Source organism: Pseudomonas nicosulfuronedens (genome assembly GCF_005877905.1).
In the GTDB taxonomy this organism is placed as follows: Bacteria; Pseudomonadota; Gammaproteobacteria; order Pseudomonadales; family Pseudomonadaceae; genus Pseudomonas; species Pseudomonas nicosulfuronedens.
The window spans coordinates 1-54911 of the sequence record NZ_SWDV01000044.1 but is presented as its reverse complement, the minus strand read 5'-3'; the positions used below and the strand labels follow the sequence as shown (position 1 = coordinate 54911).

Below are 54911 nucleotides of genomic sequence, written 5' to 3'. Positions count from 1 at the left end.
GGTGAAGGCCTTGGCCTCGTTGCTGCGGCTGGCGTGGTCGCGGGTCCGCTCGGAGCGCAGCACGCGCAGGGTTTCGGTCTCGCCGGTGACGACACCTTCGTTGCTCAGGCTGGCGACGTTGGCGAAGAGGTTCTGCCCGGCGCTGATGACGCTGCTGGCATTGTTGATCGAGTCGCCCAGCAGGTTGAGGTTGCCGCCGGCGCTGATGGAGGACGCGGCGCTGGCCCGGAGCACTTCGAGCTTGTCACGCTCGGTGACTTCCCAGACCTGGTTTTCCTTGCCGCCGCTGCAGTCGGCGTTGCCGTCGTTGAAGTACTTGTAGCAGCTGACTTCGATGATCTGCGCGGTGTATTTACCGGCGTTGTTGACCACCAGCACCACGCGCTCGTTATTCAGCGCACCGACGTTCAGACGCATGTCGCCCTGGCTCTCCAGGGTGGCGGAAAGGTTGTCCAGGCGAGCGGCGCGACCACCGTTGTCGTCGGCCGCGAAATCGAGGGTGCTGAGGCTATAGATGTTGGCGTAGCGGTTGGTGAGGTTCTGCGCGCGCAGCTGCAGGTTGCCGCCGCTGAAGATCAACGCGCCGTTCTGCTCGCCGTCATTGCGCAGGTTCCAGGCGCTCAGGTGAACGTCGCCGGCGCCGCCCAGGGTGCCGTAGTTGTCGAGGGTGCCGGCGCTGGCGGTGAGGTCGCCGCCTGCCGTGATACGGCCACGGTTGCTCAGGGTATTGGCGTTCAGGGTGACGCCCTGGCCGCCAGCGAGACTGCCAGTCAGGTCAATGACATTGGCGCCGAGGTTGAAGCTGCCGACGCTGGAGGCACGGCCGGCTCCGCTGTAGGTCCCGCCGAGCTGGACGTCGAGGGCGCCGTCGCTGGCGATCAGGCCGCTGTTGGTCCAGTCGCCGCCACGACCGATCAGGCTCTGCGCGGCCAGCAGTTGGCCGTAGAGGCCCTGGTTGAGCTGGCCGATGGTCAGGTTGAGGTTGCGCGCCTGGATGATGGCGTTGTTGGTCCAGTTGTCGGCCTGGTAGGTCAGGCTGCCGTTGGAGGTGAAGTTGCCACCGGCCTGGCCGGCCTGGGCGAGGTCGACGCCAAAGGTGCCAGTGCCGACGTGCAGCACGTTGCCGCCACCGTTCTGCAGGGAACCGGTCTGCAGAAGCAAGTCCTGGGTGGCGCTCTCGATACGGCCCAGGTTGTTGTTGAACAGGCCGCCGCTGGTGATCTTCATCTGCGTCGGGCTGGCCGCGAGCAGCAGGCCGGCGGGTGCCTGGCCGAGTGCGCGGATAGAGCCCAGCACGTTATTGATGCTGGCAGCTCCCAGGGTCAGGTTGCCGCTGCTTTCGATCAGGCCGAACTGGTTGTTCAGCGCGCCAGTGAGACTGGCATCGAGGCTACCGGCGCCAATCTTGCCACCCTGACCGAGAGCCGCGCCGTCGTTGAACAATTGATTGCCGCGCAGGTAGAGCAGACCGCCGGCATACAGGCCGCCGCCCTGGTTGTTCAGGTCGGTGGTGCTGATGCGATTGTCGCCGCTGACCGCCGAGAGGTGGCCGGCGCGGTTGTCGATGCCGCCCGTGGTGGTGATGTCGAGGCCCTTGGCCTGGGTGGTGCCGGTGTTGTTGCTGAAGGTGCCGGTGACCAGCTTGAGGTCGCCGTTGGCGGCGTTGAGGACGCCGCCATTGGCGTTGTCGAGGCTGGCGCTGTGCAGGTCGAGCTGGCCGTTCTGGCTGATGACACGGCCGCCCTGGTTGCCGAGGGCGCCGGTGGCCTTGAGGGTGGTGTCGCCCTGGCCTTGCAGGGTGCCGGCGCTGTTGTCGATGCGGCTGGCGCTGGCGCTGAGCTGGCCGGTCTTGGCGAAGATGAGGCCGTCCTGGCCGTTGAGCAGTTCGCCGGTGAGGGTCAGGGTCAGGTCGGTCTGCGCGGCCACGGTGCCGCCAGCGCTGTTGTCGAAGCTGCCGGCGATGACCTTGAGCAGGCCCTGGCTGGCGAGCTGGCCGCCGTGGTTCTGCAGGCTGCCGAGGGTCAGGTTGAGCGGGCCGCCGCTGGCGATTTTCGAGCCGGCGCCGTTGTTCAGCAGTGCGCCGAGCAGGCCCAGGCGCAGGGCGCCCTGGCTGATCAGGCTACCGCCGCTGTTGTCGAGACTTTTGGCGTCGTAGCCGACGCTGGCGGCGCTGATCTGGCCGCCACCGTTGTTGATGGCCTTGGCGCTGCCGGTCAGGCTGCCCTGGGTGCTGAGCAGGCCGGCGGCGCTGTTGTCCAGATCGCCGGTGAGGGTCAGGCCGAGGTCGCCCTGGGTGGAGACGATGCCGCCAGCATTATCAAGGCTGCCGGCATCGAGGCTGAGCTTGCCCTTGCTGACCAGCGCGCCTTCATCGTGGTTGTCGAGGGCGCCGCTGAGCGTCAGGGTCAGCGCGCCATCGCGGCTCGAAAGCGTGCCGCCGCTGCTGTTGTCCAGGCTGGCGGCGTTGACCACCAGCCCCTGCCAACCGGAGAGCAGCCCCTGGTTGGCGTTGCGCAGGGTGTTGGCGTTCAGGTTGAGCTGGCCGGCGCTGATGAGGCGGCCCTGGTCGCGGTTGTCGAGGGTGCCGCTGGCGGTCAGGGTAAAGCCCTGGCTGGCGGAGATTTCTCCGCCACGGTTGTCGAGGTTGCCCAGGCCGTTGATCGTCAGGGGGCCACCTGCGCTGAGCAGGCCGCCGCGGTTGTCGAAGTCGCCGCGCTGGGCGTTGGTGCCCAGGTCGAGGGTGACCTTGCCTTCGCCGATCAGCGCCGCTTGCTGCTGGATCAGTTGGGCGACGATCAGGTGCAGGTCGCCCTTGGCGGAGATTTCACCGCCGCCGGTGGCTTCGAGCTTTCCGCCACGCAGGGTCAGCGCGCCCTGGCTGGTGATCAGGCCGCCGGGCTTGCCGTTGGCGCTGGTGCCGTTGAATACGTTGCCGCTGCCCAGGTCCAGACCCTGGGCACCGCTGATGACGCCGTCGCGGTTGTCCAGGTCAGCCGTGGTGCCGTCCAGACGCCCCTGGGCAAGCAGGCGGCCGTCGCGGTTGTCGGTGCTGCCGGTGGCCAGCAGCAGGTTGCCGCTGGCGGAAAGCAGGCCACCCTGGTTGTTCAGGCTGGCGCTGCCGACATCGAGCTTGCCGCCGGCGACCAGTGCGCCGTCGCCGTGGTTGTCCAGCGCGCCCTGGCTACGTACGAGCAGGTCGCCCCGGCTGGCGAGGGTGCCGCCCTGGCTGTTGTCGAGGCTGGCGGCGTTGACGCTCAGGCCATTGCTGCCGGAAAGCACGCCAGCATTGCTGTTGTTCAGCGCGGCGGTGGCGAGGGTCAGGCGGTCGCTGGAGAGGATCTTGCCGCCCTGGTTGAGCAGCGTACCGGTGGTGAGGGTGAAAGCGCGGTCGCTGGAGATTTCCCCGCCCCGGTTGTCGAGGCTGGCGACATTGCGCAGCACCAACTGACCCGGGCTGCCGAGCAGGCCGCCAGCGTTGTTGAGGGCACCGCCTTGCAGGTCGAGGTCCACTCCTGCCTGGCCGATCAGCTGGCCGCCGCCGTGCTGGTCGAGGCCGGTCACGCGACCGTCGATGACGCCACGAGCGGACAGGCTGCCACCCTGGCTGTTGTCCAACTGGGCAGTGGCGAGGTGAATGGCGGCGTCGGTGACGATGCGGCCTTTCTGGCTGTTGTCCAGTGTGGCGCCTTGCAGACTGACGTCGCCCGCCGCACTGATGACGCCACCGGCGTTGTTCAGGTCGGCACCGGCGAGGTCGATGGCCGCGTCGCTGAGCAGCTTGCCGCCCTGGTTGTTCAAGGCGCCGGCGAGGCGCGAGAACAGCAGGCCGGCGCTGGAGACGGTACCGGTACGGTTGTCGAGGCTGCCGGCGTTGAGGGTCAGGGGACCCTGGCTGAGCAGCGCGCCGTTGCCGCTGTTGTCGAGCGCGCCAGACAGTTGCAGCCAGAGGTTCTTCTGGCTGCTGAGCAAGCCGCCCTGGCTGTTGTCCAGGCTCTGCCCGGTAACGGTCAGACCGTCGCGGCCGGCCAGGGTGCCGGCGCGGTTGGCGAGGCGCTGGACTTGCAGGTTGAGGCCGGCATCGCCGATGACCTTGCCGGCAGCGTTGTCGAGGCTGGCGGCTTGCACATCGACCTTGGCGCGGCTGGAGATTTCCCCGCCTTGGTTGAGCAGGTCGCCGCCCTTGAGGGTCACGCCGTTATTGGCGGCGACCAGGCCGCCATTACGGTTGTCGAGCTGACCGGCTTCGAGGTTCAGGGCACCCTGGGCCAGCAGTTCGCCGCCCTGCTGGCTGAAGTTGTCTGCCTTGGCGAGCAGGTCGCCCTTGGCGCTGACACTGCCTTTATTGTTGTTCACCTGGCCGGCGGTCAGGTTCAAAGCCGCGCCGCTGTCCAGGCTGCCGCCCTGGCTGTTGTCCAGTTGGCCGACGTCGAGTTTCAGCTCGCCCAAGCTGCTGATCACGCCCAGTGCGCTGTTGTTCAGGCTGGCGCCGGAGACGGTCACGCCGGCATCGCCGACCACCAGTCCGCCGCGGTTATCCAGATTGCCGGCCTGCACGCCGAGCGCGCCCTTGGCCGAGAGCAGGCCGTCGGCCTGGTTGTCGAGTTTCTGTTGGACGCGAGCCTGCAGGGTGCCGTTGCTGACCAGGTTGCCCTTGCCGCTGTTGTCCAGGCTGTCGAGGGTGAAGTTCAGCGATTGCTCGGCAGAGAAAAGACCGAGGCGGTTGTCCAGCGCACCGCCGCTGACTTGTAGGTGATTGGCGACGGCCTTGCCGCTGCGGTTGTCCAGGCGCGCGGCGCTGAGGGTCAGTTGATTGTTGGCCAGCAGGCGGCCCTGGCGGTTGTCCAGGTTAGCCGCAGTCACGCGGGTATCAGCGCCCTTGAGCGCGCCGCCCTGGTTGTCCAGGGTGCCGCTGGCATTGACCTCGAGATTGCGGCTGGCAATCGCGCTGCCACTGTTGCGCAGGTTCTGCGCGGTGATGGTCACGTCCCCCTGAGCGTTGCGGCTGTTGTCCGCGTTGACCCCTGCTTCGACGATGCCGCTGTTGCTGACCTGCGCAGCGCTCAATGCCACGCGCTGGCCGGCGGCCAGGCTCTGGCTGTTGTTCAGTTGGCCGTTGGCGTTCAGATCGACTGTGTTGCCGGCGTAGGTCGGCCCGCTCAGGGCGATGTCCTGCGCCTTGGCGCGCAAGCTGCCGGCGGCGCTGGTCTGCGCCAGGCTCAACTGGCCGTTGGCGTCGATCTGGATATCGCCGGCACTGGCGGCCATGTTGCCCGCCAGCTTCACGCCCACGCCCTGCTCGGTGCCCACCAGGCGAATCGCCCCGGCGTACATGCCGCCCAGCGCGGAGCTGTCGATGGCCAGTTGCGGCTTGGCGCTGCCGTCGTCGGCCTTGGCGGTGGCGGCCAGGGTCTCGGCGTCGACCTGGTTGCGCCCGGTCACCATGGCGAGCTGCTTGGCGTAGAGGTCGGCGTTGAGCTTGGCGCTGCGGGTGATCAGTTCGAACTGGTCGAGGTTGCTGGCGTTGAGGCCGGCGCCTTCGACGGTGATCTCGCCGCCGTCGACGTCATAACCACGCAGGCGCTCGCCATCCATCAATGGCTTGCCGGTGGTCAGCGTGGCGCGCGGGGTGTTAACGAAACCGCACCCGGCGCAAGTGATGCCGTGTGGATTGGCGACGATGACGTGGGCGGCCTGCCCGGCCACTTCGGTGTAGCCGCGCAGTTGCGACGGGTTGCCGCCCGTGACTTCGTTGAGGATCTTGCTGGCCGCGCCGCCCTTGAGGTTGGGGTTGCCGACGATGATCCCGCCCAGTTGGGTGGACTGGGTCTTGCCGGTGGCGTTGTTGAGGATGAGGCCGTTCTGCCCGACGTTGTAGTCGGTGAACTTGTTGTGGGAGAGCCCCGCGCCGTTAGGCGTGGCGATGTTCACCACGGGCACGCCATTGCCCGCCGCGCCCAGGTGGGTATTGCCACCCGCTGCCGCATCCACCGCCAACTCGGCCGCTGCCGCGACGATGGGGTTGAGGAACAGGATGCCGGTCAGAACACTGGCAATGGCCTGGTACAACGGGTGGCGTACGTCCATGTGGGAATCTCCCAGGTACTAGCTGGTAGCAATCAGCTAAAGAGCGAAGCGGTTCAGAAGAAGACGTCGACCCGGAAATAAACCGGATGCTCACGTCGTTCGATGATGTCGGGGCGCTCCAGCGAGCGCGCCAGGGTTACGGAGGCGGCGGCGTACTGCCCGCGCGCGCTGAACTCCACGCCATGGCCACTCATGCGCCCGGAAAGGCCGGTGTTGTATCGACCGTGCTCGATGGCGCCGAAGTCGTAGGCGTAGGCCACGCCGTACTCCTGCACCCAGGGCAGCAGCGGCTCCCAGGTCACGGCGCGGCGCCAGCGCAGCTGGTTGCGCCAGTAGTAGCCGGAGTCACCGGATAGCGTCTGGTCCTTGAACCCTCGGATCGAGCTCAAGCCCCCCAGGCTGATGCGCTGCGGGCTGTAGAGCAGGTCTTCGCTGTGCTGACCGGTGGCGAGGCTTTCGAAGCTGAACGCTTCGTCCCACAGTTTGAACGGCTGCAGGTAGCTCAGGGTCAGGCTGTATTTGTTGTAGCGGGCAGTGGGGGTGCCGTGGGGCGCACCGTGTTCGTCGTCCTGCGCGCCGAAGGCGCTGATGCCGCGCTGCCAGCCGATGTCGGCGTTGACGAAAGCGCTACCGACGCGCCGGCCGTGGTTGAAACCCAGGCGGAATTCGCTGAGATGGGTGCTGGAAACGTCGAGCAGGGTGTCGTCGATGTAGTTGCGCGTGCGCTGGTGGCTGAGGCCGAAGTTCACGCCGGTCTTGCTCACATCGTCCCGGTGCAGCACGCGCTCCGCGCCCAATTGGTGGGTCTCGTTGTCGCCGTCGTACTTGAAGGCGAAGCCGGCGTCTTCGTTGCGGGTACGGTAGTAGTTGCGGCTGTAGCTGTAGTTGAAGGTCCACCAGCCGTAGGGAACGCTGTACCACAGGCTCTGGTTGTCGGAGTGCTTCCAGTGGTCGCTGACCACGTCCTCGCCATAGCGCAGGCCGAACTGGTCGGCCAGGCCCAGCGGGCTGTCCCAGTCCAGGCCGACGCCGGCCTGCTGCTCTCCGGAGGTCGCATCGCCGTTGTTGTCGCGGCTGGCGGAGACGCGCCAGGGCTTGCTGCGCTCGCCCTTGAGCTGCACGCGGCTGCCGCCCACTTCCTGGCCCGGCACCAGCTCCATCTGCGCCTGGCGCGAGGGAAGCCGGTTGATCTGATCGACCAGTTGCTCCAGGTCGCGCAGGTTCAGCACTTCGCCGGTGGCGCCGGGAAAGGTCATCGCCAGCTCGCGCTCGCTGGCCAGTTCCGATTGGTTGAAGCCCTCGAAGCGCCCCTCGACCACGATGATCTTCAGCTCGCCGCTGGAGAGGTCCTGCTGCGGCAGGTAGGCGCGGGTGGTGACGAAGCCGCGCGAGAGGTAGTGGTCGGTGATGCCCTTGAGCAACTCGTTGAGCTGGTTTACCCCCAGGCATTTATCGCGATAGGGCGCCAGCAGCGCCTCGCGCGAGCGCGCATCGAGGTGCTCTGCACCTTCGAGGCTGATGCTGCGGATGGTGAAGCAACGGGTGTCCGGCGCGGTGGTCGGACGCTCCTCGCCGGGCGCCTTGCCAGGGAGCTGCTGAAGCTCTTCCAGGCGCTTCTGCTGCTCACGCAGCAGCTGCTCCTGGCGCTGGCGCTGGAGGTCGTTGTCACCCGGCGTGGGCAATGGTGCGGCAAAGCTTGCCGAGGCAAAGCAGAATGCCAGGACGGGCATCCAGCCACGGTAGAGAACATGCATCCTTACGATCCCTGTCATCTGGCCAAGCGGCCAGTCCATCCCAAAAGACGGATTGGATCATATTTGATACATGATGCCCTTAGGCCATTATCCCGACGAACTGTAGGCTATTTCCCGATTTCCGAGAGATGCAGCGCACAAACGATGCTTGCCTGTGCGCCTGATTGTCACACTCCAGACACCAGCGCCGGCCGACGACCGGGAACCGAGTTGCGCCGGGGGGGGGGCGGCAGCGGAGCAAGACTCAGTAATGTGGCGGCGGAGCATCATCTTCTGCGACGCCGACCTGACCCTGCAGGTCTTCCAGACGCTTGAGCAGCGCCTGCATCTGCAAACGCAGGCGCTCGATCACGCGCTCCTGCTCGTAGACCACATCGCTCAGGGTTTGCAGCGCATCATCCTGGAAGGCCAGCCGGCTCTCCAGATCGGTGACCCGGTTTTCCAGATCCATCATTTACTCCTGACTGAAGCGAAAGCCATCGCCCAGCGCCATGCGCAGTTTCTCACGCACCCGCGCCAGCTCTTCCTTTATATAAGGAACGGCCGGGTGCTTGCCCCAAACCGGCCCCGGCCAGGCCGCGTCATCCTGCTTGCGCACGATAACGTGCATATGCAACTGGCTGACGACGTTGCCGAGATTGGCCACATTCATCTTGTCCGCATCGAAGGTGTCCTTGAGCACTTCGGCCAACTGTGTGGCCTCGCGCCACAACTGTTGCTGGTCTGCTGCGTCCAGCTGGAAGATTTCACTGACGTCTTCGCGACGCGGGACCAGGATGAACCACGGATACTGCGAGTCGTTCATCAGCAGCAGACTGCTCAGGGGGAAATCACCCACCACGATAGTGTCCTGCTGGAGACGGGAATCCAGGGCGAACATAAGACCTCTCCTGTTCGACGAACCTTGTTTTGAGCCTAGCTCCCGGAGGGAGCCGAAGGGCGCGAAGGATACTAGAGAGCCCCGTGGGCGAACACGCCCGATCGACGCCCCGCGCTGAAGCAGCACATTCCAGCCCCCGCACCAGCATGGGGCGTGACGCGAATGGGCATATCCCGACAGCAGGTGCGTGCAGGAATTCGCACGTGATTCCACGCAAATGGCGGCGAAAAATCGATTCAACCGCCACAACTACGGCATGCCCGAAAACGACATCACCGCTCGCCCTTGTTGCAAATCCTCAACAGAAGCCGTGAAATGCGTCAACACGTCGCAAGACGAGCACTGTGAAGGCAGCTCCGGGCGTTTGTGCACGGTTGTTGCTAGAGGCAAGGACAGCGCACCGACGGCCACCCCATTTGGAGAAGTGGACGCGGAGGCGGGAGAACTAAAGAAGTGGTCAATGGAATAGAGAGCCACAAGGACTGAAGCATCATTGAAGCAATCAGGGGGCAATCTCTTTTTGCAACATGAGAACTGCTTGAATGCGACATGCGTCATGCAGCTTTGCGACAGTCCCGTAAAGATTTTGTGTGTTCATTTGGGCAACTATCGCCAACTGAACACGCGTGCTATAAGTTAGCGCCGACAAAAAAGAAAGAGCCGTCACCGCGGCATTAGTGATGGCAAATAATTTCAAAACCAAAGGAGCAATCACAATGAAAGTGATGAAGTGGAGCGCCATCGCCCTGGCGGTATCTGCAGGCAGCACACAACTGGCAATGGCCGAACCCTTCGTAGGCAATCAGGCTGACGCCAAGGGCTTTGTCGAAGACAGCAGCCTGAACTTCCTGGTTCGCAACTACTACTTCAATCGCAACAAGAAAGACGGCGCCACCGACGCCCGTGACTGGACCCAGGGTTTCTGGGCCAATTACAACTCCGGCTTCACCCAAGGCACCGTGGGTTTCGGCGTTGACGCCTTCGGCTACCTGGGTCTGAAACTCGACGGTGGCAGCGGCTACGGCAGCACTGGCAACCTGCCGGTTCACGATGACGGCGACAAGGCTGACGACTTCGGCAAAGCCGGCGCAGCTGTCAAGATCCGCATCTCCAAGACCGAGCTGAAATTCGGCGACATGCAGCCCACCGCTCCGGTGTTCGCTGTAGGCGGTACCCGCCTGCTGCCGCAAACCGCCAGCGGCTTCAGCCTGATGAGCAGCGAAATCGACGGCCTGGACCTGGAAGGCGGTCACTTCTACTCCGGTACCGGTCAGGACACCACCAACCGTGACGGTGAGATCTGGTCCCAGTACGGTGGCGTTACCGCCAACAGCGCTGACTTCGTGGGCGGCAAGTACGCCATCAGCGACCAACTCTCCGCTTCGCTGTACGGCGCCAAGGTCGAAGACCTGTGGGACCAGTACTACGTCAACCTGAACTACACCCTGCCGATCGCTGACAATCAGTCCCTCGGCCTGGACTTCAACTACTACAACACCCGCGACGAAGGTTCCGCCAAACTCGGCGACATCAGCAACAACACCTTCTCGCTGGCCGCTGCTTACACCATCAGCGCGCACACCCTGACCCTCGCCTTCCAGAAAGTGAACGGCAACACTCCGTTCGACTACATCGGTATCGGCGACAACAACGCTGGCGGCGACTCGATCTTCCTCGCCAACTCCGTTCAGTACTCCGACTTCAACGGCCCGGGTGAAAAATCCATCCAAGGCCGTTACGACCTGAACATGGCCGAGTACGGTGTTCCGGGCCTGACCTTCATGGGCCGTTACATCTACGGTAAGGACATCGACGGCGACAAGATCGATCCGAACAGCCCCTACGCCAACTACGGCTATGGTCCGGACGGCAAACACCGTGAGACCAACCTGGAAGCCAAATACGTCATCCAGAGCGGCCCGGCAAAAGACCTGTCCTTCCGTGCTCGTCAGGCTTGGCACCGCGCCAACGCCGACCAGGCTGAAGGCAACGTCGATGAGTTCCGCCTGATCATCGACTACCCGCTGTCCGTTCTGTAATCCAGAACGAACTGCAGGTAACTAAAAAGCCCGGCTTCTGCCGGGCTTTTTATTGCAACTTACCTACAACTTCGAACGTATCTGTTACATCGGCAATACATAGGTGCCCGTTACATGGGCAACCAACTCTTGCGGATTGCTGACCGAGTAGACAGCTACTTCGCAAACCACCTGCCGACGCCCCAGCTTCAATATCTTCGCTTCCGCCAACAGGTCTTCCGGCTTCGGCTTGCTGAGAAAGTTGATATTGAGATTGGAAGTAACGGCCATCTCGACGTTATCCAGCTGCGCCAGGATCACCGCGTACATCGCCGCGTCTGCCAGCGACATGATGGTGGGGCCGGATACCGTTCCGCCTGGGCGAACCATCCGGTCGTGGAAAGGAACTCGCACGAAGGCACTGCGCCCTTCCAGTGCATCGATGCGTAAATCCATGTCGTCCGCCATGGGTAATCCCGCGCGGATGAACGCCTGTACCTGGGCTGCATTCAAACGACTCACGCCACTCCTCCGTCTCCGCCCGCCGCGCCCTGTACGCAGCCAGACCTGCACCGTACAATGCCCAGCCTATATCTCCCTTCGCAACCGACAAAACGGCCAAAGATGCGTACCAGTCAGTACCTGCTGTCCACCCTGAAAGAAACCCCTTCCGATGCGGTCGTCATCAGCCATCAGCTGATGCTGCGCGCCGGCATGATCCGCAAGCTGGCGTCCGGTCTCTACACCTGGCTGCCAATGGGTCTGCGGGTACTGCGCAAGGTGGAGACCATCGTTCGCGAAGAGATGAACGCCGCCGGCGCCCTGGAAGTGCTGATGCCCGCCATCCAGCCCGCCGAACTGTGGCAGGAATCCGGCCGCTGGCAGCAGTACGGCCCCGAGCTGCTGCGCCTGAAGGATCGCCATGACCGCGACTTCTGCGTCGGCCCGACCCACGAGGAAGTGATCACCGACCTCGCGCGCAACGAACTGAACAGCTACAAGCAGCTGCCGATCAACATGTACCAGATCCAGACCAAGTTCCGTGACGAGATCCGTCCGCGCTTCGGCCTGATGCGCGGTCGCGAGTTCATCATGAAGGACTCCTACTCCTTCCATGCCAGCCAGGACTCGCTGCAGGCAACCTACGACGTGATGTACCAGGCCTACAGCAAGATTTTCACTCGCCTGGGCCTGGACTTCCGCGCCGTACAGGCCGACAACGGCTCCATCGGCGGCAGCGGCTCCCACGAATTCCATGTGCTGGCCGGCTCCGGTGAGGATGACATCGTCTTCGGCGAATCCACCGACTACGCCGCCAACATCGAGAAGGCCGAGGCCCTGCCCCGCGAAAGCACTCGTGGCGCCGCCAGCGAAGAACTGCGCCTGGTCGACACCCCCGAGACCAAGACCATCGCCGCCCTGGTGGAGAAGTTCGGCCTGCCGATCGAGAAGACCATCAAGACCCTGGTGGTACACGCCGCCGAGGAAGGCAAGCTGATCGCCCTGATCGTCCGTGGCGACCACGAACTCAACGAGATCAAGGCCGGCAACCACCCGCTAGTAGCCGCCCCTCTGCAGATGGCCAGCGAAGCGGACATCAAGGCCGCCATCGGCGCCGCTCCCGGCTCCCTCGGCCCGCTGAACCTGCCGCTGCCGTGCATCATCGACCGCTCCGTGGCGCTGATGAGCGACTTCGCCGCCGGCGCCAACGTCGACGATAAGCACTACTTCGGCGTGAACTGGGAGCGCGACCTGCCGGTACCGGAAGTCGCCGACCTGCGTAACGTCGTCGAAGGCGACCCGAGCCCGGACGGCAAGGGCACCCTGATCATCCGTCGCGGCATCGAGGTCGGTCACATCTTCCAGCTCGGCACCAAGTACAGCGAAGCCATGAAGCTCTCCGTACTGGGCGAGAGCGGCAAGCCGGTCACCCTGATCATGGGTTGCTACGGCATCGGCGTGTCCCGCGTGGTCGCCGCCGCCATCGAGCAGAACTACGACGACCGCGGCATTCTCTGGCCGGCCGCCCTGGCGCCCTTCCAGATCGCCATCGTGCCGATGAAGTACGAGAACGAAGCCGTGCGCGCCGCCACCGACAAGCTCTACGCGGACCTCACCGCCGCCGGCTTCGAAGTGCTGCTGGACGACCGCGACAAGAAGACCAGCCCCGGCGTTAAGTTCGCCGACATGGAGCTGATCGGCATCCCGCACCGCATCGTCGTCAGCGAGCGCGGCCTGGACGAAGGCACCCTGGAGTACAAGGGCCGCCGTGACGCCGAGTCGCAGCCTGTCGCCCTGTCCGACCTGCAAGCCTTCATCACGGCCAAGATCCGCAACTGAGCAGAGCGATGTCCACCGGAAGTACCACAAGCCTCGCGGCTGCCGCCCTGTGCGGCAGCCTCCTGCTGAGCGGCTGCGCCAACCAACTGCCGCAACGCAGCGAGCATGAAGAGCGTGTCGAGCGCAAACTGCTCGACCACAGCCTGCAGATCGACGTGGGCACGCCGGGCACCCTGGAACTGCCGCAGCGCCGCATCCGCGTGCAGGAACAGAAGACCTTCGAAGTCACCGAGTTCGAGGTCACCCGGCGCTACGACCGCTACACGCCCTACCAGGGCTGGCGCAAGGTGTACGAAATGCCGCTGGGCGTCGTGGCCTTCGTCGGCGGTATCGGCGCCAATGTGGTCAACGTGTTCGCCCTGGGCAATCTGCCCGAAAGCATTACCCGCGGCTGGATCCGCTACGGCATCGACGGCATGAACCCGTTCATGAACGTCGAGTCCAACGGCCGCGCCGAGCAGAACCTGGCCTCGATCGACGAGAAGCAGCGCGACAAGCGCACCGAGTACTCCAGCCTGCCTTGGTCGGAGCGCCCGGTGACCGTCACTGCCGGCAAGAACTCCCAGGAGCTGCTCACTGACCGCCACGGTGTACTGCGCCTGAACCTGCTTGAAGGTCCCTTCAGCGACGATGAAGTCAGCCGCATTGGCCGCCTGCAGTTCAGCGTCCAGGACCCTTCGGACGACACCCGTGCCGACGCCAGCCTCCTGGTCAGCCGTTCCCTGCGCGGCAAGCTGCAGGAAGCCCACGCGCTGATCTACGACGACCTGGAAGGTGACGACGTGCACCACTGGGTACACCGGGTCAAACGCCTTTCCGACCTTGGTCTGGAAGAGGAAGCGAGCGAACTGGAACAGAGCCTGATCGAGCTGACCCGCAACGATCCGGAGCTGCAGAAGGAGTTCCTCCACAGCCTGATGACCGACGCCGGTCGCCTGGCAGCGGACCCCGGCGTCAGCAACTGACGCCTAGCGACGAACGATGAAGCCGGTGATGCCCTGGGGTGTCATCGGCTTCAGCTCCACCGCCGCTACCTTGGCCTTCACCGGGCCGCGCGCCAGCCACTTCTCCAGCTCGCGCACCGCGTCTTCCTCACCTTCGATCAACAGTTCGACGCGCTCGTCCTCGAGGTTGCGAATCCAGCCATCGATGTCCAGGCGTTCGGCCTGCTCCTGGGTGCTCTGGCGGTAATAGACGCCCTGTACCTTGCCGCTGATGTAACCGTGCAGACAGATCCTCGCCATCACTGCTTCTCCTCGCGCAATGCGCTCAGGCGCGCTTGCAGGCCGGTGGCGGTCTGCTCACCGAGCAACTGCTCGCGCAGCTTGCCCTCAGGGTCGACGATATAAGTGACAGGCAACGCTTCGCTGCGCGGCAGGCTGTAGCGCGGAGCCGGGTCGTCGGCCAGTACGGTGTATTGCACACCGAGAGCCTGAGATGCCTTCGCCAGGTCTGCGTCGCGCAGTCCATCGAAGTTTACCCCCAGCACCCGGAAGCCCTTCGACTTGCCCTCCTCCGCCAGGTGATTCAGCTCGGGAATTTCCTTGCGGCAGGGTGCACACCACTCCGCCCAGTAATTAATGACTAGCCACTGGCCATCTAAACTCGCAGCGGGTACTTTCTGTCCATGCTGATCGGTGCCATAGTCCGCCGAGCAGCCGGCCAGGATCAGGCCGGCCATCAAGCCCATCACAATACGGAGCCGCACTCCCATGCCTTCAATCCTCGTGTATGCGGGGTGGTCATGATGCTCGATGCCCTGCGCCTGGAGGTGCCGGACATCCTCGAAGAAGATGCCGAGGCAATGAGCAATCTGGCGGTCAGGCTCCAGGAATCGCGACAGCAGCCCCTGCAGGAAGGTTTGCAGAAGGCCCTGGGCACGCTGTTCCGCCTCAACCGATGCGCGCTGACCTTACTGGAAAGACAACGCGCCCTGCAAAGCCTCAGCGAAGAATACCGGCATTACGAACGGCTGATCCGCCAGGAAAAGACCCCGCCGGCGCTCTTCGTGCACTTCTGCAGCGAACTGGCCGCCGGCTTCAAGCGTCTGCTGCTGCAGATCCTGCACGGTCGCAAGCCGTCGCGGCCCCACATGGCCTGGTGCCTGTACATGGCCCAGCACTTCCTCGCCCAGGCCCTGCTACGTCACTATCAGCAGTACCAGCAGCCACCAGGCAGCCTGTGGCGCGATAGCCACCTGCTGTACTGGATCGGCGAACACCAGGAGTGCCTGGACGAGCCGGTGGCGGCGGCTTTCGACCCTATTCCGGCCGGCACCTTGCGTGGCCTGTACCAGCAGATACTGCTGCTGGCCCTGAGCAACCCGTTCCACCTGACCGAGGGCGAAGCGCCTCAGCTGTTTACCGCCCTGGCGCCGCTGGCCACCCTGGGACGCCTGCTGCCCTGGGACGACGAGGAACAGGAAGGCTTTGTCGTGGACCTGGGTTCGGACGAGCCCTGCCTTGCCGCCGAGCGAGCGACGGATGCTCCGGCCGAACAATTGCGCCGACTGGAACTGGGCGCCCTGCTGATTGCCCTGCACGACCCGGCGCCGCTGCGCCGTCTGGACCAGGGCGCGCTGCTGGAGCGTGTCCGTCACCATTGGCTCGGGCACCAGGCGCGCCGCCACGAGCGAGCCGAACAGAGCGGCACTTGCCGCCTGGTGGTCGGCCTGGCAGCCATTCAGCAGCACCTGCTCGACAGCTCCGCCAGCCCCTGCCGGGAAGCGATGCTGATGGACGCCAGCGCCGGCGGCGCGCGCATTCTGTGTCCGGGCCAGCAGGCCGGGCAATTCCCCGTCGGTCAGTTGCTGCTGATCCCTGGCAACGCTGGCACCCCCACCCTCGCCGTGGTGCGCTGGCGGCACCTCAACGGCGATGGGCTACATCTTGGCCTGCGCTATCTCAAAGGGCTTCCCCGGCCAGTCTGGCTGCGTCGCGCACCTGACGCCCAGCGTCACCCTGGCGTCCTGCAAAGCACTCCGGAACCCGGCAACGGCTGGTACCACGGACTCTGGGTACCCCAGGGCAACTTCGTCGAAGGCGAGAACCTCTGGTTGCAACTGGCCAGCTTCGACAACCAGACCATCCTGCCGTTGCCCGCAGCCAACCTCAGCACGTCATTGGTAGCTCGCCACCCACTGCGCCTGGCCTGATTGTCGATTTTGGGAGGGATGTCACAGGCAAGATCGGCAGTAGGCCCGGAATGCCTGGGAACCCTGTCCCTATAATTCGAACGTTCGTTCTGACTCTCGGGACGACTCTCGCTCGCCGATTACTCAGCGGCCTTCAGAATGCGACTGGCGCCATGTACGCCAGCCTCCATCGACAGGACAGCCCGATGCAGCCTACAGACCAGCTTGTCAGCAAGGTTCCCTGCCATATTGTCGCCAGCGCACGGCCGGCCAATGCGGCCAACGGGGGGCGACTGGCCGACTTCAATGTCGCGGTCTGGCTGCATTTGCCCGGGGTGGCAGAACTGCCGGTGACGCTGCTGCTCAGCTACCGCGATGGCGAGCGCAGCCGGGAAGTGGTGATTGACCATGGCACGGTCAACAAGCAGAGCCGCATCCTGCTGTCAGGCGTGGCGCGCCTGGCGTTTTCCCAGCGGATCGAGGATGCGCAGATCAAGCTGCGCACGGCCATACCCCTGTCGCGGGTCATAGCCGAAGAGGTCTTCATGCAGGCGGTGGAACAGCAGGCCGGCGCAACGCGCCCGGTAGCCACCAGCCTCTGACGATTCAGCCCAGCTGGCGCACCAGGGTATCGTCGTCCGACGGCTCGACCGCGGCGGGTTCGGCAGCTTCCTGCGAGACAGAAGGCAGGAGCGACTCAGGCCAGCTGCTGAACTGCAGACCAGTGATTCTATTCAACCGCTCCAGGGCGCTCGACAGATCGCGCTGATGCAGGTGCACTACGTTGTTCTGGTCTTTTTTCATGGATTCGCTGGCCTTGGAGGAACTTCTGAAGGACTCCTGTGTCCTGAAACCTCCATAGCCAGAACTGTGCCAATTCTGAAATAGCGAGAATTGGCGCATTTCTGAAGTGGTACAAAGCCGCAACAGAATCAGATTCGCCGCAAACTGACGTTTTGCGTCACTCGGAATGTGACGGCTTCAACCATTTCGCCAGACTCTCGCCAAACAGCTCCTGCCGATCCGCCTGATAGCGCGCCAGCGTCTCACGCAATTCCGGATACCAGGGCTCGTCCAGCTGCGCCGGTAGCGCCTCCAGGCAAGGCAACGGCCACGGGCTGCGGTTGAGCAGGTGATGCAGGCTGTAGCTACCCAGGTCTCGGCACAGCACCCAGGCCGCGGTGGTAGAACCGGCGCGGCAGACCAGTTGCTCGCCCTCCAGGAAATCCAGCACCTCTTCCCACTCGTCTTCCGGCAACAGCCAGCCCGCGCGGTGCAGATGCGCCAGGCGCGTCGGCAGGCCATGGCGCTGGCGATCGAAGAACACCCTCAGCACGCCCAGTACCACCAGCAAGCGAGGCATCGCCCGATGCCGCCAGAGCCGGGTCGAGGACAGGTTGCAAACCAGCTCCGCCCCGAACAGCACGATGAGCCAGGACAGCCAGACCCACAGCAGGAACAGCGGTACCGTGGCGAAAGCGCCGTAAATCAGTTTGTAGCCGGGGAAGAAGCTGACATAGAAGCCGAACAGCGACTTGGCCGCTTCGAACAGGATCGCGGTGAAGGCGCCGCCGGCCAGGGCATGCAGGAACGGCACCCGTGCGTTGGGAACCGCCGCGTAGATCAGGGTGAACGCAGCGATGCTGAACAGTAGCGGCATGAACTTCAGCAGTGTGGCAGCCCCCGGTAGCGCGTGGGGACCGGAGAGCAGCGACAGCGAAGTGACGTAGGTGGAGACCGCGAAGCCGGTCCCCAGCAGCAGCGGGCCCAGGCTCAGAATCGCCCAGTACAGGAGGAAGCGCGTTACGCCCCGGCGTGGCTGGCGCACGCGCCAGATGGCGTTGAAAGCCTTTTCGATGGTCACCAGCATGGTGAAGGCGGTGACCGCCAGGAACGCCACGCCCAGCCAGGTCAGGTGCCGCGCCTGCACGGTGAAGTTGCGCAGATAGGCTTCGACCGCCTCGCCAGTGGAGGGCACGAAATTGCGGAAGATGAACAGCTGGATGCGCTCGCCCATGCCCTCGAAGGCCGGGACGGCCGAGAGCATGGCGAAGGTCACGGTCATCATCGGGACGACCGCGAACAGCGTGGTGTAGGTCAGGGCCGCGGCGCTGTTGGGCGCCTTGTCGGCCAGGAAGCGCTGGACCAGATAGCGGCCGAACTCGACCAGGCCCTGCAAGCGTTCGTGCATGAAGTGTCCTTTGGCTGCACTGAAAAAACCGTCCTCGTAGATCGCGGCGAACGACAGCGGTTCAGTCCAGTCCGAGGAGGCGGTTAGAATAGCCGCCACTTCATCGGCCTTGCGAGTCCCGGCACATGAGCCACATTTCAATTTTCCACAATCCGCGCTGCTCCAAATCCCGTGGCGCCCTCGAACTGCTCGAGGAACGCGGCATCCAGCCCCAGATCATCCGCTATCTGGAAACCCCTCCCAGCACCAATGAACTCAAGGTGCTGCTGGGTAAGCTCGGGATCGGCGCGCGCCAGCTGCTGCGCACCGGCGAGGACGAATACAAGGAACTGAACCTGGCCAACCCGGCACTGGACGATGACCAACTGATCGAGGCGATGGCCAGCCATCCCAAGCTGATCGAGCGCCCTATCGTCATCGTCGGCGACAAGGCGGTGATTGGCCGTCCGCCGGAGAAAGTACTGGAGATCCTGCCTTGAGCGCGCCTTACGTCCTCGTCCTCTACTACAGCCGTCACGGCGCCACCGCCGAAATGGCGCGGCAGATTGCCCGCGGCGTCGAGGCGGGCGGCCTGGAAGCGCGCGTGCGCACAGTGCCCGCAGTGTCGACCGAATGCGAGGCCGTCGCCCCGGACATCCCGGCTGAAGGCGCGCTCTATGCAACCCTGGATGACCTGAAGGACTGTTCCGGCCTGGTCCTCGGCAGCCCGACCCGCTTTGGCAACATGGCCGCGCCGCTCAAGTACTTCCTCGACGGCACCAGCAGCCTGTGGCTCACCGGTGGCCTGGTCGGCAAGCCGGCCGCCGTCTTCACCTCCACCGCCAGCCTGCACGGCGGCCAGGAAACCACCCAGCTGTCGATGATGCTGCCGCTGCTGCACCACGGCATGATCATCACCGGCATCCCCTACAGCGAGCCCGCCCTGCTGGAAACCCGCGGCGGCGGCACGCCCTATGGCGCCAGCCACTTTGCCACTGCCGACGGCAAGCGCAGCCTGGACGAACACGAGATCACCCTGTGCCGCGCGCTCGGAAAGCGCCTGGCCGACGTCGCCCGCAAACTGGAGAGCTGAATGGCCCGCAAGAACAAACCGCTGCCGCCCATGGAATGGCTCAAGCCCCGGCTGGCCGCCAGCCGCGCGGTCGCTCTCGGCAGCTTCATCGGGCTGATCCTGCTCATCGTCATCTGGGACCTGCTGTTCGCCGACGCCCACGGTGGCGCGCGCTGGGTGCCCTGGGCGTTCCTGGGCTTCAAGCTGCTGCCGCTGCTGGTGGTGGCACCGGGCATCCTGATCGGCAGCGCCCGTGGCCATGCCTGGGCGTGCTACGTGATCAACCTGTACTTCATCCTCGGCGTGCTCAACGCCTTCGATCCCAACCACGCCATCTTCGGCTGGGCGGAGATCATCCTCAGCGTGTCGCTGTTCTGTTCGGCGCTGATGTACACGCGCTGGCGCTTCCAGTACGACCGCAAGCTGGCTGGCGAAGGCCAGGAGCCACAGCAGGAAGCGACGAGCGCCTGATCGGAAACCGGGAATCGGGGAAACCGGGGCTTACCAGCCCATGGTTTCCTTGAGGAAGGGGATGGTCAGCTTGCGCTGGGCTTGCAGCGAGGCCTTGTCCAGTTCGTCCAGCAGATCGAAGAGGAACTGCATGCTGCGCGCGCCGCGAGTGAGGATGAAGCGCCCCACTTCGTCGGTCAGGTGCAGGCCACGGCGCGAAGCGCGCAGCTGAAGGGCGCGCAGCTTCTCGTCGTCGGTCAGCGGGTGCAGCTGGAAGATCAGCGAGAGGGTCAGGCGCGATTTCAGATCCGGCAGCTTCACGCCCAGCTCGCGCGGCGACACCGAGGCCGACAACAGCAGCTTGCGACCGGAATCGCGCAGACGGTTGAACAGGTGGAACAGCGCCTCTTCCCACTCGCGCTTGCCGGCCAGGGCGTCGAGATCATCCAGGCACACCAGCTCACGCTGTTCGAGGTTGTCGAAGATTTCCGGGCCGTAGGCCACCAGGTCCGCCATCGGCAGGTAGACGGACGGCTCACCCAGTTGCTCGGAACGAATGCAGGCAGCCTGCAGCAGGTGGCTGCGGCCCACGCCTTCGGCGCCCCAGAGGTAGATCAGGCTTTCCGTCCACCCCGCCTCGGGCTCGCACAGACGCTCGACATAGCCGAGCGCCGCGGCGTTGGCACCGGGGTAGTAGTTGGCGAACGTTGCGTCATCGCGCAGACGTACGCTGAGTGGGAGCTGCATAGGAGTCATGCCGGGCCGGGCGTTTCTTCAATCGCTTGGGGTGGGCCTTGGTGACTGAAAGTTTATCCAAATCAGAAGGATAACGCAGCTACCACGTGCGACTCAGAGCCACCGGCGCCGGGAAGCGGGACTTTGCCCGCTCCCGGAGTGCTCATCACCAGTGGAAGCGCAGCGTGTTCTGCGTCGGCACAGCCGCGCTCGGTACCGGTTGGCCATTGGCGTCGACCGCCGGTTGCGCCGGTTCGGCCGGGGCCTCCTGCAGTCGGGCCAGTGCCAGTTGCGCACGTAATTGCTCGGTGCTGGCAGTCACGCGGTAGACGAGCTTGTTCCCCTGGACCTCCACCAGCTTGGCACCCATCGGCTCCAGCAGGCGCGAAACTTCGGCGTAGCGGGCCAGGTCGGCGCCCTCGATCTGCAGGACCTGGGCCGAAGCCGAGCCTGCCGAGCCGACGAAACGCTGCGACAGGCGTTGCGACACACCAAGCATCACCGCATCAGCCAGCGCGTCCGGGGTATCGCCCTGGGCCTGGCCCTGTTCACGGCTGTCGCCCATCCACACGCGCCAGGTGGCGGTCCACTTGCCGTCGGCTTCCTTGGCGTCCACCGCCAGCAGGGCGTCGGCGCCGTAACGCTCGGAGGCTGCTTTGAGTGCATCGGGCTGGGCGGCGTTGAGGTTCTCGGGCGTGCCAACCTGCTGTTCACCGAGATCGGCCATCGGCAGGCGCAGCGGCAGGCCGCGACGCTGGGCGGCGCGGTTCAGCGGGGCGGAGGCTTCCTGACTGTCGCCTACCAGGCTGCTGCCGTTGGCGCTTTCGTTCAGCCACCAGGCCAGCACGCTCGGACGGCTGGCGCCCCACACCGGCAGGCCGGCCTGGCGCAGGGCGTTGTCGGTGGCGGTCGGATCGAAGTCCACGACCAGCGCCATGGGCGGGCCGTTCTCGAAGCCATACTGGCTGATCAGCTGCTGCGGGTCCTTGAAGTAGCCGGCCAGGGCCGGACTCTGTGCAGCACCGGCATTGCCGGTCAGGCGCAGCACCAGGGTCTGCAGGGCGCGGGTCAGGCCGGCGTTGCGCTCGTCCGGCTGCTGGGAGGCCACCGGCTCGTGCACCTGGTACAGGTTGCCCAGCGTTTCAGCGAAGGACGGCAGGCTGAACAGTGACAGGCAGAGGATCAACAGGCGGGCAGTCAGGCGCATGGCGGGCTCTCGCGGCAAAAACGAAGATGCCAGCACGCAGTGAGCTGGCAAGGAAGGCCTATACCTTAAACAGCCGTCCGGCCAGCGGCAACAGCGCGAGATGGCCGCTGCCGGGCAAGCCTGATAAAATCCCGCGCCTCCCGCGCAGGCCGGGAAGCGCGAACGGCGCACCCGGCGGCAAGACGAATCATCCCTTCTATAGGCCTGGATTTATGAGCAACAAGCAACCCTCGTTGAGCTACAAGGACGCCGGTGTGGACATCGACGCCGGCGAAGCCCTGGTCGAACGCATCAAAGGCGTCGCCAAGCGCACGGCACGTCCGGAAGTCATGGGCGGCCTGGGTGGCTTTGGCGCTCTGTGCGAAATCCCGGCCGGTTACAAGCAGCCTGTGCTGGTCTCCGGCACCGACGGCGTCGGCACCAAGCTGCGCCTGGCGCTGAACCTGAACAAGCACGACAGCATCGGCCAGGACCTGGTCGCCATGTGCGTGAACGACCTGGTGGTCTGCGGCGCCGAGCCGCTGTTCTTCCTCGACTACTACGCCACCGGCAAGCTCAATGTCGACGTGGCTGCCACCGTGGTCACCGGCATCGGCGCCGGCTGCGAGCTGGCGGGCTGCTCCCTGGTCGGTGGCGAGACCGCCGAGATGCCGGGCATGTACGAAGGCGAAGACTACGACCTGGCCGGCTTCTGCGTCGGCGTGGTGGAGAAGTCCGAGATCATCGACGGCTCGAAGGTAGTCGCCGGCGACGCCCTGATCGCCCTGCCCTCTTCCGGCCCGCACTCCAACGGCTACTCGCTGATCCGCAAGATCATCGAAGTCTCCGGTGCCGACATCGAAGCCACCCAACTGAACGGCCAGCCCCTGGCCGACCTGCTGATGGCGCCGACTCGCATCTACGTGAAGCCGCTGCTGCAGCTGATCAAGCAGACCGCCGCGGTCAAGGCCATGGCCCACATCACCGGCGGCGGCCTGCTGGACAACATCCCGCGCGTCCTGCCGGACAACGCCCAGGCCGTGGTTGACGTGGCCAGCTGGCAGCGCCCGGCGGTCTTCGACTGGCTGCAGGAAAAAGGCAACGTCGACGAGACCGAGATGCACCGCGTGCTGAACTGCGGCGTGGGCATGGTCATCTGCGTTGCACAGGATCAGGTCGAGGCTTCCCTGAAGGCCCTTCGCGACGCCGGCGAGCAGCCGTGGGTCATCGGCCGCATCGACGCCTGCGCCGCCGACGCCGAGCGCGTGGTCCTGAACAACCTGAAAGGCCACTGATGTCCACACCTTGCAATGTCGTGGTGCTGATTTCCGGCTCCGGCAGCAACCTGCAAGCCCTGATCGACAGTCTCGCCGGCGCTGACACGCCGGCAGTGATCCGTGCGGTGATCTCCAACCGCGCGGACGCTTACGGCCTGGAGCGTGCGCGCCAGGCCGGCATCGAGACTCGCTTCCTCGACCACAAGTCCTACGCCGACCGCGAGAGCTTCGATGCCGCGCTGATCCAGGCCATCGACGGCTTCAACGCCGACCTGGTGCTGCTCGCCGGCTTCATGCGCATCCTCAGCGCGGACTTCGTGCGTCACTACCAGGGTCGCCTGCTGAACATCCATCCGTCCCTGCTGCCCAAGTACAAGGGCCTGCACACCCACCAGCGTGCGCTGGAGGCCGGTGATGCCGAGCACGGCTGCAGCGTGCACTTCGTCACCGAGGAACTTGATGGCGGTCCTCTGGTCGTACAGGCGGCAATCCCGGTAGAGTCTGACGACACGCCGGAAACGCTGGCGCAGCGCGTTCACGTGCAGGAACATGTGATCTATCCGCTGGCCATGCGCTGGTTTGCCGAAGGCCGAGTGCGGCTGGGTGAACAAGGCGCCACGCTGGATGGGGAGCTTCTGCCCGCATCCGGCCATTCGTACCGAACCTAGGAGATTCGCGATGCGTAGAGCTCTGTTATTCCTGATGGCCGTGCTGACCTTGCCGGCCCAGGCTTATGAGCTGGAACCGTTCGACGCCAGCTACACCGCCGACTGGAAACAGATGCCCATCAGCGGTACGGCCTCCCGCAGCCTCAAGCAAGGCGACGGTGGCCGCTGGGAGCTGAACTTCAAGGCCTCCATGCTGCTCGCCAGCCTGACCGAAAACAGCACGTTCAAGGTCGAGAACGACACCTACCTGCCGCTGACCTACCGTTGGGCCCGAGAAGGTCTGGGCAAGAACAAGCAGACCGAGCTCGATTTCGACTGGGCCGAGAAGCAGGTGCTGGGCAGCGACCGTGGCGACCAGGTGCGCCAGCCGCTGAACAAGGGCCAGCTGGACAAGTCCACCTACCAGCTCGCGCTGCAGCATGACGTGGCCGTCGGCAAGAAGGCCATGAGCTACCAGGTGATCGAGGGTACCGACACCGATACCTACGACTTCCGCGTGCTCGGCGAGGAGAAGGTCCGCACCCAGGCCGGCCTGATCACCGCCATCAAGGTGGAGCGCGTGCGCGATCCCACCAAGAGCAACCGCAAGACCATCCTCTGGTTCGCCAAGGATTGGGATTTCCTCCTCGTGCGCCTGTACCAGCAGGAGTCCGACGGCAAGGAATACCAGATCATGCTCAAGGAAGGCACCGTGAACGGCAAGGCCGTTCAGGGCGAGAAAGGCTGATCCTTCAGCGCAAACGAAAAAGCCGGGCAATTGCCCGGCTTTTTCATTTTCGCGCGATACGTGCCCCTGACTTTGTAGGAGCGAGCTTGCTCGCGAACAGAGTTCCAGGCGGCTCCGGCATCAAGCGGTTCGCGAGCAAGGACTAGGCGTCCCCCTCGGTCCTACAAAAACGAATCAGCCTTCGCTCGACGGCTTGCGCTTGAAGCGACGGGCGATCCAGCCAATAGCCAGGGCCGGGACGATCCACAGCTTCTTCAGCAGCACCAGCAGGGTCGCGAACAGGCCGACCTTGGCGGCGACCTTGCCGGCGATCAGCGCACCCAGGCCATAGGCGGCGACCTTGTCGACGCTGGGATTGAAGTCGACATAGCGGTTGCCCGGGTTGAACTCGGTCATCGCCAGCACCTTGCTGACGTTCTTCTCGATCTCCGGCAACTGCTCCATACCCGCGACGAAGTTCAGCACCAGCACGCCTTTGCGGCCCAGCGCGCGGATGTTGTAGTTCAGCGTGTGCTCCTTGGCGTCGCCGAACTGCAGCTCCTTGGCCCAGTACAGCTTCTTCTCCGCCGCGTCATAGCGCGGAGGCGCGGCCCAGCCGATCAGCTGGATCGACTCGAAGCCCTGCTGCTCACGCTGCGGGTTGGCTTCCTTGAGGTCGTCCTGCATGTCCTTGAGCATTTCCGCGTAGTCGATCTTTGCCGCGTCCTCGTCGGAGACGTAGCCGCTCTCCTCATACTGCACGGTCACCGCCCAGGACTCGGCAGCGAACGGCGAAACGCCGGCCGGCATCAGCATGCCCAGCGGTGGATCGGAGGGCGGGTTGCCCCAGGCTTCCAGCACGCGCTCGGCATCCTTGCCGTCGAGGAAGACGAAGTTCTCCGGCAGATCGAAAGTCGCGAGGTTATCGCCGACCACCACCTTGCCCTTCTGGAAGTGCAGGCTGGCGACGAAGGTCTCGGGCGACATCTCCTCGTCCGACTCGGCGGCGGGAACGGGAGCAGCGGCAGCCGCGGGGGCTTCGCTCTGATTGGCGGTAGCGGGAGCGGCGAACGCCGGGGCGGCGATGGCCTGTGCGAGCAAGGCAGCCAGGAAGAGGGCTTTGCCATCCATAGGGTGAATCTCCTGAATCGTATCCATGACATCAGCGGCCAATTGCCATGCCGCCGGGCGCGAATTGTCGCATTCCATGGCTAAACCTGTAACAGGAAATTTCCCCTCCGCCTGCGCTGGCGCACAAAAAAGCCGGGCATCGGCCCGGCTTCATCGTGATTCCCCGAGTCTCAGGGTTGGCTGGCGATAGCCTTTTCGATGGCCGCCTGCAGCTCCGGATCATCCGGCTTGGTCAGGCTGGAGAACTCCGCCACCACCTTGCCCTGGCGGTCCACCACGTACTTGAAGAAGTTCCAGCGCGGCACCTGGTCGGCCTGCTGGGCAAGGTCCTTGAACAGCGGAATCGCCTCGTCGCCGCTGACGTGCTGCACCGAGGTCATGTTGAAGGTCACGCCATAGTTGCCGTAGCAGATCTTCGCGGTTTCGGCGGCATCGGCATCCTCCTGCTTGAAGTCATCAGAGGGTACGCCGAGCACTTCCAGGCCCTGTCCCTTGTACTTCTGGTAGACAGCTTCGAGGCCCTTGAACTGCGGAGTGAAGCCGCAATGGCTGGCGGTATTCACCACCAGCAAGGGCTTGCCGGCATAGAGCTCGCAAAGGTCGAGCACATCCTTGGAGCGCAACTTGGGCAATTCACCCTGGGTCTTGAGCAGCGCCGGGCAGTCGGCGGCCTGCGCGGCCAGGGACAACAACAGAGACAGGGCGAGCAGGGAAAGGCGCATGGCAGTGATCCTCGGGTTATCCCGCCACGCTACCCCGCGCGCCATGCATCAGCAACTGCCCATGCCCAGCTGCATCAGCGCAAGACCGCCGCGCTGCCAGCCCCACCACGCAATACCAGCCACCGCCAGGCCAAGTCCCAGCACCAGAGCGATCACCAGTGGGCGCTTCACGCCGCCCCCAACGCGGCACGCTCGACCGGGCGCTCGCGCACCGGCCAGTTGAGCAGACCGGCCAGCAGGCTGAGGAGGATGGAAACCTGCCAGACGAGGTCGTAGTTGCCGGTGTGGTCATACACGTAACCGCCCAGCCAGCCGCCGAGGAAGGCGCCGATCTGGTGGAACAGGAAGGTGATGCCACCGAGCATCGACAGGTTGCGCACGCCGAACAGGGTCGCGACTGTGCCGTTGGTCAGCGGCACGGTGGACAGCCACAGCAAGCCCATGGCGATACCGAAGGCGTACGCCGTCCAGACGCTCAACGGCGACCAGATGAAGGCGACGATCACCACTGCGCGCAACAGGTACAGGCCGGTGAGCAGCCTGGGCTTGCTCATCCGCCCGCCCAGCCAGCCGGCAATGTAGGTGCCAAAGACGTTGAACAGACCTACCAGCGCCAGCACCGTGGTGCCGACGGTGGCGGGCAAATGGCGGTCCACCAGGTAGGCCGGCAGGTGCACGCCGATGAACACCACCTGGAAGCCACAGACGAAAAAGCCCAGGGACAGCAGCCAGAAGCCGGAATGCCCGGCCGCCTCGCGCAGCGCCTCGCCCAAGGTTTGCTCGTGGCCCTGCGTCGGCAGCGGCTTGTCCTTCATCAGCACCGCCAGCGGCACGATGAAGGCCACCAGCAGGCCCAGCGCCAGCAGCGCAGCGGACCAGCCCAGCCAGCCGATCAGCCCGAGCGTGCCCGGCAGCATGGCGAACTGACCGAAGGAACCCGCTGCCGCCGAGATGCCCATCGCCATGCTGCGCCGCTCCAGCGGCACCGCGCGGCCAACCGCGCCGAGGATAACCGAGAACGACGTACCGGACAGGCCGACACCAATCAACAGGCCCGCACTCATCGACAGGCTGAAGGCCGAGTCGGAATAGCCCATCAGCACGAGACCGGTGGCGTAGAGGATGCCGCCAACCACCACCGTGCGCATCGCGCCGAAGCGGTCGGCAATGGCGCCGGTGAAGGGCTGGGCGATGCCCCAGATCAGGTTCTGCAGGGCAATGGCGAAGGCGAAGGTCTCGCGCCCCCAGCCGAATTCGGCGCTCATCGGCGCCAGGAACAGGCCGAAGCCGTGGCGGATGCCCAGGGACAGGGCGAGGATCAGGGCGCCGGATAGCAGTATCCAGAACCCTGTGCGCGACAGCTTCGACATCAGTTGCTCCTACACGGGTATATACCCGCTTTTAATCATTGTTCCACAGTGCACGCAGGCCGCCGCTAGCTCTCCAGCGCGGCCAGTTCATCCAACAAGGCTTCCAGCTGACGGCGCTTTTCATCGCCCAAGTGCGAAGCCACATCTTGCTGCGCCGCATCCCAGGCATCGCGACCACGCACGATGCGCTCGAGTCCGGCCGGAGTCAGGACCACGATACGGTTGCGCTGATCCTCACCCTCTTCGAGCTTCACCAGGCCATCGGCTTCCAGCGGCTTGAGGTTGCGCCCCAGCGTGCTGCGATCCAGGCCCATGGCATCGGCCAGGTCGGAGATGCTCGGCTGCTCCAGTCGCGACAGGTGCCGCAGCAGGGAAAACTGCGCAGTGGTCAACCCGACGTCCTTCAGGGCATCGTCATAGACGCGGGTCACGGCGCGGGCCGAGCGGCGCAGTTTGGTGCAGAGGCATTGGGTGGTCAGCATAAATGCATGTATATACCCGCATTCGCAATTCGGTCAATGGCCGGCGCGACCGATTGTCCCATCTGCCAGCGCGAGGCGTTGGCGCAGCCAAGGGCACCAGCGCGCACCGGCCGTATAACTGCGGCCACCCAGCCCCGCGCTTTCGACGGGGCGCATCACGGTCCGAGGTCCCCGATGCCCGTCTACAAAGCCCCGCTGCGCGACACCCGCTTCCTGCTCAACGAAGTCTTCGATTTCCCCACCCATTACCAGAATCTGGTGAACGGCGGCGAAGCCACGCCGGACATGGTCGACGCCATCCTCGGTGAATGCGCGAAGCTCTGCGAGGAAGTGATCGCCCCGCTCTACCACAGTGGCGACGAGGAAGGCTGCCACCTGGAGAACGGCGAAGTGCGCACGCCCAAGGGTTTCAAGGAAGCCTACGACGCCTACGTCGCCGGCGGCTGGCAGGGCCTGTCGCATCCGATCGAATACGGTGGCCAGGGCCTGCCGATGAGCCTGGGCGCGCTCAAGCAGGAGATGATGGGCACTGCCAACTGGCCGTTCTCGATGTACCCGGGGCTGTCGCTGGGCGCGATGAACACCGTCATGCAGCATGGCACCGAGGAACAGAAACAGACCTACCTCACCCCGCTCACCGAAGGCCGCTGGGGCGGCACCATGTGCCTGACCGAGCCGCAGTGCGGCACCGACCTGGGCCAGGTTAAGACCCGCGCCGAAACCAACGCCGACGGTAGCTACGCGATCACCGGCACCAAGATCTTCATCTCCTCCGGCGAGCACGACCTCACCGAGAACATCGTGCACATCGTCCTCGCCCGCCTGCCCGATGCGCCCAAGGGCACACGTGGCATCTCGCTGTTCATCGTGCCGAAATTCCTGCCGGGGGCAGGCAATACCCTCGGCCTGCGCAACGGTGTGACCTGTGGCGCGCTGGAAAAGAAGATGGGCATCAAGGCCTCGGCCACCTGCGTGATGAACTTCGACGGCGCCACCGGCTACCTGATCGGCGAGCCGAACAAGGGCCTGGAGTGCATGTTCACCTTCATGAACAGCGCCCGCATCGGCACCGCCATCCAGGGCGTCGCCACCGCCGAACTCGCCTACCAGGGCGCACTCGCCTATGCCCGTGAGCGCCGTTCCATGCGCGCCCTCTCCGGCACCAAGGAGCCGGGCGAGATCGCTGACACCCTGATGCACCATGGCGACGTGCGCCGCATGCTGCTGACCCAGAAGGCCGTGGCCGAAGGCGGCCGCGCGCTGATCTACCTGGCGACCCAGTACGCCGACAAGATGATCCAGGGCCTGCTGACCAACGACAACGCCGAGTACGACCGCTGGGATGACAAGCTCGGCTTCCTCACCCCGATCCTCAAGGGCTGCCTGACCGAACTGGGCCTGGAGAGCGCCAACCTGGGCATGCAGGTGTTCGGCGGCCACGGCTACATCAAGGAACACGGTATGGAGCAGATCGTCCGCGACGCGCGGATCGCCACGCTCTACGAAGGCACCACCGGCATCCAGGCGCTGGACCTGCTCGGCCGCAAGGTGCTGCTGATGACCCAGGGCAAGGCCGTGCGCGACTTCACCCGGCAGGTGGCGAAGTTCGCCGTCGACCTGCTCAAGCAGGAACCGGCCATGCGCGGGCGCGCGCTCACACTGCTCAGGCTCTGCGCACAGTGGAACCTGCTGACCCTGCGCATTGCCCTGACCGCCCGCAAACAGCGGGACCTGGTAAGCACCGCCAGCCACGATTACCTGATGTTCTCCGGGTACGCCGCGCTGGCGTATTCCTGGGCATTGCAGGAAGCCGCCGCACGCAAGCGACTGCGCCAGGGCGGCAGCGAGTCGAGCGACTTCTACAAGGCCAAGATCGCTACCAGCGACTTCTACTTCGCCCGTCTGCTGCCACGCGCCAAGGGGCATGCGTCAGCGATGGCCAAGCCAGTACGGTCGATCATGGGGTTGAAGACGGAGCATTTCGCCTTCGACTGATCGACAGACGAAAACTCGATCCTGCCGCTATCGGTAGGATGGCGTGGAGCGCAGCGATACCCATCAATCCCGCACACCGGCAGCATGGGTATCGCTGCGCTCCACGCCATCCTACGACCCCACCGATACCGCTCCCGTTGTAGGGCGCATAACGCGTCAGCATTATCCGCCGCTAAAGGGCCGGCGGATAACCTGTTCCAGGTTATTCGCCCTACGGGGTTCCCATCCGGATGCAAGGGTGGTCAGCGCTTTTTTGTAGGAGCGAGCTTGCTCGCGAACCGCACGACAGCCTCGCAGCCGGGAAACCCGTTCGCGAGCAAGCTCGCTCCTACAGACTCAGGCAGGCCACGCTCACCTGTCAGAGCGCCAAAGCCACCAGCACGGCGCACTCGATCATCTCCAGCATCGCCCCGGCGGTATCCCCGGTGGTACCGCCCAGGCGGGCGATGAAACGGCTGCGCAGCCAGACGAACACAGCCAACGCGACCACCAGCGCCAGCAGGCCGGTCAGGCCCACCAGCACCATCAGCGCGGCATTGGCCGCGAGCATCCACGGCATTGCACCGCGCGGCAGGTGATCGGCCAGCGCCTGACCCAGTCCGCCCTTGCGCGCATAGTCGGTGGTGAAGAACAGCAGAGGCAGTGCGCAACGCCCCAACCAGGGCGCCAGCAGCAAACCCCAGTGTTGCTGATTGCCGAGGATGGCGGTGATCGCCGCAAACTTCAGCAACAGCAACAGCACCAGCGCGACCACCGCCGCCGGACCGCAGCGCGGGTCCTTCATGATCGCCAGCGTACGTTCGCGATCCCCCAGGCCGCCGATCCAGGCATCCGCCGTGTCGGCCAGGCCGTCGAGGTGCAGCGCGCCCGTGAAGGCCACCCACACCAGCAGGATCAGTGCCGCTTGCAACAACAGATGTACGCCACTGAGTAACTCCCCCATGGCAAACAGCACGGCACCGATCAGCAGCCCCACGAGGGGGTAGTACAGCGTGGCGCGGCCGAACTGTTGCGGCGTCGGCATGTGCCCCAGAGTCACCGGCAAGCGGGTGAGGAACTGCAATGCCACCAACGGCAACAGCCAGTCGCTGAGCGGTGCCGCGTGCGCGTCCGCCCCGCTCTGCTCGGCGGGCTGGGGTGGCTCTTGCTCTTGCTTGCGGTCCGGGTGCGGAGTGTTCATCAATTGCTTGCCTTGTGGATACGCCAGCCGTCGCCCTCGCGAGTCACGTCCAGCGCCATGCATTCGCCATGGGCCACCGCCACCTCCAGCAGACGCTTCGCCGGCAGGCCGCTGGCCAGCGCGCCGAGCAGGCGCATCACACCACCGTGGGTGACGACCAGCACGGACGATCCGACATGGGCCTGGTAGAGGCGCTCCAGCGCTGCGAAGACGCGCGATTCGAAGTCACCCATGGCCTCGCCACCGGGCGGCGGGCAGGCGTAGGGATCGTTCCAGAAACGCCCGAGCGCTTCCGCGTCCGTCTCCATCAGCTTAGCTGGCAAAAGGCCTTCCCACTGGCCGAAATCCAGCTCCTGCAGGCCCGGTTCGAAGCCCAACGGCAGGCCGTGCCGCGCCGCCAACTCCTCGGCGAAAGCCGCGCAACGTTGCAATGGCGAGCTGACCAGCGCCGACCAGCGGCACTCATCCCCCAGTGCGCCACGCATCTGCGCCCAGCCGGTTTCGGTCAGCGCATCATCCAGGCGCCCGCGAAAGCCACCGCCAAGTTCGGTCTCGCCATGGCGCAACAACTCCAGGCGCAATGTCATGCCGGGCGGTCCGACACCGCTGCCTCGGCGAAGGTCGCCATGCCGCTGTGCAACCGGCACGCCTGGCGCAGCAACGGCACCGCCAGCGCTGCGCCGCTGCCCTCGCCCAGGCGCAGCCCAAGGTCCAGCAAGGGCTCGGCGTTGAGCGCGGCCAGCACTCGGTTGTGCCCCGGCTCAGCGCCAGCGTGGGCGAACAGCAGCCAATCGCGACAGCCCGGATTCAGGTGCGTGGCGCACAGAGCGGCGGTGGTGCAGATGAAGCCGTCCACCAGCACCGGAATGCCTTTCTGCGCGCAGGCGAGATAGGCGCCCACCAGAGCAGCGATCTCGAAACCGCCGAGGCGGCACAGCGCCTCGAAGGGCTCGTCGCAATTCGCGCGGTGCAGCGCCAACGCACGGTCGATCACTTCGACCTTGCGTGCGACGCCCTGCGAATCCAGCCCGGTGCCGGGGCCAACCAGTGCCTGCGCCGGTTCGTCCAGCAGGGCGCAGGCCAGCGCCGCCGCCGAACTGGTATTGCCGATCCCCATTTCACCGCCAATGAACAGCTCCGCACCGGCCTGCTGCGCACGGCGCACGGATTCGCGGCCGGCTTCCAGAGCGATCAGGCACTGCGCAGCGGTCATCGCCGGCTCTTTCGTGAAGTTCGCGGTGCCGGCACCAACCATCACATGCAGTACACCCGGTAGCGGCTCCAGCGGAGTGGCGGTACCCAGGTCGATCACCTCCAGGCGCGCATCGAGATCGCGAGCCAGCACGCTGATTGCTGCACCGCCACGCACGAAGTTGCGCAGCATCTCGACGGTCACTGCTTGCGGATAAGCCGACACACCTTCGGCGACCACGCCATGGTCACCGGCGAACAGGGCGATCCAGATATGCTCCAGACTTGGCCTTTCGCGGCCCTGCAGGCCGGCGAGACGGATGGTCTCATCCTCCAGCCGGCCCAGCGCACCGCGCGGCTTGGTCAGTTGGTCCTGGCGCGCAGCGGCCTTGCCTTGTGCCACGCGGTCGATCGGCTGGGTGCCTTGCAGCCACCATTGCAGACTCATAACGCTTCCCCCTTCAACACCATGGGCAGGCCGGCGACGGTGAACACCACGCGCTCGCTGACCTCGGCCAGGGACTGGTGCAGCCAGCCGGCCTCGTCGACATATCGGCGGCTGAGTTCGCCCATCGGCACCACCCCCAGCCCGGTTTCGTTGCTGACCAGGATGATTCGCCCCGGCAGTTGCGGCAGCGTTTCCAGCAGCGCATCGATCTCGCCGCGCAGGCGCCAGCCGTCTTCATGGATCAGTAGATTGGTGACCCACAAGGTCAGGCAGTCCACCAGCACGCAATGCTGCGGTGCGGCCAGGCGCTCCAGCACCTCGGCCAGGGCCAGCGGCTCTTCCACCAGGCCCCAATGCTCCGGGCGGCGCTCACGGTGCTGGAGAATGCGCGTGGACATCTCGCCGTCGCCGGCCTGGGCCGTGGCGACGTAGGTGACCGGCAGGCCGCTTTGCAACGCCAGGTGCTCGGCCAGGCGGCTCTTGCCCGAGCGGGCGCCGCCGAGGATCAGTTCAATCATGGAGACTTCCTGGGTACGGGGCTTTTGCAGGATGGGTGGAGCCTGCGATACCCATCGCGACTGAGCACAGGTCTGATGGGTATCGCTGCGCTCCACCCATCCTACGAAGACGCCAGTGCCCCGTAGGGCGCATAACGCCCCAGGCGTTATCCGCCAGAATCACATCGCAACGAGACGGCGGATAACCGCGAACGGTTATGCGCCCTACAGTCCGCATAGCGCTCTCAATTTTTCGGTATCCAGATGCGCCTCGACCTGATCGGCCAGGCGCTCGATGTCACGTTCGCGCAGGGCGTGGTAATCAATGCTCTGCACCTCGCGCAGCCCGGCCCAGCGCAGCAGCGCCGAACTGGAAGCACTGGACTCGAACAGCCCGTGCAGATAGGTCCCCATCACCTGACCGTCGTCACTCACTGCGCCGTCAGTGCGACCATCGCTCAGGTGTACGGCCGGGTTCGCCAGCGCCGGGCCTTCGGTGACGCCGGCATGTATCTCGTAACCACTCACCGGAGCATCTTCCAGCGCCAACTGGCCGCTGACATTGCGCAACTGCTTCTCCGGCGCCAGCACGGTGCGGAAATCCAGCAGGCCGAGACCGTCGCTCTCCCCCGCCGCACCTTCCAGCCCGTGCGGGTCGGCCAGGGTGCGGCCGAGCATCTGCAAGCCGCCGCAGATGCCCAGCAGCTTGCCGCCGTAGCGCAGGTGGCGGCGGATCGCCTCCTCCCAGCCCTGGGCGCGGAGGAAGGCCAGGTCCGGCCGCACGCTCTTGGAGCCGGGCAGGATGATCAGGTCCGCCGGCGGGATCGGCTGGCCGGGGCCGATGAAGGTCAGCTCCACTTGCGGATGCAGGCGCAACGGATCGAAGTCGGTATGGTTGCTGATGCGCGGCAGCACTGGCACCAGCACGCGCAGGCGCTCGCCGGTCTTGGCGGTCTGGCGGGTATCGATGGCGTCCTCGGCTTCCAGATGGAAGTCCATCAGGTACGGCAGCACGCCGAGCACCGGCACGCCGGTACGCTCTTCCAGCCAGTCGAGGCCGTTCTGCAGCAATGCGATGTCGCCGCGGAAACGGTTGATGACGAAGCCCTTCACCCGCGCCCGCTCGCTCTCGGAGAGCAATTCCAGGGTGCCGACCAGGTGAGCGAATACGCCGCCGCGATCGATGTCGGCAATCAGGATCACCGGGCAATCCACCGCCTCGGCGAACCCCATGTTGGCGATGTCGTTGGCGCGCAGGTTGATCTCCGCCGGCGACCCCGCGCCCTCCACCATCACCACCGGGTACTGCGCACTCAGGCGCTGATGGGATTCGAGCACCGCCTGCATGGCCACGCGCTTGTAGTCGTGGTAGGCGACGGCGTTCATGCTGGTCACCGCGCGGCCATGGATGATCACCTGGGCGCCGGTGTCGCTGTTGGGCTTGAGCAGCACCGGGTTCATGTCGGTGTGCGGCGCAAGCTGGCAGGCCTGCGCCTGTACCGCCTGGGCGCGACCGATCTCGCCGCCGTCGGCGGTCACCGCACTGTTCAGCGCCATGTTCTGCGGCTTGAACGGCACCACCGCAACACCCTGGCGAACCAGCCAACGGCACAGCGCGGTCACCAGCGTGCTCTTGCCAGCATCCGAAGTGGTGCCCTGCACCATCAGCGTCGCGCTTTTCAGGGTACTCACCGCAGGCTCTCCATCTGGTTGAAGGTGCGCAGGCCATGCTCCAGGCGCTCCCAGCCCTTCTCGTCCGGCGGCAGGCCGAAGCGCAGGCTGCCGGGTGTCTCGAACAGGCGCACGAGGATGCCCTGGCGCGCCAGGTGATCGCGCAGTGCGTGGGCGCGCATGGAAACTACCCACTGGAACAACGCCGTGCCGCCCTGCGGGGCGAAGCCGTGCTCGCCCAGCATCCCGGCCAGATGCCGGCTCGCCTCGTGAAGATCGCGACGCCGCTGAATCTGCTCCTGGAACTCCCCCAGCACGGTCTGCGCGACCCAGCGCGTCGGGCCATTCACCGCCCAGGGGCCGAGCAGTTTCGCCAGGCTTTCCAGCAGGCGAGGCTCGGCGAAGGCGAAGCCCAATCGCGCACCGGCAAGGCCGAAGAACTTGCCGAAGGAGCGCAGCACGATCAGCCCCGGGCGGCTCGCACAGCTGGGCGCCAGGCTGTGCTCGGGCGTGCAGTCCATGAAGGCTTCGTCCACCACCAGCCAGCCGCCGCGCTCCTGCAGGCGCGCATGCCACTCCAGCAGCACGCCGGCCTCGATGCGCTTACCCGTGGGGTTGTTCGGGTTGACCACCACCAGCACGTCGAAGCGCTCCAGGTGATGGGGGACTTCCTGGTCGCTGACCTCGCGCAGGATGTGCCCCGCAGCACGCCAGGATTCGGCGTGCTCGGCATAGCAAGGCGAGATCACGCCGACCTTGCCCGGCCGGCGCAAACGCGGCAGCAACTGGATCGCCGCCTGGCTGCCGGGCAGCGCCAGCAGCTTCTCGGCGCCGTAGTAGCGGCGCGCGGCGGCCTCCAGGCCGTCACTGTCTTCGGGCAGACGCATCCAGGACGCTGCCGGCACGCTGGGCAGCGCCCAGGGCCAAGGCGAAATGCCGGTGGACAGGTCCAGCCATTCGGCGAGCGGAATGCCGTACTGCTGCGCCGCTTTGCGCAACCGGCCGCCATGTTCGAGCATCAGAGCACTCCCAGAATGAGGATGACGACCAGCCAGAGCAGCACGCCCTGGCGCACCAGGGCCAGCGCGCGCCAGATGTCGGTGGCGGTCGGTGCCGGGCCTTCGCCCAGTTGCGGGCGTTCGTGGATTTCACCGTGGTAGCGGGCGGAGCCACCGAGCGACACGCCCAGCGCTCCCGCGCCGGTTGCCATCACGGGGCCGGCGTTGGGGCTGTCCCACTGCGGCGCCTGTGTCCGCCAGCAACGCAAGGCCAGCCGGGTATGGCCGAGCAACGCGTAGGTGAAGGCCACCAAGCGCGCCGGAATATAGTTGAGTACGTCGTCGATCTTCGCCGCCGCCCAGCCGAAGCGTTCGAAGCGCGCGTTGCGGTAGCCCCACATGGCGTCGAGGGTGTTGCTCAGGCGATAGAGCACCACGCCCGGTGCGCCGGCCACGGCGAACCAGAACAGCGCGGCGTACACCGCATCGCTGCCGTTCTCCAGCACCGATTCGGTGGCAGCGCGGGCCACGGCGGTGTCATCCAGTTCGGCGGTTTCGCGGCTGACCATGTAGCCCACCCGCAACCGGGCTTCGTTGAGGTCACCGACGCGCAGGGCCAGCGCCACCGGCTCGGCGTGCTCGCCCAGGCTGCGCAGGCCCAGCGCGGCGTACAGCGCGAGCGCCTGTACAACCCAGCCGGCATAGGGCAGCAGACTGAGCAGCAGCGCGATCAGCGTCAGCGGGATTACTGCGATGATCCAGGCGGTGACGCCGTGGCTGCGCCAGCCGAGGCCGGGGGTGTCCTTGCCGGCATCGGCGCGGGAACGGTTGAAGCGCCGCTCCAGCCGATCCGCCAGACGCCCGAAAGCGACCAGCGGGTGCCAGCGTTTCGGCTCGCCCAGCAGGGCATCCAGCGCTACGCCGAGGACGCTCAGCAGGGCCAGGCTCATGGCTGTTCTCCCCAGTGGTTCTCATACAGCAGCTCGCTGAGCGCGCGCGGTTGACGCCAACCTTCGAGGGCCAGCATCGGCGCGGGATAGAACTCGCTGACCGGACCCAGGCAGATCACCGCAACCGCCTCGGCTCCGTCCGGCAATCCAAGCAATTCGCCCAGCGCCAGCGGATCGAACAACGACACCCAGCCCATCCCTAGTCCTTCGGCACGGGAAGCCAGCCAGAGATTCTGGATAGCGCAGGACAATGAGGCCAGGTCCATGTTCGGCAGCGTACGACGACCGAAGACGTGCGCCTCGCGGCCATCCATCAGCGCGGCCACCAGCACTTCGGCGCAGTCGAGCACACCCTCGACCTTCAGCCGCATGAACTCGTCGGAACGCTCGCCCAGCGCCTCGGCGGTGCGCACGCGCTCTTCCTCCACCAGCGCATGGATCGATTCACGCAGCTCCCGCGAGGTGACGCGGATGAACCGCCACGGCTGCATCAGGCCGACGCTGGGCGCCTGGTGAGCCGCCTCGAGCAAGCGCGCGAGCAGGTCGGGCGCCACCTCGCCGCCGCTGAAGTGGCGCATGTCACGGCGCTCGGCGATGGCGCGGTAGAGCGCGGCGCGCTCTTCTGGACTGTAAGCGTGCTCGGTCATGGTCTGACGCTCTTCATGGTCTGAGCAGGGCTGCTGCGGCGTCCGGGTCGGACGGCAGGTAGAAGTGAATGTAGGAGGCGGTGAGCCGGCCGCGGCGGAACACCGCTTCGGCCACCGGCTTGTCGTTGGGGCAGATGCCACGGGCGAGCGGCTCCTCGCTACTGTCCAGTAACGAGTGGTGGAAGGTGTGCCCTCGCAGCGTACCCTCGGGCAACGTCACGGCTTGCAGCGCCAATGCAGCGAGGCGCTTCTGCATGCGCGCCTCGCCCGGCAGCAGGCCAAGCAGTGGCGCGCGCTCTCCGGCCACATCGGTCAGCGCGTCGAGCAGATAGAGCATGCCGCCGCACTCCGCGAGGATCGGCTTGGCCATCTCGTGATGCGCGTGGATGGCCAGGGCCATGGCGCGGTTCTCCGCCAGCGCCTGCAGGTGCAGTTCCGGGTAGCCGCCGGGCAGGTAGAGGCTGTCCACCTCCGGCAGCGCCACGTCACGCAGCGGCGAGAAGAACAGCAGCTCGGCGCCCAGCTCGCTCAGCAGGTCGAGGTTGGCCTGATAGAGGAAGGCAAAAGCACTGTCCCGCGCCACGCCGATGCGCACGCCATCGAGACGGGAAGCACGGTTTCGCAACTCGGGCGCGGCGAAGCTCACGGGCAGCGGAAGCTCGGTGCTGGCGCTGGCCGCCAGGGCATCGGCGGCGGCATCCAGGCGGGCGTCTAGGTCCGCCAGCTCGTCGGCCTGCACCAACCCGAGGTGGCGGCTCGGCAGCTCTACTTCGGTATCGCGAGGCAGCGCGCCGTACCAGCGAATCCACTCCGGCAGGCTGTCGCGCACCAGGTCGCGGTGGCGCTGGCTGCCGATGCGGTTGGCGAGCACGCCGGAGAACGGCAGGTCGCTCTGATAGGTGGCCATGCCGACGGCCATGGCGCCGAAGGTCTGCGCCATGGACTGGCCGTTGATCACCGCCATCACCGGCACATTAAAGCGCCGCGCCAGATCGGCCGCCGAGGGCGAGCCGTCGAACAGGCCCATCACGCCCTCGATGAGGATCAGGTCGGCCTCGCCGGCCGCCTCCCAGAGCAGGCGGCGACTCTCCTCCTCGCCGACCATCCACAGGTCCAGCTGGTAGACCGGCGCGTCACTGGCACGGGCGAGGATCATCGGATCGAGGAAATCCGGGCCGCACTTGAACACCCGCACCTTGCGCCCGAGGCGCGTGTGCAGGCGCGCCAGGGCGGCGGTCACGGTGGTCTTGCCCTGCCCGGAGGCGGGTGCGGCGATCAGCAGTGCGGGGCATTGGCGCGAGGTCATCGAGCGCGCTCCGCCACAATGAACTGCATCAGAACTCCACCCCTTTCTGCGCCTTGATACCGGCCTTGAAGGCGTGTTTCACCAGGCCCATCTCGGTGACGGTGTCGGCCGCCTCGGTCATCGCCGGCTGCACGCCGCGGCCGGTAGCGACCACATGCTGCATCGGCGGACGTGCGGCGATGTCGGCCAACACGGTGTCCAGTTCCAGGTAGCCGTGCTTGAGGGCGATGTTCACTTCGTCCAGCACCACCAGGCCGACCTGCGGGTCGCTCAGCAGTTGCCGCGCCACGTCCCAGGCCGCCTGTGCCTTGGCGATGTCGCGCTGGCGGTCCTGGGTTTCCCAGGTAAAGCCTTCGCCCATGACGTGGAAGCTGACTTCTTCGGGGAAGCGGCGGAAAAACGCTTCCTCGCCCGTGGTCGCGGCGCCCTTGATGAACTGCACGACGCCCACCTTCATGCCATGGCCCAGCGCGCGGGCAACCATGCCAAACGCCGAGCTGCTCTTGCCCTTGCCGTTGCCGCTGTTGACCAGGAACACACCGCGCTCCCCCTGGGCCTGGGCGATCTTCTCGTCAATCACTGCCTTCTTGCGCTGCATGCGCGAGCGGTGGCGGTCGTCCTTTTCCGGGGATTCAGTCATGGGAAGTGGCTCCTGAAAGCGATTGCACAGGCGTCAGGCTGCCGGCCGGGTGGCAGCGAACGGGGGATGGAACAGGCAGGGATGTACCGCTGGCGCGCGCAGGCGCCATGCAGAAGAGATCGCCCAGCACGAAGGCTGTCGACCTGGGGAATAGGGATTTCACCTGAAGGATTCTCCGCCGCTCTCACCCGCGCGGCACTGACCAGTCGGGGCAGGCGGAGGACGGCAACGCGCGGCGCGCAGCGCCGACGTCGGCAGCGCCTCCCGCGATGCCATGCGATGCAGCAGGCCGGTCTCCGGGCTCGCGAGTGGAAGCGCCTGGCGTTTCCGAAGGAACCGCGCCTTCCCATGCCAATGGCACAGTGGCGGATTGCGGTTCAAAGCTCGCTTACCGTTGCGGGGGCAGCGCCGGAATGGTCGATTGAATATCGAAGTCACCGGCTTCCCTGTTTCACTCGCGGCTTGCGCCGAGAGCACCTGAAGCAGGCGCGCAGCTTAGTGGCTGGCGGGCTGGGGCGTCAATTGAACAGGATGTCGCCGGGGCCCGCCTTCAGAACCACAAAGGCTCTAAAATGGGTCACACAAGTCAAGTGGTCAGGCCGCGTAACTTCGCTAGAATGCGACTCATGACGACGACTGCCCTACCCGGCCAGCTCCAGCTCGACGCCACCGCCAATCCACCGCTGATGCGCATCAGTGGTGATTGGACGCTTGCGCATTTCTCCACGCTCGAAGCTCAGGTGGCCGCACAGCGCACTGCCGAGTCCCCGGGCGCGCTGGACTTCGCCGGCCTCGGCGCATTGGATACCGCCGGTGCCGCCCTGCTCGCCGAGATCATCGGCAGCGCACGCATGAGCCAACTCGATCAGATCGCCCGCAACCTGCCCGCCGAACGCCAGGCGCTGCTGCGCACTGTCGGCAGCGCGATCACCCAGTGCCGGCTCGACGAAAAGGCCCCGCCGCCCGGCAATGCGCTGGTCGATGTGCTGGAGCGGATCGGCATTGCCTCCGTCACCTTCAAGGACCACCTGATCGGTGTATTGGGCTTCATCGGCCTGACTCTGCAGACCCTGCTGCGCAACCTGCTGCGTCCGCGCCGCTGGCGGCTGACCTCGCTGGCCGCGCACATGGAGGAAACCGGCCTGGACGCCGTGCCCATCGTCGCCCTGCTCACCTTCATGGTCGGTGCAGTGGTGGCCTTCCTCGGCGCCACGGTGTTGCAGAAATTCGGCGCGGCGATCTACACCGTCGACCTGGTGGGCTTCTCCTTCCTGCGCGAGTTCGGCGTACTGCTCACCGCCATCCTGATTGCCGGCCGCACCGCCAGCGCCTTCACCGCGCAGATCGGTTCGATGAAGGCCAACCAGGAAATCGACGCGATCCAGGCCCTGGGCCTGGACCCGGTGGAGCTGCTGGTGCTGCCGCGGGTGCTGGCGCTGCTGCTGACCCTGCCGATGCTGACGTTCCTGGCGATGATTTCCGGCATCTTCGGCGGTGGCGTGGTCTGCGCCCTGAGCCTGGACATCTCGCCGCGCATGTTCCTCTACATGCTGCAGAACGACATCGCCGTGCAGCACTTCCTGGTGGGCATCGTCAAAGCCCCGGTATTCGCCTTCATCATCGCCGTGATCGGCTGCCTGGAAGGCTTCCGCGTCAGCGGCAGCGCGCAGTCGGTGGGCGAGCACACGACCTCCAGCGTGGTCCAGTCGATCTTCGTGGTGATCCTGCTGGATGCCATGTTCGCGCTGTTCTTCATGGAGATGGGCTGGTGAGCGAACCGATCATCGTCGTCCGCGACCTGGCCAACCGCTTCGGCACCCACGCCGTGCACGAGCACCTCGACCTCGACGTGATGAAGGGCGAGATCCTCGGCGTAGTGGGTGGTTCGGGCACCGGCAAGTCGGTGCTGCTGCGCAGCATCATCGGCCTGCGCCAGCCCAGCGAAGGCAGCGTGCATGTCTTCGGGCAGAACCTGCCTGCCTTGCCGCCGCTGGAGCGTTCGAAACTGGAAAGGCGCTTCGGCGTGCTGTTCCAGAACGGCGCGCTGTTCTCCTCGCTGACCGTGAGCGAGAACATCTGCCTGCCGCTGATCGAACACGCCAAACTGTCGCGCAGCGACGCCGAGTTCATGGCCAAGGTGAAGATTTCCCTCGCCGGCCTGCCACCGGATGCGGGCGCCAAGTACCCCTCGGAGCTGTCCGGCGGCATGGTCAAGCGCGCCGCGTTGGCCCGCGCCCTGGCGCTGGACCCGGACATCCTGTTCCTTGACGAACCCACCGCCGGCCTAGATCCCATCGGTGCCGCGGCCTTCGACCAACTCATCCTGACCCTGCGCGACGCCTTCGGCCTCACCGTGTTCCTGGTGACCCACGACCTGGACACCCTCTACACCATCTGCGACCGCGTCGCCGTGCTCTCGCAGAAGCGGGTGCTGGTGGTCGGTCCGCTGGACCAGGTCGCCGAGAACCCGGACGCCTGGGTCCAGGACTACTTCCATGGCCCCCGTGGCCGTGCCGCGCAGCAGGCCACCGAGCACCTGCGGGAGGAAAACTGACAATGGAAACCCGTGCCCATCACGTGCTGATCGGCCTGTTCACCCTGGTGGTGTCGATCGGCGCACTGCTCTTCGCGCTGTGGCTGGCGCAATCGAGCAACGACCAGAAGTACAAGGTCTACGACGTGATCTTCAACGAGGCGGTGACCGGCCTGTCCGAAGGCGGCACCGTGCAGTACAGCGGCATCCGCGTCGGCGATGTGGTCTCCCTGCGCCTGGACCCGAACGACCCGCGCAAGGTCCGCGCACGCATCCGCGTCTACGACAGCACGCCGATCCGCGAAGACACGCGCGCCAAGCTGGCTCTCACCGGTGTCACCGGCCAGGCCATCATCCAGCTCTCCAGCGCCGCCCAGGACAGCCCGCCGCTGGCCAGCAAGGACGGCGAGGTGCCGGTGATCAAGACCATCCCTTCACCCTTCGCCAAGCTGCTGGCCAACGGCGAGGACATCGCCACCAATATCAACAACCTGATCAACAACGTGAACCGCATGTTCTCCCAGGAGAACGTCGACCGCATCAGCCGCACCCTGGACCACATCGACCAGGCCACCGGCGTGGTCGCCGAACAGCGCGACGACATCCGTCGCACCTTCAAGGAACTGGCCGCCGCGAGCGAACAGGCGCGTATCACCCTGGCCAATGCCAGCGAGCTGCTCGACCGCGCCAACCAGACACTGGGCGGAAAAGGCCAGGTCATCATGGACGACGCGCAGAAGACCCTCGCCTCCCTGCGCAGCAGCAGCGAGCGCGTGGATCAACTGCTGAACAGCAACTACGACTCGGTGAACGGCGGCCTCAACGGCCTGGGTGAGATCGGCCCGGCGATCCGCGAACTGCGCTCCACCCTGGAAGACCTGCGCGGCGTCACCCGCCGCCTGCAGGAGAACCCCACCGGCTACCTGCTCGGCCGCGAACGCAACAAGGAGTTCCAGCCATGACCGCCCTTCCCCGCCTGCTCGGCGTCGCCGCCCTGGTCAGTCTGCTGGGCGCCTGCTCGATCCTCCCGGAAGCGGAGAGCCCGGACTTCTACCTGCTGCCCGCCGTCCAACAGCCCGCGCGCAGCAATACCGCGGTGAACTGGTCGTTGCGCGTCAGCGCCCCCACCGCCGGCCTGGCGCTGGACAGCAATCGCATCGCCGTGGTCCCACAGGGCAACCAGCTGAGCAGCTACCAGGGCGCACGCTGGAGCAACCGTGCACCTGGCTTGCTGCGTGACCGCCTACTCGATGCCTTCACCGCCAACGGCAGCGTCCGCGCCCTGAGCAGCGACGAAGCCAGCCTGCAGGCCGACCTCGACCTGACCGGCGAACTGCGCGCCTTCCAGAGCGAGTACCAGAACGGCAAACCGGTGATCCACATCCGCTACGACGCCCGCCTGGTGCGCACCCTCGGCCAACGCATCGTCGCCTCGCGCAGCTTCGAGGTCCGCCAGCCGGTGGACGGCAAACAGGTGCCCGAAGTGGTCAGCGCCTTCGGCAAGGCGGCCGACCAGCTTTCCGCGCAAGTGGTGGAGTGGACGTTGCAGCAGGGGCAGCGGCAGAAGCTCACACCACAGTAAGCACAAGGCCGGCGATTGCCGGCCTTTGTCATTGCGGCAGAGCACCCTGCTGAAGCACTTCGCCCTTCATATCTGTAGGACGCAGCCGATACCTCCCTGGCGCGAGCACCTGTTCTTGCCGGCTTGGTAGGCAGCCCCTATGCTGCGCCCGTCACGGCAAAATCCGTGGCCGGGTTTGACAGCCCGTCGAAACGGCGCGATTGCGCCAGCAGGTGCATGCGAAAAGCGGCGAACGCTTTTCGTAGGCCTTGTCACGACTGTGATTTCTGATCGCAGGGTTTATGGCAGATCGCGCGGGGAGACCTCCCCGTGAGGTCTGCCGGTTCCGTTTCCCGGTCTGTCAACCCCGCGTGGTCTGCCTCCATTGTTTGACAGCAATGGCGGCAGCTCCTGACCTCAACGAAACGGAGTAACGCAAATGTCTTCAGACAACAACACCCTCGATCCCGAATCAGCCCAGTTCCATACCCTGCCGGGCCGCGATCACCCCCTCAGATTCGAAACCCCGCCGGGCTGGCCGGAGGAATCTCACCTCGTCATGAGCTATGGCGCGCTGGTCGCCCGCGAATGGCTGTTCGCCCCGGGCGGGGAAACGCTCTGGAGCAACTTCGCCAAGGGCCGCACGCTGCAGCGTTCCATGCTGGACCGCATGGCCTATGAGATTGGTTTCCTCACCCAACTGGAACGACGGTTCGAACGACTGCCGCAATAACGACGAAGCGGCTTGGGAGTATCCCAAGCCGCCTCTTCCAGGCAGGCGGGTTCAGCGGTGGGAGCAGGCTTGCTCGCGAACCACGCTCAGCGACAGTGGTAGGGGCTTTCGCCCTCCAGCTCTTGGTCCGTCTCCACGTCCCTGATGGTAACGATGGCCTTCGGGTAGACCGAGCAGAGTGAGTTGCGCACGGTGTAGATGCCGCTGCCGCTGGCGAGGAACTTGCCATTGCTCAGGGCCTTGCCGGACTCGTCATGGGCGCTGACTTCGTAGTTGCCGGTCATGGTGATGCAGCCGGCAAGCGCCAGCAGGGAAAGGACGGGTACGAGGACTTTCATGGATTCTCCTTGGACGCGAGGCGCCCCTCTGCCTGGGCACAGGGTGGCGCGGGTGTCGATCCGTGACGGGTTCGCGAGAGCGGGAATGGCCAGCCAGCATGGCAAGGCCGATGCGGATACGACCCGTGCCGGTCACCGCAGTTCAGCCAACGCCCCCGCAAGAGCGCCAGCTGACAGTATTTCGGACGAGAGGCTGCCTCAGCGCTTGCCCATGGAGCGACGCGAACCACGCGGGTGCGGCGGGCGGTACTCGGCCTGGTCGTGGGGCTTGCGATGCTGGTAGGCGGTTTTCGCCTGCTGCTGCGCAGCAAGGGCTGCCTTGGCCAGCTCGGCCAGGGAGAGTTTGGGTTGTTCCTGCGCGTTGTCGGCGCTGTCGTCGCGGGGCGGCTGCTGAGAGGACGTCATGGTTAGACCGGTTCTGAAAGGTTTGAAACGGTGCACATGATAGCCGAAGTCGCACTCTTCCGGCTGCCCGCCCGCACGAGCGGCACGGGCAGGGCCGTCAACCCGGAGGCAAAGCCATCAGCTCGGCGGGAACAGAGTGTCCGGGCGGGTCACGTACTCGGTCGCTTCGGCTTCGGTCATCACCCAGATCTGGCTGATCCGACTGTCCAGGCCCATCTTGATGCCGACGAACTTGCCGGCGATCTTCGGCAGCATGCCGTAGACCATGAAGCGGTTGGTCTCGTCGCGGATGCGGATGGACACCGACAGCGGGTAGCTGATGGTCTTTTCATACAGGCCGATGGTGATGACCTGGCGCAACAGGCTCGGCTTCGGTCGCTTGAGGGTGATCACCGGGTACACCGCGCTATCGACGAAGCCCACCATCATCCCCGAGGGAATCACCCGGTCAGCCAGCGCCGGGCTGCTCAGCCCCAGCATCAAGGCCACCGCGCCGAGTAGCTGAAGCATCCAGCGTTGCAGCGAAGCGCGTGAAGGTACTGCTGAAGTCATCGGATTTCCCGCCCTGGTTTTCCTGATTTCGTTATCGCCCGGTTAAAGTTTCCGGATCTGAGCGTGGAGCGTAGCGGTTCGCCGCTCCGCTGTCCGCACATTGATTCACAGCCTCTGGAGTTTCCAGCGGTGATCACGCGACATTCCCGTGCAGGTCAGCGTCAAGCGGCCGCCCGCCACATTGCGGCGGGATTTCACGCGCTCTATCGTGATGCATTCCGCCGTCACACCGAGAACCTGCCATGAGCTCCCTGCGTGAAGCCCTCGCCCGCTTTCCCCGCCTCGACCTGGCCGGCGGCCCGACTCCGCTGGACAAGCTGGACCGACTCTCCGCGCACCTGGGCCGCGAGCTGTACGTAAAGCGCGACGACACTACACCGTTCGCCCTGGGCGGCAACAAGGTGCGCAAGCTGGAGTTCCTCGCCGCCGATGCCCTGAAGGCCGGCGCCGACACGCTGGTCACCGCCGGCGCGATCCAGTCCAACCATGTGCGCCAGACCGCCGCCGTCGCTGCGAAGCTTGGCCTGCGCTGCGTGGCGCTGCTGGAAAACCCCATCGGCACCGATGACCGCAATTACCTGAGCAATGGCAACCGCCTGCTGCTGGACCTGTTCGGCACCGAGGTAGAACTCGTCCCCAATCTCGATACCGCCGACGAGCTGCTGGCGCAGACTGGCGAACGCCTGCGCCGTGAGGGCCGCAAGCCCTACATTGTGCCGATCGGCGGCTCCAACGCGCTCGGCGCCCTGGGTTACGTGCGCGCCGGATTGGAGCTGGCGGAGCAGATTCACAGCAGCGGCCAGGCGTTCTCCGCCGTGGTGCTCGCCTCCGGCAGCGCTGGCACCCATGCGGGCCTGGCGATCGCGCTGGCCGACGCCTTGCCGGAGCTGGACGTCATCGGGGTAACCGTTTCACGGATCGATGCGGCACAACGACCAAAAGTCGAAGGGCTGGTCGCGCGCACGCTGGAACTGCTTGGCCAAGACTCGTCGGCCCGGCCGAAAGTACAACTGTGGGACGAGTATTTCGGCCCGCGCTACGGCGAAGCGAATGCCGGCACGCTCGAGGCAGTGCGCCTGCTGGCCAGCCAGGAAGGCCTGCTGCTGGACCCGGTGTACACCGGCAAGGCGATGGCTGGACTGCTCGACGGTATTCGTCGTGATCGCTTCTCAAAACCCGGGCCTATCCTGTTCCTGCACACCGGCGGTTCGCCGGCGCTGTTCGCCTATCATTCGGCCACTTGAGTCACATATCCATCAGGACTAGGTATGTAATTTTTTATTATTTTATTGCATAACGATTCCGGCCCTATAGTCGCCACGCGTTGACTAACCTGCTTAAAACACCAAAAACGGGGACCACCATGACCTTCTCCGCACTGCGACGTCATTTCCTGCTTGCCAGCCTGACCCTCACCCTGGGTGCCAGCCTCTTCAGCCAGGCCCAGGCCGCGGACGACCTGCTCGCCCAGATCAAGTCCAAGGGCGAAGTCCGCGTCGGTCTCGAGGGCACCTACCCGCCCTTCAGTTTCCAGGACGAGAACGGCAAGCTGGCCGGTTTCGAAGTGGACTTCTCCAACCTGATCGCCAAGGAGCTGGGCGTCACCGCCAAGCTGCAACCGACCAAGTGGGACGGCATCCTCGCCGCACTGGAATCCAAGCGCCTGGACCTGGTGATCAACCAGGTGACCATTTCCGAGGAGCGCAAGAAGAAGTACGACTTCTCTGACGCCTACACCGTCTCCGGCATCCAGGCACTGGTACGCAAGGGTGACGAAGGCAAGTACGACGCGCCGGAGAAACTCGCCGGGGTGAAAGTCGGCGTGGGGCTGGGCACCAACTACGAACAGTGGTTGCGCGAACACGTACCGCAGGCAGACGTGCGTACCTATGAAGACGACCCGACCAAGTTCCAGGACCTGCGCAGCGGCCGCATCGACGTGATCCTGGTGGACCGCCTGGCCGCCTTCGACATGGTCAACAAGACCAAGGGCGCCATGGCGCTGACCGGCGCGCCCTTCGCCCGCCAGGAAGCCGGTATTGCCCTGCGCAAGGGTAACCCCGAACTGCTCGCGGCGCTGAACAAGGCCATCGAGAAGTTCCGCGCCGACGGCACGCTGAAAAAACTCTCGGAGAAATGGTTCCAGGCTGACGTCACCCAATGATCGAAGAAAGCCTGCAGCTTGCACTGGATTCCGCGCCCTTCCTGTTGAAGGGCGCGGTCTTCACGGTAGTCCTCAGCGTAGGCGGCATGTTCTTCGGACTGCTACTCGGCTTCGTTCTGGCGCTGATGCGCCTGTACGGCTTCACTCCTGTGCGCTGGATCGCGCGCATCTACGTGTCGTTCTTCCGCGGCACGCCATTGCTGGTCCAGCTCTTCATGATCTATTACGGCCTGCCCCAGGCCGGCATTGAACTCGACCCGTTGCCGGCGGCGCTGATCGGCTTCTCGCTGAACATGGCCGCCTATGTCTGCGAAATCCTCCGCGCCGCCATCGGCTCCATCGACAAGGGCCAGTGGGAAGCCGCCGCCAGCATCGGCATGACCCGCGCCGAGACCCTACGCCGGGTGATCCTGCCGCAGGCCGCGCGTACCGCCCTGCCACCGCTGGGCAACAGCTTCATTTCTCTGGTCAAGGACACCGCCCTGGCCGCCACCATCCAGGTCCCGGAACTGTTCCGCCAGGCCCAGCTGATCACCGCGCGTACCTTCGAGGTCTTCACCATGTACCTGGCTGCCGCGCTGATCTACTGGATCCTCGCGAGCATCCTGTCGCACCTGCAGAATCGCCTGGAAGACCGGGTCAACCGTCATGACCAGGAGCACGACGCATGATCGAAGTACGCCAGCTGACCAAGCAGTTCCGCGGCCAGGAGGTGCTCAAGGGCATCGACCTGACCGTGCAGCCCGGCGAAGTGGTCGCGATCATCGGCCCCAGCGGCTCGGGCAAGACTACCCTGCTGCGCTGCCTGAACCTGCTGGAAGTGCCCAATGGCGGGACCATCCAGGTTGGCGACATCCTCATCGACGCCTCACGGCCGCTCAGCGGACAGCAGGGACTGATCCGCAAGCTGCGCCAGCACGTGGGCTTCGTCTTCCAGAACTTCAACCTGTTCCCCCACCGCACTGCACTGGAGAACGTGGTGGAGGGCCCGATCATCGTGAAGAAGGAGCCGCGCGCCCAGGCCATCGAGCGCGCCCGCCAGTTGCTGGCGAAGGTGGGGCTGGCCGGCAAGGAGGACTCTTATCCCAAGCGCCTCTCCGGCGGTCAGCAACAGCGCGTCGCCATCGCCCGCGCCCTGGCCATGCAGCCGGACGTGATCCTCTTCGATGAACCCACCTCGGCGCTGGACCCGGAACTGGTCGGTGAGGTCCTGGCGACCATCCGCGGCCTGGCCCAGGAAAAGCGCACCATGGTCATCGTCACCCACGAGATGAGCTTCGCCCGCGACGTTGCGAACCGGGCGATATTCATCGACAAGGGTGTGATCGTCGAGCAGGGCGACGCCAAGGCGCTGTTCGCTCACCCGAAGGAAGAGCGCACCCGCCAGTTCCTCAGCAAGTTCCTCGATCAGGGCGAAAAGCGCGCCACCGAATAGAATCGAATTAATCGATTAATATCTGCCGATATTTGCGCTTTTTCATCGATCAAATGCGAGAGAAGATAGTCCCATGAACCGCGCGGACTGGCCCATCGGCCAGCCGCGCCCCACGAGGACTATGTCATGATCGAACGCAGACCCTTCCAGCAACTCGGCGGCGCCAACCACGGCTGGCTCAACGCCAAGCACCACTTCTCCTTCGCCGAGTACTACGACGCCGAGCGCATGGACTGGGGCAACCTCCGCGTCTGGAACGATGACGAAATCGCTGCCGGCACCGGCTTCCCGCCGCACCCGCACCGCGAGATGGAAATCATCACCTACGTCCGCCAGGGTGCGATCACCCACCAGGACAGCCTGGGCAACAAAGGCCGTACCGAAGCGGGCGACGTACAGGTGATGAGCGCGGGCTCGGGCATCGTGCACTCCGAGTACAACCTGGAGAAGGATGTCACCAAGATCTTCCAGATCTGGATCATCCCGTCGGTACGCGGCGGCACGCCATCCTGGGGCGCCAAACCCTTCCCGAAGGGCGACCGCGCCGGGCGCTTCGTAACCCTGGCCAGCGGCCATGAGAACGACGCCGACGCCTTGCGCATTCGCGCCGACGGTCGCCTGGTCGCCGCCACCCTGAAGGCCGGCCAGACCGCGGAGTACGAACTGGGCAACGGTCGCCGCGCCTACCTCGTGCCGGCAACCGGCAAGGTCGAGGTCAACGGTGTCGAACTGCTGGCTCGCGACGGTGCTGCCATCGCCGACGAGGCGGTGGTAAAGGTCACGGCGCTCGAAGACAGCGAAGTGATTCTGGTCGATGTCGCCTGAGTCAGGCCGCAGCAACGAAAAAGGCACGCCGATTGGCGTGCCTTTTTTCTTCCAGCCCTGGAGTCAGCGCTTGCGGCAAAGACTCATGCCATCACCAATCGGCACCAGCGAGTAATCCACTCGCTCGTCCGTCTTCAAGGCCAGATTGAGCTGCTGGATCGCCCGCGTGTCCGCACTTTCCGGGTTCGCCTCCAGCACCCGCCCGCTCCACAACACGTTGTCGAAGACCACCAGGCCGCCCTCGCGCAGTAAGGTCAGGGCATGCTCCAGGTAAATGGAATAATTGGCCTTGTCGGCATCGATGAAGACCAGGTCGAAACTGCCTTGCTGATCACCGGCTACCAGGGCTTGCAGCGTGGACAGGGCCGGCCCGAGGCGCAGCTCGATGCGAGAATCGACGCCGGCGTCATGCCAGTAGCCTCGAGCGATGTCGTTGTACTCGCCGGGAAGATCGCAACAAAGGATATGGCCGCCCTCTGGCAGTGCCTCAGCCATGCACAAGGCGCTGTAGCCCGTGAAGGTACCGATTTCGAGGATGCGTTTGGCGCCGGTCAGCCTGACCAGCAAGGCGAGGAACTGGCCCTGCTCCGGGGCAACCTGCCAGCGGGACATGGGCAGGTTGGCAGTCTCGCTGCGCAAGCGCGCCTTGACGGGAGAATCGCGCAGGGAAACGTCGAGAAGGTACTGGTAGAGCGAGTCGTCCAGATTCAGCGTGCGGGTGGTCATGGGCCGTCCTGAGAATCAGGGATGGAGGGCGAGACTCTGCACGGCGAGGACACGCTTGGCTTCCAGGAAGGCTTTCTGCCAATAGGCACTGTCGAGGCTGTCCAGGCGTACGGTCCCGCCCGTTCTGGGCGCATGAACGAAACGCCCTTCCCCGACATAGATACCCGCATGGCTGACACCACGTCCACCATTGGTGGCGAAGAAGATGAGGTCGCCGCTCTGCAACGACTCGCGGCCAACGGTGGGCGCGCGCATGGAAATCATCTCGCGGGTGGACCGCGGCAGCATCAGGCCGGTGGCATCGCGGTAGACGTAGCCGATCAGGCCGCTGCAATCGAATCCGCCATCAGGCGTGTTGCCACCCCAGCGATAGGGCGTCCCCACCAGGCCAATAGCACGGATCAGGATATCGTCAGCAGCTTGGGTGTTGTAGACGGGAGCGGCGGGCGCGTTCACCACGGGAGGGGGCGACGGCGGAGTGCGACTGGCGCAGGCGGCCAGCGAGGCGAGAGCAACGAGCAGAATGATGCGCTGAGGAACGAGCATGTGATGGCATCCCGTCAAGGAGTGCCATCACTTTGTACCAACAGCGACTTGAGCGCAATACTTAAAGTAAAACTTTAAGTTTAGCGGATCGCTGTCTTCGGCTCGTAGCCCGGTTCGAGCACACGCTTGGCTTCCATGTAGCTCAAGCGCCAGTAGCTCTCATCCAGGCTGTCCACCCGCACACCACCGCCACGGCGGCTGGCGGAGTGGATGAACTGTCCGTCACCGATGTAGATGCCGGCATGGCTGACCCGACCGCGACCACGGTTGTTGAAGAAGATCAGGTCGCCCGGTTGCAGGTCCGCTTTGGAGACCAGCGGGACGTCCATATTGATCATCTCACGCGTGGAGCGCGGCAGGCTGATGCCTGCTTCTTCGCGGAACAGATAGCCCACGAAGCCGCTGCAATCGAAGCCGGTCCGCTCCGATTTTCCACCAAAGCGGTACGGAGTACCGATCAGCGAGAACGCGCGGTCCAGAATGTCGGATACATGGGCAGTCGAACTGCCGTTATCGTTTTTGGCCCCCTCGTCCTGCGACTCATTCATCAGCGCTATGTTGTGCTGATTTACCTGGAACGCTGCTCGAGTGGCAGGCACTGAAGCGACCTGGTTCGGCTGCGATTCCGGCGAATGGCTGGCGCAAGCTGCCAGCAGCAGAACGAAACTCATGGGCACGAGGGGTGCTAAGCGTTTAAGCATGGGCACGACCGTGTCTCATTAGCTCCATTTATTAGCGGGCTAATTTGCCCGCTCAATGGGGGCAATGCAAGTTTTTTATCGCGGAATGTGACCCAGCAGGCGCGGCATAATGTCTAAGGCTCGACCCACCATTCTTTCTTCGACCACAGAACTGAGGTCGGTCAGCCCAGGATTCACCTCGGCGGTGAAGCCTCCTGCGTCCCGCGTACGCAGCACCGGCTCGATGATGTAGGGGAAGCTCGCAGTGGTCCCCACCAGCAGAACAACGTCGAACCCTTTGCGCAATTGCGCATACAGCGTATCGATCGCCTCCTCCGGCAACATCTCCTCGAACAGCACCACTGGCGGGCGCAGCACGCCTGCGCAGCGCGCGCATTTCGGCGGCAATGGGCCATCCAGGTGCCCGGCCAGCTCCGGGCTTTCCAGCCCGCACGACTGGCAATACAGCGGAGCCAGCTCGCCATGGATCTCGATCAACCGCTCCGACGGCGAACCGGCGCGACGGTGGAAGCCATCAATGTTCTGCGTCAGCACCCAGCACTCCGGCTTGAGCCTTTGCAGCTCCGCGATGGCGCCGTGACCGGCATTGGGTTGCGCACTCAGGCAGGCCTTGCCCAGCTCGGCCAGGTATTTCCAGCACAGCGCCGGGTCCTTCTGCAGCATCGGACCGGAGATCGCCACCTCGATAGGTATTCCTTCCGCTGTGCGTCCGTTATAAAGACCACCCAGGCCACGATAGGTCGGCATGCCCGAATCGGCGGAGAGCCCAGCGCCGGTGATCACCAGGATGCGTTCAGCGTGAGCCAGTGCTGCACCGGTGCGTTCGATGGCCGAATCCATGCGCCCTCCTCCGCGGCCGGGCCGCGCGTCAGTGGTTGACCGTGTACGACAGCATCATCGAGATATGGCACAACGGACGGCCGCTTTGCTCCTGCCAGGTGTTGAACGCTGCCTGAACCAGCGCGAGGTCCTTCAGGCTGGTTGGCGTCTTGTCGACGATTTCCTGGGCCTTGAGCGCAGCCACCACGTCATCGCTGAGAACGAAGGTGTCCTTGCCGGCCATGCGCAGGAATCGCGGCGCTGACATGCCGCCCAACTGATTGCCCCGCTTGGCCAGCAGCTTCCACAGGCCGACGATGTCGCTGGACGGCCAGTCAGCCAGGAGCTTGCCGAAGCTGCCGTACTCGCGGGCTACGTCCAGCACGAACTGGGCGTTGCGCGGCACACTCTTGAGCTTGCCCAGGTGCCGAATCAGCCGGGTGTCCTGCATCAGGTTTTCCAGGCGCTCGCCGCCCATCAGCACGACTTTCTCCGGGTCGAAGCCGAAGAAGACTTCCTCGAAGGCCGGCCACTTGGCGTCTACCAGGCTGTGCTTTAGCCCAGCTCGGAAGATGCGCAGGCTGATCAGCGAGAGGTAGCGATCATCGCCGACCGCTACCAATTGGGCCGGCGACTTGGCCTGCGGCAGACGGGCCTCCAGCGCTTGGACCGAGCCAAAGCGGTTCAGACAGTATTCGTACAGCCACTGGTAATCGCGCATCGGGCGTCCTTGCGAGGTCTTACAGGTTCATCACGTCGAGGAAGCGCGGGGTGGCGGTCTCGTCGATGCGCAGGCTGTTGAAGTCGAACAGGTTGCGGTCGGCCAGTTGCGACGGCACCACATTCTGCAGGGCGCGGAACATGATCTCGGTGCGGCCCGGCGACTTGCGTTCCCAGTCCAGCAGCATTTCCTTGACTACCTGGCGCTGCAGGTTTTCCTGCGAACCACACAAGTTGCACGGGATGATCGGGAATTCCTTGAGCACCGAGTAGGCCTCGATGTCCTTCTCATTGCAGTACGCCAGCGGGCGGATCACCACGTTGCGGCCGTCGTCGGACAGCAGCTTGGGCGGCATGGCCTTGAGGGTGCCGCCGTAGAACATATTAAGGAAGAAGGTTTCCAGGATGTCGTCGCGGTGGTGCCCCAGCGCCATCTTGGTCGCACCGATCTCATCGGCGTAGGTATAGAGGGTGCCACGGCGCAGGCGCGAGCACAGCGAGCAGGTGGTCTTGCCCTCCGGGATCTTCTCCTTCACCACCGAGTAGGTGTCCTTCTCGATGATGTGGTACTGCACGCCGATGGACTCCAGGTACGCCGGCAGCACGTGCTCGGGGAAGCCGGGCTGCTTCTGATCCATGTTCACCGCGACGATCTCGAACTGGATCGGCGCTACCTTCTGCAGGTACAGCAGGACGTCCAGCAGGGTGTAGCTGTCCTTGCCGCCGGACAGGCAGACCATCACTTTGTCGCCGTCCTCGATCATGTTGAAGTCGGTGACCGCCTCGCCAACCTGGCGGCGCAGGCGTTTCTGCAGTTTGTTCTGGTTGACCGAAAGGGTGCTGGCCATGGTGCTCTGGAATCCGAAGGGCAAGTCGAAAAGCCGGTCATTTTACGCGCAAATCGTCAGGCCCGAACACAGGCCCATTAAACCACTGATCCAAAAGGACATTTTTTCGAATCCAAATGCAAGTGTCGAAAAACTGTCGAAAGCGGAGCGAACCAAGCAGAAAGCGACCTGCAGCGATGGCTAAGAGCCTTTTCTTTACCTAGTAGTGCGAGAGCAGGACGCCAGCTCAGGGCGTCAGCCCATGAAGCAAGAGGTTCAGCAGCGCTTCGCTTATCTGTCTCCGTCTGTCACCATTACTGAAACC

General features: G+C 65.0%; 57 protein-coding genes and 1 riboswitch (1 of these 58 running past the window's edge). Of the genes, 22 read left to right on the top strand and 35 right to left on the bottom strand.

The window, feature by feature from the left end:
- From FAS41_RS26435 to FAS41_RS26420, 4 genes are all read right to left on the bottom strand, one after another.
- Positions 1-6084 carry part of the coding region annotated (locus FAS41_RS26435) for a hemagglutinin repeat-containing protein (protein ID WP_138526314.1) on the bottom strand (this coding region is incomplete at its 3' end). Its footprint begins 4905 nt before the window's first position, so 6084 of the 10989 annotated nt are shown.
- Positions 6085-6137: 53 nt separating this feature from the next.
- Positions 6138-7814 carry a ShlB/FhaC/HecB family hemolysin secretion/activation protein gene (locus FAS41_RS26430; protein ID WP_171049557.1) on the bottom strand — a complete coding sequence of 559 codons (1677 nt, stop codon included), beginning with the start codon at positions 7812-7814 and terminating at the stop codon, positions 6138-6140.
- 268 nt (positions 7815-8082) lie between these two features.
- Entirely contained in the window at positions 8083-8289 is a 207-nt protein-coding gene (locus tag FAS41_RS26425; RefSeq protein WP_138526312.1) for a SlyX family protein, read from the bottom strand.
- 3 nt (positions 8290-8292) lie between these two features.
- Positions 8293-8718 (bottom strand): HIT family protein, encoded by a 426-nt coding sequence (locus tag FAS41_RS26420; RefSeq protein WP_138526311.1) that lies wholly within the window; start codon positions 8716-8718, stop codon positions 8293-8295.
- Positions 8719-9434: 716 nt separating this feature from the next.
- On the opposite strand from FAS41_RS26420, the gene FAS41_RS26415 reads away from it, so the two are divergent.
- Positions 9435-10757, top strand: a complete 1323-nt coding sequence (locus FAS41_RS26415; protein ID WP_138526310.1) for an OprD family porin — start codon at positions 9435-9437, stop codon at positions 10755-10757.
- 84 nt (positions 10758-10841) lie between these two features.
- Here the strand turns inward: FAS41_RS26415 and FAS41_RS26410 are convergent, their stop codons facing one another.
- The gene (locus FAS41_RS26410; protein ID WP_138526320.1) at positions 10842-11249 is read right to left on the bottom strand and encodes a PaaI family thioesterase; all 408 of its coding nucleotides are present in this window, start codon (positions 11247-11249) and stop codon (positions 10842-10844) included.
- Between the two features lie 111 nt (positions 11250-11360).
- Between FAS41_RS26410 and FAS41_RS26405 the strand changes: the two genes are divergently transcribed.
- Positions 11361-13076 (top strand): proline--tRNA ligase, encoded by a 1716-nt coding sequence (locus FAS41_RS26405; RefSeq protein WP_138526309.1) that lies wholly within the window; start codon positions 11361-11363, stop codon positions 13074-13076.
- An 8-nt stretch (positions 13077-13084) separates the two neighbouring features.
- On the top strand, positions 13085-14041 hold the full coding sequence (locus FAS41_RS26400; RefSeq protein WP_138526308.1) for a YceB family lipoprotein: 957 nt from the start codon (positions 13085-13087) through the stop codon (positions 14039-14041).
- 3 nt (positions 14042-14044) lie between these two features.
- Here the strand turns inward: FAS41_RS26400 and FAS41_RS26395 are convergent, their stop codons facing one another.
- Positions 14045-14320, bottom strand: coding sequence for an acylphosphatase (locus FAS41_RS26395; RefSeq protein ID WP_138526307.1), 276 nt, complete (start codon positions 14318-14320; stop codon positions 14045-14047).
- Positions 14320-14790 carry a TlpA disulfide reductase family protein gene (locus FAS41_RS26390; RefSeq protein WP_138526306.1) on the bottom strand — a complete coding sequence of 157 codons (471 nt, stop codon included), beginning with the start codon at positions 14788-14790 and terminating at the stop codon, positions 14320-14322. The genes FAS41_RS26395 and FAS41_RS26390 overlap by 1 nt, the downstream gene beginning before the upstream one ends.
- A 30-nt stretch (positions 14791-14820) precedes the next feature.
- On the opposite strand from FAS41_RS26390, the gene FAS41_RS26385 reads away from it, so the two are divergent.
- Both FAS41_RS26385 and FAS41_RS26380 read left to right on the top strand, forming a co-directional pair.
- On the top strand, positions 14821-16230 hold the full coding sequence (locus FAS41_RS26385) for a PilZ domain-containing protein (RefSeq protein ID WP_138526305.1): 1410 nt from the start codon (positions 14821-14823) through the stop codon (positions 16228-16230).
- 185 nt (positions 16231-16415) lie between these two features.
- Positions 16416-16811 carry a hypothetical protein gene (locus FAS41_RS26380; RefSeq protein ID WP_138526319.1) on the top strand — a complete coding sequence of 132 codons (396 nt, stop codon included), beginning with the start codon at positions 16416-16418 and terminating at the stop codon, positions 16809-16811.
- Positions 16812-16815: 4 nt separating this feature from the next.
- Here FAS41_RS26380 and FAS41_RS26375 read toward each other — a convergent pair whose 3' ends face one another.
- Both FAS41_RS26375 and FAS41_RS26370 read right to left on the bottom strand, forming a co-directional pair.
- Entirely contained in the window at positions 16816-17013 is a 198-nt protein-coding gene (locus FAS41_RS26375; protein WP_138526304.1) for a hypothetical protein, read from the bottom strand.
- Positions 17014-17170: 157 nt separating this feature from the next.
- Positions 17171-18400, bottom strand: a complete 1230-nt coding sequence (locus FAS41_RS26370) for a YihY family inner membrane protein (RefSeq protein ID WP_138526303.1) — start codon at positions 18398-18400, stop codon at positions 17171-17173.
- 125 nt (positions 18401-18525) lie between these two features.
- On the opposite strand from FAS41_RS26370, the gene arsC reads away from it, so the two are divergent.
- The 3 genes from arsC to FAS41_RS26355 are packed head-to-tail and all read left to right on the top strand — an operon-like array spanning position 18526 to position 19922.
- A complete protein-coding gene (gene arsC / locus FAS41_RS26365; RefSeq protein ID WP_138526302.1) occupies positions 18526-18879 on the top strand; it encodes an arsenate reductase (glutaredoxin) in 354 nt (117 codons plus the stop codon).
- A complete protein-coding gene (gene wrbA / locus FAS41_RS26360; RefSeq protein WP_138526301.1) occupies positions 18876-19472 on the top strand; it encodes an NAD(P)H:quinone oxidoreductase in 597 nt (198 codons plus the stop codon). Before arsC ends, wrbA begins: the two co-directional genes overlap by 4 nt.
- Positions 19473-19922 carry a DUF2069 domain-containing protein gene (locus FAS41_RS26355; RefSeq protein ID WP_138526300.1) on the top strand — a complete coding sequence of 150 codons (450 nt, stop codon included), beginning with the start codon at positions 19473-19475 and terminating at the stop codon, positions 19920-19922.
- Between the two features lie 30 nt (positions 19923-19952).
- Here the strand turns inward: FAS41_RS26355 and hda are convergent, their stop codons facing one another.
- Both hda and FAS41_RS26345 read right to left on the bottom strand, forming a co-directional pair.
- Positions 19953-20657: a DnaA regulatory inactivator Hda gene (gene hda / locus FAS41_RS26350; protein ID WP_024764559.1), complete on the bottom strand. Its 705-nt coding sequence runs from the start codon at positions 20655-20657 to the stop codon at positions 19953-19955.
- Between the two features lie 145 nt (positions 20658-20802).
- Positions 20803-21843 (bottom strand): DUF2066 domain-containing protein, encoded by a 1041-nt coding sequence (locus tag FAS41_RS26345; RefSeq protein WP_138526299.1) that lies wholly within the window; start codon positions 21841-21843, stop codon positions 20803-20805.
- 212 nt (positions 21844-22055) lie between these two features.
- Here FAS41_RS26345 and purM point away from each other — a divergent pair, with 212 nt between their 5' ends.
- Genes purM through FAS41_RS26325 form a run of 3 tightly spaced genes read left to right on the top strand, consistent with a single transcriptional unit; the run spans position 22056 to position 24494 of the window.
- Positions 22056-23117, top strand: coding sequence for a phosphoribosylformylglycinamidine cyclo-ligase (purM, locus tag FAS41_RS26335; RefSeq protein ID WP_138526298.1), 1062 nt, complete (start codon positions 22056-22058; stop codon positions 23115-23117).
- Positions 23117-23767, top strand: coding sequence for a phosphoribosylglycinamide formyltransferase (gene purN, locus FAS41_RS26330; protein ID WP_138526297.1), 651 nt, complete (start codon positions 23117-23119; stop codon positions 23765-23767). The genes purM and purN overlap by 1 nt, the downstream gene beginning before the upstream one ends.
- Before the next feature lie 10 nt (positions 23768-23777).
- Positions 23778-24494, top strand: coding sequence for a DUF3108 domain-containing protein (locus FAS41_RS26325; protein ID WP_138526296.1), 717 nt, complete (start codon positions 23778-23780; stop codon positions 24492-24494).
- 174 nt (positions 24495-24668) lie between these two features.
- Here FAS41_RS26325 and FAS41_RS26320 read toward each other — a convergent pair whose 3' ends face one another.
- The 5 genes from FAS41_RS26320 to FAS41_RS26305 all read right to left on the bottom strand — a co-directional run bounded on the left by FAS41_RS26320 (position 24669) and on the right by FAS41_RS26305 (position 28178).
- Positions 24669-25604 (bottom strand): DUF2167 domain-containing protein, encoded by a 936-nt coding sequence (locus FAS41_RS26320; protein ID WP_138526295.1) that lies wholly within the window; start codon positions 25602-25604, stop codon positions 24669-24671.
- A 170-nt stretch (positions 25605-25774) separates the two neighbouring features.
- Complete coding sequence (locus FAS41_RS26315; protein WP_138526294.1) at positions 25775-26326, bottom strand: glutathione peroxidase; 552 nt, start codon at positions 26324-26326, stop codon at positions 25775-25777.
- A 48-nt stretch (positions 26327-26374) separates the two neighbouring features.
- On the bottom strand, positions 26375-26497 hold the full coding sequence (locus FAS41_RS31340; RefSeq protein WP_280055972.1) for a hypothetical protein: 123 nt from the start codon (positions 26495-26497) through the stop codon (positions 26375-26377).
- Positions 26494-27687: an MFS transporter gene (locus tag FAS41_RS26310; RefSeq protein ID WP_138526318.1), complete on the bottom strand. Its 1194-nt coding sequence runs from the start codon at positions 27685-27687 to the stop codon at positions 26494-26496. Before FAS41_RS26310 ends, FAS41_RS31340 begins: the two co-directional genes overlap by 4 nt.
- A gap of 74 nt (positions 27688-27761) precedes the next feature.
- On the bottom strand, positions 27762-28178 hold the full coding sequence (locus FAS41_RS26305) for a MarR family winged helix-turn-helix transcriptional regulator (RefSeq protein ID WP_138526293.1): 417 nt from the start codon (positions 28176-28178) through the stop codon (positions 27762-27764).
- A 174-nt stretch (positions 28179-28352) separates the two neighbouring features.
- On the opposite strand from FAS41_RS26305, the gene FAS41_RS26300 reads away from it, so the two are divergent.
- Positions 28353-30173 carry an acyl-CoA dehydrogenase C-terminal domain-containing protein gene (locus tag FAS41_RS26300; protein WP_138526292.1) on the top strand — a complete coding sequence of 607 codons (1821 nt, stop codon included), beginning with the start codon at positions 28353-28355 and terminating at the stop codon, positions 30171-30173.
- A gap of 358 nt (positions 30174-30531) precedes the next feature.
- Here the strand turns inward: FAS41_RS26300 and FAS41_RS26295 are convergent, their stop codons facing one another.
- From FAS41_RS26295 to cobO, 10 genes are all read right to left on the bottom strand, one after another.
- Positions 30532-31254, bottom strand: coding sequence for an adenosylcobinamide-GDP ribazoletransferase (locus FAS41_RS26295; protein WP_138526317.1), 723 nt, complete (start codon positions 31252-31254; stop codon positions 30532-30534).
- Positions 31255-31352: 98 nt separating this feature from the next.
- Positions 31353-31940, bottom strand: coding sequence for an alpha-ribazole phosphatase family protein (gene cobC, locus FAS41_RS26290; protein WP_138526291.1), 588 nt, complete (start codon positions 31938-31940; stop codon positions 31353-31355).
- The gene (gene cobT, locus FAS41_RS26285) at positions 31937-32992 is read right to left on the bottom strand and encodes a nicotinate-nucleotide--dimethylbenzimidazole phosphoribosyltransferase (RefSeq protein WP_138526290.1); all 1056 of its coding nucleotides are present in this window, start codon (positions 32990-32992) and stop codon (positions 31937-31939) included. Before cobT ends, cobC begins: the two co-directional genes overlap by 4 nt.
- Complete coding sequence (gene cobU / locus FAS41_RS26280; protein ID WP_138526289.1) at positions 32989-33510, bottom strand: bifunctional adenosylcobinamide kinase/adenosylcobinamide-phosphate guanylyltransferase; 522 nt, start codon at positions 33508-33510, stop codon at positions 32989-32991. Before cobU ends, cobT begins: the two co-directional genes overlap by 4 nt.
- 204 nt (positions 33511-33714) lie before the next feature.
- On the bottom strand, positions 33715-35154 hold the full coding sequence (locus tag FAS41_RS26275) for a cobyric acid synthase (RefSeq protein WP_138526316.1): 1440 nt from the start codon (positions 35152-35154) through the stop codon (positions 33715-33717).
- A gap of 23 nt (positions 35155-35177) precedes the next feature.
- The gene (gene cobD / locus FAS41_RS26270) at positions 35178-36179 is read right to left on the bottom strand and encodes a threonine-phosphate decarboxylase CobD (RefSeq protein ID WP_138526288.1); all 1002 of its coding nucleotides are present in this window, start codon (positions 36177-36179) and stop codon (positions 35178-35180) included.
- Positions 36179-37108: an adenosylcobinamide-phosphate synthase CbiB gene (cbiB, locus tag FAS41_RS26265; protein WP_138526287.1), complete on the bottom strand. Its 930-nt coding sequence runs from the start codon at positions 37106-37108 to the stop codon at positions 36179-36181. Before cbiB ends, cobD begins: the two co-directional genes overlap by 1 nt.
- Entirely contained in the window at positions 37105-37755 is a 651-nt protein-coding gene (gene bluB / locus FAS41_RS26260) for a 5,6-dimethylbenzimidazole synthase (RefSeq protein ID WP_138526286.1), read from the bottom strand. Before bluB ends, cbiB begins: the two co-directional genes overlap by 4 nt.
- 13 nt (positions 37756-37768) lie before the next feature.
- Positions 37769-39061 carry a cobyrinic acid a,c-diamide synthase CobB gene (locus FAS41_RS26255; protein ID WP_138526285.1) on the bottom strand — a complete coding sequence of 431 codons (1293 nt, stop codon included), beginning with the start codon at positions 39059-39061 and terminating at the stop codon, positions 37769-37771.
- 28 nt (positions 39062-39089) lie between these two features.
- Positions 39090-39701 (bottom strand): cob(I)yrinic acid a,c-diamide adenosyltransferase, encoded by a 612-nt coding sequence (gene cobO / locus FAS41_RS26250; RefSeq protein WP_138526284.1) that lies wholly within the window; start codon positions 39699-39701, stop codon positions 39090-39092.
- Between the two features lie 270 nt (positions 39702-39971).
- A riboswitch (cobalamin riboswitch) is annotated at positions 39972-40197 on the bottom strand.
- A gap of 130 nt (positions 40198-40327) precedes the next feature.
- On the opposite strand from cobO, the gene FAS41_RS26245 reads away from it, so the two are divergent.
- The 5 genes from FAS41_RS26245 (at position 40328) to FAS41_RS26225 (ending at position 44528) form a co-directional block, all read left to right on the top strand.
- Complete coding sequence (locus FAS41_RS26245; protein WP_138526283.1) at positions 40328-41473, top strand: ABC transporter permease; 1146 nt, start codon at positions 40328-40330, stop codon at positions 41471-41473.
- Positions 41470-42255, top strand: a complete 786-nt coding sequence (locus FAS41_RS26240) for an ABC transporter ATP-binding protein (protein ID WP_138526282.1) — start codon at positions 41470-41472, stop codon at positions 42253-42255. Before FAS41_RS26245 ends, FAS41_RS26240 begins: the two co-directional genes overlap by 4 nt.
- A gap of 2 nt (positions 42256-42257) precedes the next feature.
- Complete coding sequence (locus FAS41_RS26235) at positions 42258-43196, top strand: MlaD family protein (RefSeq protein ID WP_138526281.1); 939 nt, start codon at positions 42258-42260, stop codon at positions 43194-43196.
- Positions 43193-43816 (top strand): ABC-type transport auxiliary lipoprotein family protein, encoded by a 624-nt coding sequence (locus tag FAS41_RS26230; protein WP_138526280.1) that lies wholly within the window; start codon positions 43193-43195, stop codon positions 43814-43816. The genes FAS41_RS26235 and FAS41_RS26230 overlap by 4 nt, the downstream gene beginning before the upstream one ends.
- Before the next feature lie 418 nt (positions 43817-44234).
- A complete protein-coding gene (locus FAS41_RS26225) occupies positions 44235-44528 on the top strand; it encodes a LasR-specific antiactivator QslA (protein ID WP_138526279.1) in 294 nt (97 codons plus the stop codon).
- An 86-nt stretch (positions 44529-44614) separates the two neighbouring features.
- On the opposite strand, the gene FAS41_RS26220 is transcribed toward FAS41_RS26225, so the two are convergent.
- The 3 genes from FAS41_RS26220 to FAS41_RS26210 all read right to left on the bottom strand — a co-directional run bounded on the left by FAS41_RS26220 (position 44615) and on the right by FAS41_RS26210 (position 45823).
- The gene (locus FAS41_RS26220; protein WP_138526278.1) at positions 44615-44866 is read right to left on the bottom strand and encodes a hypothetical protein; all 252 of its coding nucleotides are present in this window, start codon (positions 44864-44866) and stop codon (positions 44615-44617) included.
- Between the two features lie 198 nt (positions 44867-45064).
- Positions 45065-45271 carry a hypothetical protein gene (locus FAS41_RS26215; RefSeq protein WP_138526277.1) on the bottom strand — a complete coding sequence of 69 codons (207 nt, stop codon included), beginning with the start codon at positions 45269-45271 and terminating at the stop codon, positions 45065-45067.
- Positions 45272-45388: 117 nt separating this feature from the next.
- Positions 45389-45823: a hypothetical protein gene (locus FAS41_RS26210; RefSeq protein WP_246084941.1), complete on the bottom strand. Its 435-nt coding sequence runs from the start codon at positions 45821-45823 to the stop codon at positions 45389-45391.
- A gap of 242 nt (positions 45824-46065) precedes the next feature.
- Here FAS41_RS26210 and FAS41_RS26205 point away from each other — a divergent pair, with 242 nt between their 5' ends.
- The 5 genes from FAS41_RS26205 to FAS41_RS26185 all read left to right on the top strand — a co-directional run bounded on the left by FAS41_RS26205 (position 46066) and on the right by FAS41_RS26185 (position 50247).
- Entirely contained in the window at positions 46066-47067 is a 1002-nt protein-coding gene (locus FAS41_RS26205) for a D-cysteine desulfhydrase (protein WP_138526276.1), read from the top strand.
- A gap of 119 nt (positions 47068-47186) precedes the next feature.
- A complete protein-coding gene (gene tcyJ / locus FAS41_RS26200; RefSeq protein WP_138526275.1) occupies positions 47187-47987 on the top strand; it encodes a cystine ABC transporter substrate-binding protein in 801 nt (266 codons plus the stop codon).
- Positions 47987-48658 (top strand): cystine ABC transporter permease, encoded by a 672-nt coding sequence (gene tcyL, locus FAS41_RS26195; RefSeq protein ID WP_171049556.1) that lies wholly within the window; start codon positions 47987-47989, stop codon positions 48656-48658. Before tcyJ ends, tcyL begins: the two co-directional genes overlap by 1 nt.
- Positions 48655-49422 carry an L-cystine ABC transporter ATP-binding protein TcyN gene (tcyN, locus tag FAS41_RS26190; RefSeq protein ID WP_138526274.1) on the top strand — a complete coding sequence of 256 codons (768 nt, stop codon included), beginning with the start codon at positions 48655-48657 and terminating at the stop codon, positions 49420-49422. Before tcyL ends, tcyN begins: the two co-directional genes overlap by 4 nt.
- A gap of 126 nt (positions 49423-49548) precedes the next feature.
- Positions 49549-50247, top strand: a complete 699-nt coding sequence (locus tag FAS41_RS26185) for a pirin family protein (RefSeq protein ID WP_138526273.1) — start codon at positions 49549-49551, stop codon at positions 50245-50247.
- A gap of 63 nt (positions 50248-50310) precedes the next feature.
- Here FAS41_RS26185 and FAS41_RS26180 read toward each other — a convergent pair whose 3' ends face one another.
- From FAS41_RS26180 to ttcA, 6 genes are all read right to left on the bottom strand, one after another.
- A complete protein-coding gene (locus FAS41_RS26180; RefSeq protein ID WP_138526272.1) occupies positions 50311-50973 on the bottom strand; it encodes an O-methyltransferase in 663 nt (220 codons plus the stop codon).
- Between the two features lie 15 nt (positions 50974-50988).
- On the bottom strand, positions 50989-51519 hold the full coding sequence (locus tag FAS41_RS26175; RefSeq protein ID WP_138526271.1) for a C40 family peptidase: 531 nt from the start codon (positions 51517-51519) through the stop codon (positions 50989-50991).
- A gap of 80 nt (positions 51520-51599) precedes the next feature.
- The gene (locus FAS41_RS26170) at positions 51600-52226 is read right to left on the bottom strand and encodes a C40 family peptidase (RefSeq protein WP_138526270.1); all 627 of its coding nucleotides are present in this window, start codon (positions 52224-52226) and stop codon (positions 51600-51602) included.
- A 69-nt stretch (positions 52227-52295) separates the two neighbouring features.
- A complete protein-coding gene (locus FAS41_RS26165; protein WP_138526269.1) occupies positions 52296-53060 on the bottom strand; it encodes an NAD-dependent deacylase in 765 nt (254 codons plus the stop codon).
- Between the two features lie 28 nt (positions 53061-53088).
- Positions 53089-53760 (bottom strand): DNA-3-methyladenine glycosylase I, encoded by a 672-nt coding sequence (locus tag FAS41_RS26160; RefSeq protein WP_138526268.1) that lies wholly within the window; start codon positions 53758-53760, stop codon positions 53089-53091.
- A 19-nt stretch (positions 53761-53779) separates the two neighbouring features.
- On the bottom strand, positions 53780-54607 hold the full coding sequence (gene ttcA / locus FAS41_RS26155) for a tRNA 2-thiocytidine(32) synthetase TtcA (RefSeq protein ID WP_138526267.1): 828 nt from the start codon (positions 54605-54607) through the stop codon (positions 53780-53782).
- Positions 54608-54911 lie beyond the last annotated feature (304 nt).

What these genes read in the sequence shown, in the direction of transcription:
- FAS41_RS26430 (WP_171049557.1), bottom strand. Translation starts at nt 7,814, where the DNA reads ATGCCCGTCCTGGCATTCTGCTTTGCCTCGGCAAGCTTTGCCGCACCA.
- FAS41_RS26425 (WP_138526312.1), bottom strand. Translation starts at nt 8,289, where the DNA reads ATGGATCTGGAAAACCGGGTCACCGATCTGGAGAGCCGGCTGGCCTTC.
- FAS41_RS26420 (WP_138526311.1), bottom strand. Translation starts at nt 8,718, where the DNA reads ATGTTCGCCCTGGATTCCCGTCTCCAGCAGGACACTATCGTGGTGGGT.
- FAS41_RS26415 (WP_138526310.1), top strand. Translation starts at nt 9,435, where the DNA reads ATGAAAGTGATGAAGTGGAGCGCCATCGCCCTGGCGGTATCTGCAGGC.
- FAS41_RS26405 (WP_138526309.1), top strand. Translation starts at nt 11,361, where the DNA reads ATGCGTACCAGTCAGTACCTGCTGTCCACCCTGAAAGAAACCCCTTCC.
- FAS41_RS26400 (WP_138526308.1), top strand. Translation starts at nt 13,085, where the DNA reads ATGTCCACCGGAAGTACCACAAGCCTCGCGGCTGCCGCCCTGTGCGGC.
- FAS41_RS26395 (WP_138526307.1), bottom strand. Translation starts at nt 14,320, where the DNA reads ATGGCGAGGATCTGTCTGCACGGTTACATCAGCGGCAAGGTACAGGGC.
- FAS41_RS26390 (WP_138526306.1), bottom strand. Translation starts at nt 14,790, where the DNA reads ATGGGAGTGCGGCTCCGTATTGTGATGGGCTTGATGGCCGGCCTGATC.
- FAS41_RS26385 (WP_138526305.1), top strand. Translation starts at nt 14,821, where the DNA reads ATGATGCTCGATGCCCTGCGCCTGGAGGTGCCGGACATCCTCGAAGAA.
- FAS41_RS26380 (WP_138526319.1), top strand. Translation starts at nt 16,416, where the DNA reads ATGCAGCCTACAGACCAGCTTGTCAGCAAGGTTCCCTGCCATATTGTC.
- FAS41_RS26375 (WP_138526304.1), bottom strand. Translation starts at nt 17,013, where the DNA reads ATGAAAAAAGACCAGAACAACGTAGTGCACCTGCATCAGCGCGATCTG.
- FAS41_RS26370 (WP_138526303.1), bottom strand. Translation starts at nt 18,400, where the DNA reads ATGCACGAACGCTTGCAGGGCCTGGTCGAGTTCGGCCGCTATCTGGTC.
- arsC (WP_138526302.1), top strand. Translation starts at nt 18,526, where the DNA reads ATGAGCCACATTTCAATTTTCCACAATCCGCGCTGCTCCAAATCCCGT.
- FAS41_RS26355 (WP_138526300.1), top strand. Translation starts at nt 19,473, where the DNA reads ATGGCCCGCAAGAACAAACCGCTGCCGCCCATGGAATGGCTCAAGCCC.
- hda (WP_024764559.1), bottom strand. Translation starts at nt 20,657, where the DNA reads ATGACTCCTATGCAGCTCCCACTCAGCGTACGTCTGCGCGATGACGCA.
- FAS41_RS26345 (WP_138526299.1), bottom strand. Translation starts at nt 21,843, where the DNA reads ATGCGCCTGACTGCCCGCCTGTTGATCCTCTGCCTGTCACTGTTCAGC.
- purM (WP_138526298.1), top strand. Translation starts at nt 22,056, where the DNA reads ATGAGCAACAAGCAACCCTCGTTGAGCTACAAGGACGCCGGTGTGGAC.
- purN (WP_138526297.1), top strand. Translation starts at nt 23,117, where the DNA reads ATGTCCACACCTTGCAATGTCGTGGTGCTGATTTCCGGCTCCGGCAGC.
- FAS41_RS26325 (WP_138526296.1), top strand. Translation starts at nt 23,778, where the DNA reads ATGCGTAGAGCTCTGTTATTCCTGATGGCCGTGCTGACCTTGCCGGCC.
- FAS41_RS26320 (WP_138526295.1), bottom strand. Translation starts at nt 25,604, where the DNA reads ATGGATGGCAAAGCCCTCTTCCTGGCTGCCTTGCTCGCACAGGCCATC.
- FAS41_RS26315 (WP_138526294.1), bottom strand. Translation starts at nt 26,326, where the DNA reads ATGCGCCTTTCCCTGCTCGCCCTGTCTCTGTTGTTGTCCCTGGCCGCG.
- FAS41_RS26305 (WP_138526293.1), bottom strand. Translation starts at nt 28,178, where the DNA reads ATGCTGACCACCCAATGCCTCTGCACCAAACTGCGCCGCTCGGCCCGC.
- FAS41_RS26300 (WP_138526292.1), top strand. Translation starts at nt 28,353, where the DNA reads ATGCCCGTCTACAAAGCCCCGCTGCGCGACACCCGCTTCCTGCTCAAC.
- cobC (WP_138526291.1), bottom strand. Translation starts at nt 31,940, where the DNA reads ATGACATTGCGCCTGGAGTTGTTGCGCCATGGCGAGACCGAACTTGGC.
- cobT (WP_138526290.1), bottom strand. Translation starts at nt 32,992, where the DNA reads ATGAGTCTGCAATGGTGGCTGCAAGGCACCCAGCCGATCGACCGCGTG.
- cobU (WP_138526289.1), bottom strand. Translation starts at nt 33,510, where the DNA reads ATGATTGAACTGATCCTCGGCGGCGCCCGCTCGGGCAAGAGCCGCCTG.
- FAS41_RS26275 (WP_138526316.1), bottom strand. Translation starts at nt 35,154, where the DNA reads ATGGTGCAGGGCACCACTTCGGATGCTGGCAAGAGCACGCTGGTGACC.
- cobD (WP_138526288.1), bottom strand. Translation starts at nt 36,179, where the DNA reads ATGCTCGAACATGGCGGCCGGTTGCGCAAAGCGGCGCAGCAGTACGGC.
- cbiB (WP_138526287.1), bottom strand. Translation starts at nt 37,108, where the DNA reads ATGAGCCTGGCCCTGCTGAGCGTCCTCGGCGTAGCGCTGGATGCCCTG.
- bluB (WP_138526286.1), bottom strand. Translation starts at nt 37,755, where the DNA reads ATGACCGAGCACGCTTACAGTCCAGAAGAGCGCGCCGCGCTCTACCGC.
- FAS41_RS26255 (WP_138526285.1), bottom strand. Translation starts at nt 39,061, where the DNA reads ATGACCTCGCGCCAATGCCCCGCACTGCTGATCGCCGCACCCGCCTCC.
- cobO (WP_138526284.1), bottom strand. Translation starts at nt 39,701, where the DNA reads ATGACTGAATCCCCGGAAAAGGACGACCGCCACCGCTCGCGCATGCAG.
- FAS41_RS26245 (WP_138526283.1), top strand. Translation starts at nt 40,328, where the DNA reads ATGACGACGACTGCCCTACCCGGCCAGCTCCAGCTCGACGCCACCGCC.
- FAS41_RS26235 (WP_138526281.1), top strand. Translation starts at nt 42,258, where the DNA reads ATGGAAACCCGTGCCCATCACGTGCTGATCGGCCTGTTCACCCTGGTG.
- FAS41_RS26230 (WP_138526280.1), top strand. Translation starts at nt 43,193, where the DNA reads ATGACCGCCCTTCCCCGCCTGCTCGGCGTCGCCGCCCTGGTCAGTCTG.
- FAS41_RS26225 (WP_138526279.1), top strand. Translation starts at nt 44,235, where the DNA reads ATGTCTTCAGACAACAACACCCTCGATCCCGAATCAGCCCAGTTCCAT.
- FAS41_RS26220 (WP_138526278.1), bottom strand. Translation starts at nt 44,866, where the DNA reads ATGAAAGTCCTCGTACCCGTCCTTTCCCTGCTGGCGCTTGCCGGCTGC.
- FAS41_RS26215 (WP_138526277.1), bottom strand. Translation starts at nt 45,271, where the DNA reads ATGACGTCCTCTCAGCAGCCGCCCCGCGACGACAGCGCCGACAACGCG.
- FAS41_RS26210 (WP_246084941.1), bottom strand. Translation starts at nt 45,823, where the DNA reads ATGACTTCAGCAGTACCTTCACGCGCTTCGCTGCAACGCTGGATGCTT.
- FAS41_RS26205 (WP_138526276.1), top strand. Translation starts at nt 46,066, where the DNA reads ATGAGCTCCCTGCGTGAAGCCCTCGCCCGCTTTCCCCGCCTCGACCTG.
- tcyJ (WP_138526275.1), top strand. Translation starts at nt 47,187, where the DNA reads ATGACCTTCTCCGCACTGCGACGTCATTTCCTGCTTGCCAGCCTGACC.
- tcyN (WP_138526274.1), top strand. Translation starts at nt 48,655, where the DNA reads ATGATCGAAGTACGCCAGCTGACCAAGCAGTTCCGCGGCCAGGAGGTG.
- FAS41_RS26185 (WP_138526273.1), top strand. Translation starts at nt 49,549, where the DNA reads ATGATCGAACGCAGACCCTTCCAGCAACTCGGCGGCGCCAACCACGGC.
- FAS41_RS26180 (WP_138526272.1), bottom strand. Translation starts at nt 50,973, where the DNA reads ATGACCACCCGCACGCTGAATCTGGACGACTCGCTCTACCAGTACCTT.
- FAS41_RS26175 (WP_138526271.1), bottom strand. Translation starts at nt 51,519, where the DNA reads ATGCTCGTTCCTCAGCGCATCATTCTGCTCGTTGCTCTCGCCTCGCTG.
- FAS41_RS26165 (WP_138526269.1), bottom strand. Translation starts at nt 53,060, where the DNA reads ATGGATTCGGCCATCGAACGCACCGGTGCAGCACTGGCTCACGCTGAA.
- FAS41_RS26160 (WP_138526268.1), bottom strand. Translation starts at nt 53,760, where the DNA reads ATGCGCGATTACCAGTGGCTGTACGAATACTGTCTGAACCGCTTTGGC.
- ttcA (WP_138526267.1), bottom strand. Translation starts at nt 54,607, where the DNA reads ATGGCCAGCACCCTTTCGGTCAACCAGAACAAACTGCAGAAACGCCTG.